We start from the raw sequence: 57,671 nt of genomic DNA, 5'->3' as shown, positions 1-57,671 counted from the left end.
TGGCGTGCTGTTCGATATGGATGGCACCCTCGTCGACACTGAACCGATGTGGCAGCGCGCCGAACAAGCCATCATGGCTGAATACGGGGTGGTGTGGACTCACGCGGATCAGGCGCATTGCCTAGGGGGATCTTCGGGTCGGGTCACCCGCTACATGTCTGATCTGGTGGCAGCCACCGGACAACCAGCCCCACCGCCACAGTCGCTGGCTGCGCGGTTCTCGGAGTTAATGCTGGCTAATTTGCGCGATGATCCACCAGGGCCGCAGCCGGGCGTTGCCGAGTTACTGCAGCAGGTTCGCGATCATGACCTCCCAACAGCGCTGGTGACCTCGTCAACGGGGGACATGATGACGCTGGTGTTAGATGCCATCGGCCACCATTGGTTCGATGTCACCGTGCACGCTGGTGATGTGGAGCGGCACAAGCCGGACCCGCTGCCATATCAACGGGCCAGCGAACTATTAGGAGTTGACCCACATACGTGCGTGGCAATCGAAGACTCACCGACCGGCTCGACGTCGGCCAATGCTGCCGGTGCGTTCGTCGTCGTCATCGAACATATGGCCGAGATTCGACCCGCACCCCGACGGGTGGTGGTGGCTGGCCTAGAGGGTGTGGACGTAGCGTGGTTGGCTCAGCAGTATTACTAACCGATAAGCCAGTGGCGCTTCAGTGGGTGCCCGTAGCCGACGCAACTACGGCTGGATGCCACCAGGATCTTGATCACCGCGCACAGCCAACAGCGCCACTGCGTTGTCCCAGCGGTCGATCTCGCAGCCGTTCTCGCGACTGAAGGTGGCATCGATGTCACGGCCCAGCCACACCCCAGTGACTGTGGCGGTTTCCGGACCACCGTAGATCTGCGTGCACACCGCATCTTCCGGAACTGGCGCGAACGGATCTTCTCCCCACTTCGCCGCCAGTTCCAGGAACTCACACGCGGACTCGGGACGCGGATGGGTGCCGTCGGCGGGGTCGCATTTAATGGTGAAGGTCTCGTCGTTTCCTTCACCGTCGGATACGACCACGGTCAACTCGGTCTTTTGGTCGGCCGACGGTAGTGGCCGAGGAGTCTCGTCATCGCCACCATTGCTGCTGCAGCCAGCTACGGCGAGCAGGAGCACAAGGCCCAGGACCGTCACGGATTTCATGCTTCATCCTATGACGTGGATCATCCAATCAGACAAACCTATGTCGCGGATTTTCGATGTACTAGTCACGAACAGATCACTATCTGCCCAGCTAGCACGCAGGTCGTGATGTCCGAGCACTACTGCGGCGTGGTGATGGGATCACTGGCAGTAGGAAACTCGCCGGACGGTTCACCTAGGACTGGTGCGGCGGTTTGCCAGCGATCGATCTCACAACCGCCTTGCAGGTTGAACTGGGCGTCGATGTCTTGACCTTGCCAGGTCCCGGTGACGGTGGCGGTTTGCGGCCCACCGTAGATGCGGGTGCACGCGGAGTTATCCGGCACTGGTGCGAACGGATCCGTCCCGGCTGCAGCAGCATCCGCCAAAAAGGCACAGGCGTTATCCGAAGATGGGTGATCACCACCAATCGGTTCGCAGGTCAAAGTGTAGGAGGCCGAGGGGGTGGGCTTGGGTGACTTTTTGTTGTCGTCATTGGGTTTTTCGCCGTCGAAGATGGTGATCGCCAAGTCGGCAAGGTTGCCGCTGTCGCTTTGGTTGGGTTCGTCGGTCGCACTATCGCTGCTACTGCAGCCGGCCAGTGCGACCAACGCTGCCGTTGCCACTACCACCAGAAATCGCATGCTTCATCCTAGTTCGCTGGATGCCGAACTCGACCCAGCCCAGTTAACAACTAGGTCTCACTCACCAGCTGCTCGCTGCGGTCACTCCTGCTCGTCTGCCCAGGCTGGGCAAATCTGCTGAAAGGAACACCAGTTACACAGTTTCGACCGCTTAGGCTGCCACACCCCGGTCTCGGTGGCACGGCTGATCGCTGCCCACACCGCCTCCACCTTCTTTTCGGTGGCGAGCAAGTCAGCGGCGGTTGGGTCAATCGCTAGTCGTTCCTGGTTCCCGAGATACAGCAGTTGCAGTCGCGCTGGTACCTCACCAGTCAGCCGCCACAACATCAGCCCGTAGAACTTCATCTGGAATAGCGCTTTGGCTTCCCAGCCAGCACCAGGGGAACGGCCGGTTTTGTAGTCCACCACCCGGATCGCTCCAGTGGGGGCACGATCGAGTCGATCAACGATGCCACGCAACACCAAACCCGACGGCAGTTCCACAGTGAGTCGCATCTCCCGCTCTGCCGGGTCGAGCCGGGTGGGATCTTCCAACGAGAAATATCGGGAAACGAAGTCAGCACATTCGGCGAGAAACTTCTCGGCCTCCTGCGGATCATGCTCGGTGACCGTTTCCTCAGTCAGCCAACGCTGCCACGCTTCTTCGCCGCCAAACAACAGCCCAGGCAACTCTGGCTGATCGGCAATCGCCTGCTGCCAGACACCGGGCAATAAGTTGGTCGCAGCCTCTGGGGCTCGATCAGCTGCTGGCAGGTCGAACAGTTGCTCCAGCACCGCGTGCACCAGTGTGCCGCGAACAGCTTCTCGGCCGGGGGGTTCCGGTAGGGCGTCGATACTGCGGAACTGGTACAGCTGCGGGCAGGACATGAAATCGGCTGCCCGGCTGGGTGACAGTGAAGCGAGGGGCCGCTCCGGCAGTTCAGTGCTTGCAACTGCAGCCGTCATCGTCTCGCCAGAACCCTGCTTTGTGGCGTCCACCTGAACCATGTCCCCACCGTAAGCCCCCGCCCCGACATTGCCGTCATGCGCCACCCCGGCGGCGTAACTGGGCGATCGCCCTAGGATGGGGAGGTGTCCATCGCTCACGCTGCCACGTCGCAATCCGGCGGTTGGCGTTTTGCGCTCGGTGGTTTCGACGTCCATGTGCCCTGGAACGCGCTTATCGGAATAGGAATAATCGCCGCACTCTGGTTCCCCGAGTTTGCCGCCTCCGCCTCCGGGTTGGGCCAGATTGGGCTAGCTGTCGCTTTCGGGGTGCTGCTGATGGTCTCCATCTTGCTTCACGAACTCGCACACGCCGTGACTGCTCGGCTCTTCGGCTACCGGGTCACTGGAATCACGCTGTGGGCGATGGGAGGGTTCACGACGTTCCGCACCACTCGCGACCACACGCCAGCGCGCGAAGCAGCGGTCGCTGCTGCTGGTCCGGTCGCTACCTTGGCGGTTGCTGCCTTGGGGTGGGCTGGCATCGTGGTGACGCCTCCTGGGGTGATCAACGACCTGCTGCTCGCACTGACCTCCGCCAACCTGCTGGTGGGCATCTTCAACCTGCTGCCGGGAAGTCCACTTGACGGCGGTGCGATTGTGCGAGCGATTGTGTGGGCGGTCACCGGTTCGGAGCGAACCGGCTCGGTGGTAGCCGCCTGGATCGGTCGGGGACTTGCCGTGCTGATTGCACTGTCACCGTTCCTGTTGGCGCTGAGTCAAGGTCGGCAACCGTCACTCCCGCTAGCAGCCGTCGGAATAATTCTTGGGGTGCTGTTGTGGACTGGTGCTACTGCCTCACTGCGAGCCGCCCAAGCAAGCGATCGGTTGGGTGGTGTGTCTGCCAGACAACTTGCGCGACAGGTGGCCATGCTCGACTCGGCCGCTAGTGTGGCCGACGCATTGGCCATTGTCACGCCAGATCGGCACATTGTCGTGCTGGGGGAGCATGGTGCTCCGGTGGGGGTAGTGGCTGCTGCTGCGGCCGAAGCGGTGCCCGAGCAGGCGCGCGACACCACCTTGGCTCGAACCGTGTGCACCACCATCACTTCGCTTCCTGAAGTGCCACCTGACGCAACTGCGCTGGACGTGTTGGAGGTCGTGGAAGACTCGCAAGCTCGCTTCGTCATTGTCGCCGATCACAGCGATCCAGATCGGCCATCGCTGGTGGGTCTGATCGACTCCGATCAGGTATTCGTCTCGGAGGGGCCATGAGCGATCGCGAATTCCAGGCAGGGAATCTGGTGCAGTTGACCGATACGCGCGGCCGACACCACACCATCACCCTGCACGAAGGTGCGGTGTTTCATTCGCACAAAGGCGCAGTGAATCACGACGACCTCATCGGTCAACCTGAAGGCTGCGCGGTGACGTCCGCCGGTGGCATGACCTACTTGGCGCTGCGGCCGATCCTGGAGGACTACGTGTTGTCCATGGGTCGCAAGGCGGCGATCATCTACCCCAAGGATGCTTTCGCCATCGTCGGACTCGCCGGAATTCAGCCCGGCTCGCAGGTTGTGGAAGCAGGTGCAGGTTCTGGTGCGCTGTCCTGTTTCTTGTTGAACGCAGTTGGGCCGAGCGGCACGGTGACCTCAGTGGAAATTCGTCCAGAGTTTGCCGAGATCGCTAAACGCAATGTGGAGCGGTGGTTTGGTGGCCCTCCGGCGAACTGGTCGCTCTCGATCGGGGACCTCGCGGAGCACGAACCGGAAACAGCCGAGGCTGATGCAGTCATTTTGGACATGCTCGCGCCGTGGGAGTGCCTGGACAGTGTGGCGGCCCAGTTGCGGCCTGGCGGCCGGTTGGTGACGTACGTGGCCACCACCACGCAGTTGTCTCGATGGGTGGAACATCTGCGTGCGGATGGCCGTTGGACCGAACCCCGAGCTACCGAATCCCTAGTGCGCACCTGGCACCTGGAAGGGCTCTCAGTTCGTCCAGATCACCGAATGATTGGTCATACCGCGTTCCTGGTGGTCACTCGACGACTGGCCCCTGGGGTGGTGCCACCGACTCGCCGCCGCCGGCCGGCACCCGGTGCTTACGGTCCTGATTACACCGGCCCCCGACCACCCGATGTGCCGGCCAATCCCGTCACCGACTCTGGCGAGAACACAAATACAGCTGCGGAATCGTGACCCTCTCGTACGTCGGAAGCGGCTAGTCCACCCAGCAGGCCCCACATCTAGGTCCGTTTCGTCCGATTCCTGGCTGTTCCGACAATCGAACGTCCAGTTCGGTCACGAGTTCGCGTCATCCACTGGCGATCCCGCCACAGGTAGGTAGGGTCGAACAAAGGAGGTGGTCAACATGCCAGGTTCAGATCCCTTCTACCGCGGGCCGGGTGACCACGACCCAGGCCAAGCGGAGAGTCTGGCCGAGGTGCGCAGAGAACTGGCTGCATGCCAGTCGCACAACCAACGGATGGCTAGCACCCTGCGGGAAGCGCGTGAGCAGATCGTTCAGCTCAAAGCCGAGGTGGACCGGCTAGCGGAACCGCCTTCGGGGTTCGGCACCTTCATTCAGGCCAACGAGGACGGCACTGTCGATATCAACGCATCCGGGCGGAAGATGCGCGTGGTCACCAGTCCCGCCGTTTCGGCGGCGGATCTACGCCCCGGACAAGAAGTCATGCTCAACGACTCGTTGAACATCATCGGGGTGCGCGAATACGAGCGTTCCGGCGAAGTGGTGATGTTCAAAGAGCGATTGGAGACGGATCGAGTCCTAGTAATCGGTCGTACCGACGACGAAAAAGTAGTCCGGCTCGCCGAACCGCTGCAAGAGGAAAAGCTACGGGCTGGTGACTCGCTACTGCTGGACGCTCGATCAGGCTACGTGTTGGAGAAGATCCCCAAAGCCGAGGTGGAAGAACTCGTCTTAGAGGAAATTCCCGATGTCGGCTACGACAACATCGGTGGACTGGGCGAGCAAATCGAAATGATTCGCGACGCCGTGGAACTTCCGTTCCTGCATGCCGATCTATTCAGTGAGCACCAACTCGCCGCGCCTAAGGGCATCCTGCTCTACGGGCCACCCGGCTGCGGCAAGACGCTGATCGCGAAGGCGGTCGCGAGTTCGCTGGCGAAGAAGGTCGCTGAGGTGGAGGGTCGGGATGACGCGCGTTCCTACTTCCTCAACATCAAAGGTCCCGAACTACTGAACAAATACGTCGGGGAAACCGAGCGCCACATTCGGTTGGTGTTTCAGCGGGCTCGGGAGAAAGCCAGCGAAGGTATGCCGGTCATCGTGTTCTTTGACGAAATGGATTCCCTGTTCCGCACCCGCGGCAGCGGTGTGTCCAGCGACGTCGAGAACACCATCGTCCCGCAGTTATTGAGCGAGATCGACGGCGTCGAAGGGCTTGAGCACGTCATCGTGATTGGTGCCTCCAATCGCGAAGACATGATCGACCCGGCCATCCTGCGGCCAGGGCGTCTTGACGTGAAGATCAAGATTGAGCGGCCAGATGCGCAAGCAGCGGCCGACATCTTCGGCAAATACTTGGTGCCGGAACTTCCGTTGCATGCCGAGGACCTCGCCGAAAACGGCGGCGATCCTGTCTCGACCTGCGCGGCGATGATCCGAGCAGCTGTTGAGCGGATGTATTCCGAGAACGAAGACAATCGATTCTTGGAAGTCACCTACGCCAATGGCGACAAAGAGGTGTTGTATTTCAAGGACTTCAACTCTGGTGCGATGATCGAGAACATCGTGGCGCGAGCCAAGAAGATGGCAATCAAGGATCTGCTCGACACCGGACAACGTGGCGTGCGCGTGCAGCATCTGCTGACTGCCTGTGTGGATGAGTTCCGCGAGAATGAGGATCTACCAAACACCACTAACCCCGATGACTGGGCGCGGATCTCTGGCAAGAAGGGGGAGCGGATCGTGTTTATCCGCACCCTGGTGCGCAGCAAAGAAGGCGACGACGAAGGTCGCTCAATCGACACTGTGGGCGATACTGGTCAGTACCTCTAGAGGTCGGCTTGGGGACGCGGCACCCCAACTAGAACTAGGGAGTGGCCCGCAGGTCGAACGTTTGGCTCACGAGAACTTGATCCTGCCAGGTATGGCCGGAAAGAGTGACGGCGATTTCATCGCCACCGTCGTCAACGACGTCCACCAGCCCGTACTGACCGGCACCTGGGTAACTGCCACCGGAGTACGGACCGCCTTTGTAGCCGCCGATTCGGTCCAGCGCAGCTGCGTGCAGGACCGGGAAGCCACCAGCCTGTGCCGTCGAATAGTCGCTGTTGCTGCCGTCGTCGAGCGCCACCATATGAGCGTCGCCACTTAACATGACCAGTCGATCGTTGAGGCCTAGGTCGGCGATAGTATTGGCGATCCGCTGGCGCTGGTTGGTATAACCACCCCAACCGTCGCCGCCCTCCTGCGGCGGGTCGATCCACGGGTCAGGATTGACCCAGACAACCACACCGTCAATGTCGGCAGCTGCGGTAAGTTCTGCCGTCAACCACTGCTCCTGTTCTGGTCCCAACATGTATTTATTCGGGGTATCCGATTCATCCTGAGGCGTTCTTGTGGCGCGATTGTCGGTCAGCAACACCCGCACTCGACCAGCAGTGAACGCCTGATAAATCGCTCTTGGATTCGCAATCGCCGATAGCGGGTAGTGCGGCACGAACTCGCGGTAGACGGTTTCAGCAGCAGTTGCCGACCGCGACAACTGGTTGGCGTCATTCCCGGAATAGTCGTGGTCATCCCAGACATACGCCGTTGAGGTTGACCGATACAGCGCACTTTGCGAAGTGCTGGACAGGGTGCGGTTCAGTGCATCCCGAAACAACCACGGCTCATCACCATCAATGTTGGCGTAGTGCAAATCGCCGGCGTTGATGTACACCAGGGGCTGCTCGGCCGCGATGCTGTCAAAGACCGCTCCGTTGGAACCGGTGCGTGCGCACGCCGCCACTGCCATCGTGAAGTCACTCGGCCCCTTGGGAAACGTTCGCAGTTCACCAGTACGGAACAAATCCAACGAACCATTCACTTCGGCGGCGTAGTAGTACCGGGTGTCGGGACGCAGGTCAGCGAACCGCGCCCGAACGATCTGCTGATCCGCCAGTGCTAGCACCCGACCGTCGCGATACTGGGGATCGGTGAGATCTGGGCGCTGGCTAATGGCGATACGTACTGATGAGTCAGGTGGTACCGACGTCACCACGGATGTGGTGTTATCAGTTGTTCCGCCGGCCCAGATCCACTGCACGGGTGAATCCGGCAAGGGTGCTGCCACTGTCTCCGGGTGCTGTGGCCCCAAGTAGTAGTCCGCAATAGCGGTTGACCCGCCCCAAACGAAGGTGATGGTGATTGCGGTGACCACGGCTACCCCGCCGACCTTGAACACCCCATGATCGCGCTGCCAGGCCAACCAATGCAGGAACGCCGGTGCACCAAAGGCGATTAGGATTCCGACCGTCACTTCAGGCGGGTACTGCACGCTTGCCAGCAATGCGAGCAGCGACGCAGCCACTGCCATCATGACCGCCCCACCGGATTCCCACCGCCAAGCAACCAGCGCTCCCAACGTGAAGAGGATCAGCATTCCGATCTGTAAGCCGATGGCCAACTCACTGGCGACGCTGGTGCCACCTTCGGCCTGGGGAATACGCTCGTTGAAGGCCAACCAACTGAACACGGTCAATACGATCAGACTCCAGATAACGGCGAGTCCGCGCACGACAGCAGCGATGCGATCGGTGATGTGGTGATGTCCGAGTAGTCGGAGTCGGATTCGCTGTTCCTGTGGTTGCGGTCGAACCCCAGATGGCCGCGCTCCTAGCGGGGTGCTGGCCAGCAGTGGCCACAGCCAACTGGGCGGGCGACCGTACCGCCAGGCGGTGAGGAGGAGCAGCGCCCCGAGACCGATGAACAGCAAAGCGAAACATTGCAGCACTACCGCTAGCCACGCGATGTTCTCCGACCACCAAGTCGCTCCAAGGAAATTCGCCCACGCCCCAATAGACAGATAGATACCCAATGTCAGGCTGCCCACCGCTACCAGTAAGTACAGCCAGCGGCTGCGTAACCCGGTGGGCTGACCTTGCGCGGCACCAGATCCCTGTTGCGCGGCTCGCGCCGCGGTGGTGCCGTAGATGGCAGGGCGGCGACCGTAGTTGCGCTGCGAGAGATGTCGTCGCAATGAATCCTGCAACATCATCAGCAAGGTGAACACCAGCCCGGCCCCCAACACGATCGGGACCACGACGGCTTGTTGTGGTTCGTACGTCATCGCCAACGCACTTCCCCGGAGTCGCCGTCGACCTCGGCGATCACGTCATTGTCCCCATTACGGGACTGTGCTGCGGCCACTGCACCGGTGGCATTGAGCACGGCCGGGATTCCTAGTTCCCGGGCCACAATGGCGGCGTGCGAAAGCGGACCGCCGCGTTCCACGATGATGGCACCCGCCTTGAGGAATATTGGTGACCAGGACGCGTCGGTGTTGGTGGTGACCAAGACATCACCCGTAGCGATCCCTTCATGTGGGTCGCTTCTGACTGCTACCCGGCCGCGGTACTGCCCCGGCGACGCACCCCAACCACGAATGACACCGTCGACGTCGGTCAGCTCAGTCACTAGATGTGTCGCAGGATCGTCAGCGAAGGACACCGGCAACGGGTCCTCCTGTTGCCACTGTTGAACAGTCACTGCCCGGCGTTGCAGCACTGCTGCCGTAGGGAAGGCCGCCGGTTCCTCGGCCGCATTGCGCAGTTCCGTGGCCGTCAGGAGCAGCACGTCAGCGGCATTAGCGAGCACACCAACAGTTGATAGTTGTTCCCCGATAGCTAGGTGCTGGCGATACAGTTCACCACCGAGAGCCAGCACCGCCGCTTTGGTGTGTTCTCGGCGCTGGAGCCATTCGCCGGCATCTAGCACCAATCGCCGCAGCAGCAAGAACCGCGGGTCCACCGGAGTGGGAAATAGTGATTTCCGCCAGGTGGGGCTGGCCTCGATCTCGCTGAGTAGCACGTCCCAGTCAACCTCACGTTGATGGACTTGTTCGGCACGGTTGGCTCCCGCGGTACTAGTCGCGGCTGCTCGCACGGCCTGCCACATGGCTTGTGGGTCGTCTGACCAGGTGGCACCGCCTGGTTGGGACAGCGAGCCGGCCCGCCGACTTGCTGCCGCGAACGCAGCCACCCAGATTTGTCCAGCACTAGTGGCAAGCAACTGCGCCTCAGCGGCGTCCCACTCGACGTCACCTACCAACAGGGCACGCGGCTCAGTGGGGAAGGTGTCCGCTAACTCGGCCCAGATAGTGGTTCCGCTGCCGCTGGTGAGTCGCTGTGCCCAGCGCAGCGATGCTACGTCCCCGAGGTAGGGCGACAGCCACTGTTGAACCCGACCGAACTCGGCGACCGCGACGGTGGCGGTCGCGACCTCCGCATTCATTGCACGCTGGAAGAGATCAAACATGCGGTGGCGCTGCGCCAAGAGCCCGGTCAGCGAGCCATCTGGCGAGGCGTCATCCCTGGCCGGTAGCACTCGATCAGTTGCCACCAGCATGATTTCTGCTTGCCGCGCCGCACGGGACCGAACGCGGGTCCAGCGCAGTTGCTGCCGACGAGAGGATTCCGATGCTCCGGTTGCGGGGGACTTCCCGGAGATTCGGTCGAGCCAGTGTTTGTTGACCGCAGCTCGGCCGCGGAACTGCCGCAACACCGGTACCTCGTCAGCTACAAGTTCGGGTGTTGGCGACAGTTGGGCAGCTAACGACCGAAACGCTTCCGCGAGAGTCATAGCCGTGGTGTCCCACAACAGCGGTGGCAGCACACCCGGCAACATTTCCTCGATGCCGGCGGTGGTCCACGTGACTGTCAGCCGGCTGGGGCGGGCGTTACTTTTGGTCGAGTCGATGGTGGTGATGGGGCGTGCCTGCAACAGGAACAATTGTTGGCCATCCCATGCCCATTCGATGTCTTGCGGTACTCCGAAAGTCCGCTCAACGCTGAGTGCCAACTCAGCAACCCGCGAGGTGAGTGCAGACCCAGAGCGCTCGGCGAGGTCTGACCGCGGGAGCAGTTCCACCGTTGGGGTGGCGCGTCCGGACACGAGCTTCTCACCTAGTCCGGTGACTGTTTCCACTCGAACGTATTCGGCATCGCTCGGATCTACGGTGAACGCCACACCCGCGCGCTGGGCCGGAATCATCGGCATAATCACCACGGCCATGGCAGCTGCTGTGTCGGCGACGCCGTGGAAGGCCCGGTAGGCGCGTGGTGCTTCGTGCCACAGCGATGCCCATACTTGGCGCACCGCCTGCGGCAGTTCGGCCGGCGTGACGTTAAGCAGTGAGTCGTATTGGCCGGCAAAGGACAATGCTCCGGTGTCTTCGGCGGTGGCCGAAGAACGCACTGCGAGTCGCTGGCCGGCAAATTGGTTGGTGAGGAGTTGCAGTGCAGCCTCGACTGCCGGTGGCAGCGCGACCGCCGCAAACGCCTGGTCGACTGCCGGGTTAGTGGGGGGCTGCTCGGTTGCTGAGGTGAGTCGGGATACCAACGCCGCAATCTCAGGAGTTGCCGCAGTGAGTCGATAGGCGTCGGTTGTCACCACAGCTACGTCGGGAACCGGCTGATCAGCAGCGATTAGCCGATCCAGCCAAGCACCTTTTCCACCAATGTCGGCGACTGGGAGCGACTGGCCGGTCAATGTGACGACCAGGGGCGACTCACCAACACCCATCACGACTCCTATGGCTTCCGTTGCGGGTCCTGAGCAGAGGTTTGGTCGGGACTCTCGCCCAACTGCAGCCGGTAGTTCGCAACTGCGCGGTCTGCTAAGTCATGGGCTGGTTCCCCGGTCATGCGACCGCGGTTACGCAGCCAGCGCGCCAAGTCCGGTCGCAGCCGTATCGCCCGGCGCTCCCGCATCGCCCTGACAAACACCACCAGAGTCAGCAACAAAACAATCACAAACAGCAACAGCAGATCCGGCTCGCCAATCACCCAGGCATCAACCGCGCCAAAGAGCACGATCACCGCCACGATCGCGAGCAGGGTCCGATCCAGTCCTTGTCCTCCCACACATCCATTCTCAACCCACTACCCGCTGTAATGGAAATTTCGCAGTGTAATTCCGCGAATAGTGGCCGAAATGAGTTCTTCCGGTAAATACAGCCCCAGAAGATCGAATAGACGCGACTCAGCGTGTTGAAACCGCTACTTTCCAATCATTGGCGGATGCGCCTGGGTAGCCGCTGATCAAGGAGGACGTCATGGCTCACGGACCTGCAGGAGGCGGCGACGAACCGGTCGTGGCTGCCCCACCAGCGAAAGTGCACACCGGTCGAGTCGTCTACATTGCGGCGATCGCCGCGCTCGGTGGCTTCCTCTTCGGATACGACAGTTCCGTTATCAACGGTGCCAACAAAGCGGTCTATTACCAGTTCCAGGTCATCAACGAGGGCATGCAGGGCTTTGCGGTAGCGATCGCGCTGATTGGTTCCGCGATCGGTGCCTTTGTCGGTGGTCGACTCACCGACAAGTACGGTCGCAAGAAGATCATGGTCACCGCTGCGATCTTGTTCCTCGTCGCAGGCATCGGGCAGGCAATTCCCTTTGCCCTGGCCGACTTCATGTTTTGGCGGATTCTCGGCGGCTTCGCGATCGGTTTGGCGGCAGTGGTGTCGCCAATGTATATCTCCGAAGTGGCGCCAGCCCATCTTCGCGGACGGCTATCTTCGCTGTTCCAGCTGGCCATCGTGTCGGGCATCTTCGCCACTCAGTTGGTAAATCAGGTCATTATCAACGTGGTCCCTGAAGCGCCGCCGGAAGCGGCCCCGGGCACCGATCCCAAGGTGCCACCGGTCGCGGCAAATAATGAACTCGCACTCGGGCTGGAAGCCTGGCAGTGGATGTTCCTCTGCATGATCGTGCCAGCCGTGATCTTCTGGGTTCTGTCACTGACGTTGCCGGAGTCACCGCGCTATTTGGTGGCCAAAGATCGTTCCGAGGAGGCCAAGGAGGTACTGGAGCAGATCTACGTGGAAGATGTCACCGATCGAGTGCAGTCCATCGAGGACTCCCTGGCCGGTGAACACAAGATGTCGCTATCCGACATCAAGGGCTCCTCGTTCGGTCTGCTGCCGATCGTTTGGATCGGCATCATCTTGGCGGTGTTGCAGCAGTTTGTTGGTATTAATGCGGTCTTCTACTACTCGAACCTGATTTGGACCTCCGTAGGTTTCGCAGAAACGGAAGCCTTCTTCACTTCCACGATTATTTCGATAGTCAACGTCATCTTCACGCTGGTGGCAATCGCCCTGATTGACCGAGTAGGTCGCAGACCACTGCTTTTGGTGGGCTCGGCCGGCATGTTCGTCACGCTGAGCATTCTCACCTTCGTATTCACCAGTGCGCCGACGGGTAGCGATGGCGATCCGGTGCTGGAAGGCAGTGCCGGGCCCATCGCGGTGATCATGTTGAACCTGTATGTGGCCTTCTTCGCCGCCACCTGGGGTCCGATTGTTTGGGTCTTGTTGGGCGAGATGTTCCCCAACAAGATTCGCGCAGCCGCGATGTCCGTCGGCGTGATGGCCAACTGGATCGCGAACTTCATCGTGTCGGAGTCGTTCCCTGGGCTCGTCAGTATTTCGCTGGGGCTGGCCTACGGTCTCTTTACCGTCGGCGCCTTCATCTCGTTCTTCTACGTTTTGCGATACGTAAAGGAGACCAAGGGCCTCAGTTTGGAACAGATGTCCGAAGACAAGGTCGCGTAACCAGCGAAGCGAACGGCGCCTAGGTGTGGGCTGCTGCTGGCTATTCTTCCTCGGCTAGGTGCGTCATTACGCGGTTCGCTTGCGGGCATTCCCGGGGAATCCCGCCAGACAACCACTCTGGGGCCATTCGGTTGGCGGCCGGTAACGTCAGGAGCTCGGTACGACCGAACTGGGGTGGGCCCTGCGGAAAGGCGATGGGCTGCAGAAACTCGGGTGCTGAGTAGTAGGCGATCGTTACGACCTCACGAGTTACGACACCGGAGACGAGATGCTTGTCGAGCAATCGCTTGCCTTTGTCAGATAACTCGTCGGACGCCTTGCTGGTGAACTGGTCCAGGATTGTTTCCAGGCTTTGATGCTCGGCGTTTGCGATCAAGTTGTGCTGGATCTGATCAGCCCACCACTGCTGTGCGGCGATCGGGTCGTCAGGTAGATACCCCTGTGGAATGCCGACGGCGGCCATCATCCCGGCTCGTTCTGGCCAGTAGGCTTCGAAGTGGTCCTGCACATGCGCCGCGATGCTCTTGGTGCGTGCGGGGTGGGTCAACACTCGTAGAGCAGCGGTAGTGCGAAAACCAGTCATGAGGGCAACCGCCAGCAAGTCGGTGTCAGTTGCAGCGACTGGGGTGCCATCATCCATGGTGGCGGTGGCATGGGCATGAAGTCGCCAGAGTCGTTCCGCCGCTGACACCGCAGTAGCAGTCTCGCCGAACTCGACCTCGTCGAGGATTTCCATGGTTTGTTCAGTGCGTTTCAGTGGGTCAACGCCAGCAATGGTGCGTTTCGCCAGCACGCGGGCAATTCCGGCATGAAAGGAGTTGACGTAGGCGCCAGCAAGTACCGCGAACGAATGGGTACGGTTCTGGGCTTGCGCGAATTCGCCGTGCGGCTCGAGTAAACCATTCACCGCGTCGAGGTGAGCAACGAATGAATCCTTGGTGGGAAGCGAAACCATGAATAGAACCTAACTGCCTGCCAGTCGTTACCTCAACCGCACGATCGCAATGCCACTCAGCGTCTTCACCATGGCGACGCGCACTTGACAGACATGACAGCGCCCCCACACCCCGTTGCGGGGCGGGGGGCGCTATCGCTACCGAGGACTAGCCGTTGGCGGGCAGGGTGGGAACTGCCGCGCGAGGCTTGAGCCGCACCGAGGTGGCCTTGCTAGTGCCGGCGTCGTTCGCGGTCCGGACTTGCACCTTCACTGTCGCATCGTTGTGGGTTGCGCCAGTCAGCGACTTGCGTACCTTCTTGACGTCAAGGAAGTCCAGTCGGACCTTCTTGGCCTGCGAGTCCACTGCGATTGACCGCCAGCCGGCCCAGTCCTTGGCGCGGGTCGTGTCTGCACCCAGCACCTTGAACCGCCACTGAATCTTGGTTGGCCGAGCATCTGCATCGCCAGGTAGTCGCAACTTCAACCGCATCGCCTTAACGCCACCGTTTCCGGTCGCCAGCGTCTTCTTCAGCTTGGCCAACGCCCTACTCACCTTCTGCGGGGCGGCAGGGGGCAACATCGCGGTACCCGGCTGTGGCTGGGTCACCGGTGCGGGATCGCTACCAGTCGCCGGAGCCGGAGCGGGATCGTTGCCCGGTACCGGTGCAGGGTCGTTGCCCGGTGCGGGGGCCGGTGCGGGGTTGTTACCCGGTGGCTGCAAACCAGTGATGGTTGCAACAGTTTGGATGCGGTGGCTGCCCCAGGGGCCGAACTGCCAGGTGTAGGCCATGGCGGTGCCATCGCCGCTCACAGCCGGGTACTGGTAGATAGCCGCGCCGCTGGAGTCATTGTTGTCGGACAGCTGCTTGGAGGCCCAATCACTGCCACCGTTGATGGTGGTGGCAGCGTGAAGATTGAACACGCTGTTGGTGTCTCGTTCCCGCCAAGCACTGGTCATCACCGTGCCGTCATCACTCATCGCAAGCTTCGGACCACTGGCATTGGTGCCTACCGACAACGCCACGTCCTCGGTCCAGCTGCTGCCACCATCGGAGGTAAAGGATTGCCGGGTGACCCAGTTACCGGCGGGGTTGTCGGCCCACCCGTACAACCGGTGGCTACCGTCCTTGTCCAACAACACCCGCGGCCAGCCATACGCGGTCCGCCCGGAAGACAGCACCTTGTTCGTCCAAGACGATCCGGCGTCACTGGTCACCGCGGTCTGCACGCTCGTGCCAGCAACCCAGAAATATGCCAACGTGCTGCCGTCGCCACTCACACCGAGGTGGGGCATGTTGCTGCCGGTGGTGCCATCACCTTCGGCTGAAATATCCTTCGTGGTCCAGTTGGTACCGCCGTCGAAACTGTAGTAGCCCTGGGTGGTGGTGTTGTCTGATTTCCAGCCCAACGCAATCGTTTGACCATCATCACTGACCACAACGTTGACGTCCTGCTCGATCGCGACACCAGGAGTCGACGGCGTAATCGTGCTACCCCAGGTCTGACCACCATCAGTGCTGTAGACGAACTGCGCATTGTCCTTACTGCTCAGTGTGGCGTACCAGGCATAGACGATGGTTTGCCCATCACCACTCACCGCAACCTGCGGCGCCCACGCCCGACCGCTGGCACCATCACTCAGCGTCTGCTCAGCCGACCAGGTGCTACCACCATCCGTGGACAGCGACGCATACGTTCCCGGCCACCGCCGATACACCACAGCCATCGTTTGACCGTCATCACTCATCCCCAACACGCCAGCCTCACTGGTCGTGCTACCCGAGGTCACATCATGATCGTTATACGTGGACCCGCCATCGGTGGAAAACACCACCCGCTGCCTACTTACATCCGAAGCCCTGAACGTGTAAGCGCGAACCTGACCATCCGAACTCATCGCCACCATCGGATACTGCCCAAAACCACCATCCGGAAGATCCGACACCGAACCCCATGTCATATCCGCTCGTGCGGAGTTCGGAGCAGCGAGGAGTACCCCCGCAGTCAGAACCGCAGACACTACCACCGCCAAAACGAATCGAGCCGACCCAGATATTTCCCGTATAGACACGACGCCACCTCTCAAGTTCAGGATTAACTAATGAAATTTGGCGCCAGTGCGCCAAACGGGTCCAGCCAAATTAGGCAATCTTGAGGTAACCAATCGAATTCGTGGGTGAGACCGGTCGCTCGTTTGCTTTTCAATAGATATATGGGGGATCTTTCGTTACCCGCACACGGGCCTCTCAGAGGCTTGGACCCGCAACTCTTCGAACTCACCCGGTGACGAGATGACTGCGCCCCTGCCGCTGCGGGCAGGAGGTTACCGCCACTGCGAGGTAGCCGTTCATGAGTCAGAGGTGCCGCCGAACGAGCGTGGAGTTATTTGGTCTGGGCTCGAACGATGTACTCGGGCCGATCCGACGTTAGGCTCTGACCATGTCAGTGCACCGGATCATGGGTATCGAAACCGAATACGGGATTTCCGTGCCCGGTCGGCCGCATGTAAACGCGATGATGGCCTCCAGCCAGGTCGTCAACGCCTACGCGGTCGAGGTGTTAGGAGATCGCCAGTCGCGCGCCCGCTGGGACTACGACGAAGAAAGTCCGCTACGTGACGCCCGCGGCTTCGACCAATCACGTGCCGAGGCTGATCCCTCGCAGTTGACTGATGAGGATCTCGGGCTAGCGAATGTGATCCTCACTAACGGTGCGCGGCTCTACGTAGATCACGCTCATCCCGAGTACTCCACCCCGGAAGTAACCTCGCCGCGTGATGCCGTGTTGTGGGATAAGGCAGGGGAGCGAGTGATGGCGAGAGCCGCGTCACTTGCCTCCGCTTTGCCTGGTGGCTTTCCGCTGCAGTTGTATAAGAACAACACCGACAACAAGGGAGCGTCGTACGGAACGCACGAAAACTATCTGTTGGGCCGCGAAACCCCGTTCAGCGATATCGTCACTGCATTGACTCCGTTCTTCGTTTCTCGGCAGGTCATCGCTGGCTCTGGGCGAATCGGTATCGGTCAGGACGGGAACCGGGCCGCTTTCCAACTCAGCCAGCGTGCGGACTTCTTCGAGGTCGAGGTGGGATTAGAAACCACCATTAAACGTCCCATCATCAACACCCGCGATGAGCCGCACGCCGATCCGGAAAAGTATCGCAGGCTGCACGTGATCATTGGTGACGCCAACCTGTCCGAGATCGCGACCTACCTCAAGATGGGTACGACCGCGCTCGTACTCTCAGCGTTAGAAGCCGGAGTAGTGGCATCAGGGCTGTTCCCGGAACACCCAGTCGCAGCACTTCACGCGGTCTCTCACGACCCAGAGCTCAACTACCGCATTGCACTGCGCGATGGCCGCAAACTCACTGCAGTCCAATTGCAGTGGGAGTTCCTGGAACAAGCAGACAAGCACGTCAACGAGACCATGGGACTGTCGGCCGATGAGCAAACCCGCGACGTGCTGCGCCGGTGGTCTGAGGTACTCACCGCCTTAGAGTCTGACCCGATGTCGCTGGCAGATCAGTTGGACTGGGTCGCCAAGAAGAAGTTGCTAGACGGCTACCGGCGCCGGGATTCCCTCGATTGGGATGCCGCCCGACTCGCACTAGTGGATCTGCAATACAGCGACGTAAACCCGGTCAAGGGGTTGGCACAACGGTTGCAGGAACGGGGTGCGCTACAGCGCATCACCACCGATGCTGAGGTCGCCGCCGCCGTAGTCTCCCCACCGGACGACACGCGCGCTTGGTTCCGGGGTGAGTGTATCCGGCGCTACGGCGACGACATCGTGGCCGCGTCTTGGGACTCGGTCATCTTTGACCTGCCAGAGCGCGCGGCGTTGCAGCGAGTCCCCACCCTCGACCCATTCCGCGGCACACGCGCCCACGTAGGTGAGTTGCTGGACCGCACTGCCACCGGCACGGAACTGGTGCAGGCGCTGACTGCCAACGAGTAGCCGACGCAGCGAAGAAAGCTGTGCCTTCGCCTCACCAAGTCCGTAACCTCGGCCTATGTCCGGTACCAAGACCAAACTGACCGGCGCGCAGCGACAACTCGTCGTCGGCGTGGCCGCGATCATGGCATGTGCAGTGATCGCCAGTGCGACCTACAACTTCGTTATTGACCCGCTCACCACGGACTTGAACGCCACAGACGATCAAACTTCGCTGCTAAGGCAACTTCCCAGCATCGGCGCGTTGCTAGTCATTTTCCTCGCAGGAGTCTGGGGCTCTCGGTTGGGCGCCAAACGGGTGATCTCCATCAGTGCCGCCGTTATGACGCTGGGGTACGTCCTGGTGATGATCGCGCCCGGGATGCCAGTGGTCTCACTGGGAATGCTGTTGGGCAGCATCGGAAAGCAGGGCATCGCAGTGGTGGCGGTCAGCCTCATTGCGGCGCGTCTCACCAGCAAAGACGAGCGGGCCACCGGCTTCGCCATGCTGGGCCTAGCGATCCCGGTGGTGTACCTGGTCGCGCCAATCGTGGCGAGTCTGCTGATTGACAACACCTCCTGGCGGGTCGTAGTGGGCATGTGGACGCTGCTCGCTTTTTGCGCACTGCTGGCGGCCCGGCGGATGTTGCCCCCTGACGAAGAACAGTCGGCTGCCGGCGAAATGTGGACCCCGGCGCTGGCCGGTCTGGTGCTCGCCGGACTGGTGCAGTTCGTCAGCAGTATCAGCTACGAAGGTCTGACTGCTCCCAAAACTATCGTGTGGTTGGTCGCTGCACTCGTGGCGCTAGTTGCGCTATGGCAACTCATGGTTCGGTTGGCATCGCCCACGCTGGATCTATCAGTTTTCAGACACGGCGGCTTCAAACTCTTGCTGATCGTGGTTGCGCTACTGCCGTTCTCCAACCTCTGGTACTACTTCGCCGTCGGCGCGCAGAACGTATACGGGTATAGCGCCACGCAAGCTGCCCTGTTGATGGTTCCCAGCCAGGTGGCCGGCATCGCTGGCGCCTGGTTTGCCAAGAGCCTGCTGCAGCGACTCGGGGTGCGGATAGCCGGGACTGTCATGCTGTCGGGGGTCACCCTCGCGCTCTTCCTCACGGTGGGGCAAACCGTCGACATCAGCATCATCTACCCAGTTTTGGTGCTCTGTTTATTCTCGCTGGCTTTCACCGGCGGCGGCGTCGTAATGACCAACGCCATCATGAACCGCGCCCCGGCTGGTAAAGAGGGCAGTGCTTCGGCTATTCGCGGTGCCGCCGGCGCCGTGGGCGTCGCGGTGGGGGTAGTACTGACTGCCACCATCGCATTCGGCGCTGCCGAACGCACCGTTGAGAATCTGGTGTCCGAGCAAGGTGGCGATTGGGAACAGGCCGTAGCCATCATTGATGAGATTCGTGACGGTACCAGTAGTGAGGAGATCGCCGCACAAAACGCCGTCTCAGTGGATCTGGTATCCGAATATGACGCGGAACTCCGGGAAGGTCTCGTCGCTGGTTATCGCGCACAAGGGCTGCTTGGCGGCTGCGTCGGCCTGGTCGCAACCCTGATCTTCCTGTTCAACCGGCGTGGTCTTCGCCCAGTCACACAAGACGAGGGCGCGGATTCTGAACCACCCGCGCAACGTCGAAGTTAAACCGTAACGAGACCAATCACGGCCACCGCTGGCCGAACCGGAATAACCCGGCGATACTAGCCAGACTGCGACTGAAACCAGATTTGGGCACCCGCAGGGGGCATTGGGGTACTAGGGTCCATAACAGCAGATGAAAAGGAGTCACCGTGGCTACGCAGGACAGACGCCAGCACAGCTCCAAATCGAGCAGTGAGGAGTCCGAAGAGACCCCACCCCCCGAACCCAGTCCAGAGGCTGCCGAGCGCAAAGAGGCGATTGACGCCGAGGTGGATGAAATCCTCGATGAGATCGATGACCTGCTAGAAGAAAATGCCGAGGAGTTCGTTCGCGGTTTCGTGCAGAAGGGCGGTCAGTAGTGACCGAATCGTTCGGGTTGTCGCCAGCCTTCCTGGATCGCGGCACCTCATCATTCGCGGAATTCGTCAGCCGGACTTACCCGCAACTACTACCAGATCGGGATGCGAAAGCCGACGCCGATCTAGCCCCGCACGGCACCACCATCGTGGCAGTGAAGTACGCCGGGGGAGTCGTTCTTGCGGGAGATCGCCGGGCAACCATGGGCAACGTGATCGCGCAACGGGATATCGACAAGATCTTCAGCGCTGATGACCACACCGCTGTCGGTATCGCCGGCAGTGCCGGGATTGCCGTCGAACTAGTGCGGCTGTACCAGGTGGAGTTAGAACATTACGAAAAAATTGAAGGTACGCAGCTGTCCACCGAAGGCAAGGCCAATCGTCTCGGCACCTTGTTACGAGGAAATCTGGGTTTAGCAATGCAAGGTCTAGCGGCAGTGCCGTTGCTTGCCGGCTACGACAACAAGGCCGCGACTGGCCGGATCTTCTCCTACGATGTCACCGGTGGTCGTTACGAGGAGCATGATTTCTATTCGATCGGGTCCGGTTCTTACTTCGCTCGCGGTTCGCTGAAGAAACTGCAGTCTCCGGATCAATCGGAAGACACTGCGGTACTCGTGGTCTTGGAAGCGCTCTACGATGCAGCCGACGATGACTCCGCAACCGGTGGCCCGGATGTGAGTCGACGGATTTTCCCCACCATTGCAGTGGTCAATGATGCGGGTTTCCGTCGCGTGGCCGAGGACCAGATTGCCGAGGCTACGAACCTAATGCTGGCTCAGCGCAACCGGCGACCCGACGGCCCGCTGGCTTCGATGGGCGGTGATGCCTGATGTCGATGCCGTTCTACGTCTCACCTGAACAGGTGATGAAGGATAAGGCTGACTTTGCCCGTAAGGGCATCGCCCGCGGTCGCAGCGTGGTGGCAGTCGAATACGGCGACGGGATCCTGTTCGTCGCGGAGAATCCATCGCGGGCGCTGCACAAGATTTCGGAAATCTATGACCGGATCGCATTCGCTGCGGTGGGCAAATACAACGAGTTCGAAAGTTTGCGGGTGGCCGGGATCCGGCTAGCCGATATGCGCGGATTCTCCTATGACCGTACTGATGTAACGGCGCGGGCGCTGGCCAACGCCTACGCCACCACCTTGGGCACTATCTTCACTGAAACCCAGAAGCCTTATGAGGTGGAAATCGTAGTGGCAGAAGTCGGCAATAGCCCGGCTGATGACCAGCTGTACCGGCTGCGTTTCGACGGATCGGTGGCTGATGAACGTCACTTTGTCGCGATGGGCGGGTCCAGCGAAGAGATCAGCGCCCATCTGGGTGAGCATTGGTCAGCAGATATGGATCTAGCTGCTGCCCTGCAGGTTTGCCTGCGAAGTCTGTCGGAAACCGGTCACGAGGATCGAGTGCTGCAGCCCGACCATCTCGAGGCTGCCGTGTTGGATCGGAATCGACCACGTCGTCGGTTCCGGCGACTCGAAAGCGATGAAATAGCGGAACTGCTGGGGGAGGCTTAGCGAGACATGGACCGGCGGATTTACGGCATCGAGACCGAATACGGGGTCACCTGCACCTTTCAAGGGCAGCGACGGTTAAGCCCCGATGAGGTCGCTCGCTATCTTTTCCGTCGAGTCGTGTCCTGGGGTCGCTCGAGCAACGTCTTCTTGCGCAATGGCGCACGACTGTATTTGGATGTGGGCAGTCATCCCGAGTACGCCACCGCGGAATGTGATGACATCACGCAGTTGGTAGCGCAAGATCGTGCGGGGGAACGCATTCTGGAAGGCTTATTGGTCGACGCCGAACGGCGCCTCCGCGAAGAGGGCATAGCCGGCGAAATCTATCTGTTCAAGAACAACACTGACTCGGCCGGTAACTCCTACGGCTGCCACGAGAACTACCTGGTGGCGCGAGTGGGGGAGTTCGGTCGGTTAGCAGACGCGCTGCTGCCGTTCCTCATCTCCCGGCAAATCATTGTTGGGGCAGGAAAGGTACTGCAAACTCCTCGGGGCGCGGTGTATTGCGTGAGCCAACGCGCTGAACATGTCTGGGAGGGCGTCTCTAGCGCCACCACTCGATCCCGGCCAATCATCAATACCCGGGACGAGCCACACGCCGATGCGGAGCGGTTCCGCCGACTGCACGTCATCGTGGGGGACTCCAATATGTCCGAGACCACCACCATGCTCAAAGTGGGCAGTGCGGATTTGGTGCTGCGGATGCTGGAGGACGGCGGCACGGTTCGCGACATGACATTGGAAAACCCAATTAGGGCAATCCGAGAAATCAGCCACGACCTCACCGGCAAGACCACAGTACGGCTGGCGAATGGTCGCGAAGTGAGTGCACTCGACATCCAGCACGAATACTTCGACCGGGTGGATGCCTTCGCGCAGCGGACCGGCCTCGATCAAGTGCCGATCTACGCCCGGGTTCTCGACCTATGGCGGCGCACCCTGGAGGCGGTGGAGACACAAAACCACGATCTGGTGCGTGGTGAGATCGACTGGATGATCAAGTGGGAACTGATCGAGCGCTATATGGCCAAGCATTCACTGTCATTGTCCAGCCCACAGGTTGCGTTGATGGACCTTGCCTACCATGACATCTCTCGCGAACGCGGGCTGTACTACCTGCTGGCTCGAAAAGACAAAGTCGAACGGGTGGTCTCAGACCTCGATGTTTTTGAGGCTAAAACTGTGCCACCGCAAACCACTCGTGCAAAGTTGCGCGGCGACTTCATTCGCCGCGCTCAGGAACGGCGCCGAGATCACACCGTGGATTGGGTACACCTGAAACTCAACGATCAGGCACAGCGGACCGTGCTATGTAAGGATCCGTTCCGCAACACCGACGAGCGGGTCGAGCGGCTGATCGAGAGCATGTGACACATCCGCGCGGCGCTGTCAGTGCATTCATAGCCGGGTAGTACAGTGACCGGCATGCGTCTAACTCGTCTACTTTTGCCACTTGCCGCAGCCGCTCTGGTAATCAGCGGGTGTGCTGATTCTGAGACCGCAACCGTTGGTGATCCGAACGAAACCTGCAGTTTCGACACTACCGAACAGGGTGTGACCACGACAGCAACCGGCGACGACGGACCCGTGACACTAGTGGTAGGCAAAGACGCTCCGGTACCCACCGAACTTGAGGTCTTTGATCTGTGCGAGGGCGCAGGTGAAGAAGCTACCCAACAGGACACCGTCACAGTGGACTACATCGGTGTTGGTTACAAGAGTCGAGAAGAATTCGATTCCTCCTACTCCCGTGGCGAACCGGCCACCTTCCCGCTCAATCAGGTCATCCCCGGCTGGACCCAGGGTGTTGCCGGGATGAAGCCAGGCGGTGCCCGTCTGCTGCTGATTCCCGCAGACTTGGCTTATGGCCCCGCGGGCGCGCCGCCTAGTATTCAGCCCGATGAGGCGTTGGCCTTCGTCGTGGAGTTGGACAGCATCCAGCCGCCACCGTCCTAGCCCGCGCTTCGCTGGAAACACAGCGCAACCACTTAACTACCCCCTGTGGCGGTAAACCAGTTGTCACGACGGTTCCCGAAGATGTCTAAGCGTGGCCCACTACGGATTCCGTAGTCACGGATTTCGTAGTGTCCGGAATGGGTGGCTGTGTCCGGCTAGATGCAACGATCGGGCGAAGTGCACCCCGTTCAGGCTGCAAACCTGATTCGGTCAGGGGATGCTTCCGGTAAGTGATAACCGACCCCGCCGGAGGTGGTGGCCATGACAACGATCAAAGCCACTTGCCCCACCTGCGGTGACATTGACCTCAAACCTCGTGAAATCCATGTCGTCGTCGCCCCGGCGGCCGGCTGGGCCACCTACCAGTTCATTTGTCCCTCCTGTGAAGACGAAGTCACTAAGTCAGCCGATGACGAAGTCGTGAGTCTCCTCCGAGGCGCGGGAGTCACCGTCGAGCGGGTGCATGTGCCCGCGGAGGCGCTGGAAATGCACTTTGGTGCCGCTATCTCTCACGATGATCTGATCGACTTCGGCCTCACTTTGCGGAACACCGACAACTTAGTGCAGGTCTTGGCTCGGGAGACGGCTGGCCACTAACGGCGGCAACCTACCCCTCCACTAGCCTTCCCATCGCGAGATTCCGCGATAGTCTTAGGCCAACAACCCGCTGTGGCTGGTTCGGCAGGGACGGCAACCGCGGTCCCGAATGGAGGACAGATGCGTTTCCCGCAGGGAGCCGAATGGCTCATCATTCTGGTACTCATTCTGCTGCTGTTCGGCGCCAAGCGGTTACCCGATGCCGCACGCGGTCTCGGACGTTCGTTGCGGATCCTCAAGGCTGAAACCAAAGGCATGCACGAGGAAGACGAAAACGGCGATAGTCAAGTGACTGCTGCCACTAACGAGCAGTTGCCGCCATCGCCACCGCAGGCCAACCCCGCAACTGGTGAGCAGCAGCAGCCCCAAGCCGCGGATGCCCCAGCACCGGACTCCAGTAAGTCGCAGCCCTAACCCTCGGACGTGACTGACTCCAAAAGATCGCGCGGCGGTGCGATGCCGCTGTCTGGTCATCTGCGCGAACTACGAAATCGACTCTTCAAAAGCGCACTAACGATTGCCGTTGGCGCGGTGATTGCATGGATCTACTATGACGCGATTTTTCGGCTAATTTCCCAGCCATTCCTGGATGTGGTCATCGAAGCACAGGAAGCTGGCCGAAACGTCCAACTGACTCTCACCGGGGTGGCCGATCCGTTCGTATTGCAACTGAAGGTGGCAGGAGTTGCTGGGGTGGTGTTGGCTTCTCCGATTTGGCTGTATCAACTGTGGCGGTTTGTGACCCCCGGACTGCACAAACACGAGCGGCGCTGGTCCATCATCGTGGTCGCGATTGCAACGCCACTGTTCTGCGCTGGCGCGCTGTTGGCTTACGTATTCATGCCGAACGCACTGGACTTCCTGCTGGGGTTCACCCCGGAAAGCGTCAGCAACTTCGTCGATGTCTCGCGCTACGTCAGCTTCTTCCTGCGCACGGTCATCGTGTTCGGGATCGGCTTCCTGCTGCCCCTGTTCGCTTTATTGTTGAACTTGGCTGGCGTGCTACCTGCCAGCACCATGATCAATGCGTGGCGGTGGATCATCGTCGGTATCTTCCTGTTCGCGGCCGTTGCCACCCCCGATGGCAACCCGATCACCATGACCATGTTGGCGCTACCGATCATGCTGTTGTTGACGGTAGTGATGGGGATCGCGTGGCTACATGATCGGCGAGCTGGCAAGAAGGCTGCCGAGGAATCAGTACCCGACGACGAGATTCGTCCCATCGATGAGACGACGCCAGTTGATGCACCCACCGCCATCGACGGCACCGACTCGGTGGACTCGCCAACCTCCGCCGACTAGCCGCTCAACCGGCTGAAGGTCACGGCGGGCTAGTCTGCCTGCATGACCAAGAAGATCGCCGTGTTGATCAATCCCACCAGCGGCAAGGGCCGAGGTGGCCGAGAAGCCATCGAACTCGCCCTGCAGCTGCGTAGCCACGGCATTGATTCCAACTTCCTCGTCGGAACTACAGCGGACGAAGCCCTAGAACTAACTCGGCGGGCGGTAGCCGACGGCGTGGATGCAGTCATCGCCGCTGGCGGCGACGGCACCGTCAACCTGGCGTTGCAGGCAATCGTAGGCACCGGCACACCGCTGGCGATCGCCCCGCTGGGTACCGGTAACGACAATGCTGCGGCCCTCGGCATTCCCAAGGGCGATCTCGCGAGTGTGGCTGATGCTGTGGCCGAACAGCGGGTACGCACTATCGATGCAGGTCACGTCACCACCGCTGACGGTAGTCAGCGCTGGTTTATGGGGGTGCTGTCGAGTGGCTTCGACAGTTGCGTCAACGAAACCGCCAACAAAATGACCTGGCCTAAAGGTGAAGCCCGCTACTTTCTGGGCATTGTGAAAGAACTGCGCACCTTCAAACCACTGCCGTATCGGGTGACGATTGACGGCAAGGAAATCAACGAGGCCGGAATGTTGGTAGCGGTAGGTAACGGCATTTCCTACGGGGGCGGTATGAAGGTCTGTGAGGGCGCGAAACTCGATGACGGCCTATTCACCGTGACCTGGCTGCATGATGTGAAAAAGATCGACTTCTTGCGGGTTTTCCCTCGGGTCTATAAAGGTACCCACATCACCCACCCCTCTGTCACGCAATACACCGGCCGCACCATCACGTTGGATGCCCCGGATCAGATTGTGTACGCCGACGGTGAGCGAATCGGGCCACTTCCCGCTGAAGTGACCATGCACCCTGGCGTGCTCAAGGTGATCGTGCCACCCGATAGCCCGTAGGCTGTCCACATGGTTAGCCCCGCGGAGCGATTCGCGGCCGCGAAAAAGCGTGCCAGCAACCCAGTACTCAACGAGTTTCTGCGCTACTACTCGTTTCCGCTAGATCCCTTTCAACTCGCGGCTTGCGCTGCCCTGCAACAAGACCGCGGCGTACTCGTTGCGGCACCAACCGGAGCCGGTAAAACCGTGGTGGGGGAGTTCGCGGTCCATCTGGCGTTGGAAGCCGGTAAGTCCTGCTTCTACACCACCCCCATCAAGGCGCTTTCTAACCAGAAGTACAACGATCTCGCCGATCGCTACGGCCATGACCGGGTCGGCCTATTAACCGGGGACAACTCGATCAACTCCGATGCTCCGATAGTGGTAATGACCACCGAAGTGCTACGCAACATGATCTATGCCCGCAGCCGCTCATTGCTGGATCTAGCGCATGTGGTGATGGACGAAGTGCATTACCTCGCGGATCGCTCCCGGGGTGCCGTGTGGGAGGAGGTGCTCATCAATCTGCCGGACAGTGTGGTGGTCACCGCACTGTCGGCCACGGTCAGTAACGCCGAAGAGTTCGGTCATTGGCTGGGGCTAGTCCGGGGCAGCACTGACGTGATCGTAGAGGAATATCGGCCAGTGCCACTGTGGCAGCAAGTACTCGCGGGCCAGCACTTGCACGATCTGTTCGTGGACGCCGACCAGGCGAAGGTGAATCCGGAACTGTTGCACAAGGCGGCGGAGGAGGCAAAGTTTGAGCGTTCCTCGCGCGGTTCCCATCGTGCCAAAGGCCGACACGGTCGCGGACGACCAGGTGGTCGGGGCAACGACCGGGTGTCTCGCCCAGGGGCGGTACGTCGCCTCGACCAGGGCGGACTGCTGCCAGCCATCTACTTCATCTTCAGCCGAGCCGGCTGCGACGCCGCAGTAGAGCAGTGCCTGCGTGCCGGGGTGCAACTCACCGACGACGATGAGCGCGACGCAATCCGCGACTACGCCGAATGGGCCTGTGGCCGAGTAGATCCAGCAGACCTATCTGCGTTGAACTACGAGTCGTGGCTCTACGCGCTAGAACGCGGCATCGCCGCCCACCACGCCGGCCTGGTACCCGTGTTCAAGGAAGTAGTCGAGGCACTGTTCCAACGGGGACTGGTCAAATGTGTGTTCGCCACCGAGACCTTGGCACTCGGCATCAATATGCCGGCTCGCTCCGTCGTACTGGAGCGATTGGTGAAGTGGAACGGGGAAGCGCACGTTGATCTGACACCGGGGGAGTACACCCAACTCACCGGTCGAGCGGGACGACGCGGCATCGATGTGGAAGGTCACGCGGTCGTGGCCTGGCACCGTGGCCTAGATCCGCGCATGCTCGCGGGTCTAGCGAGTACCCGCACCTATCCATTACGTTCCAGTTTCCGACCCTCCTACAACATGGCGGTCAACCTGGTGGCCACCACCGGCCGCGACCGCGCCGGCGCCTTGTTGGAAAGTTCGTTTGCGCAATACCAATCGGATTCCGCCGTAGTGGACATCGCAGCAGAAGCGCGCCGCAATGAGGAGGCGATGGCGGGCTATCAGGAAGCCATGGAGTGCCACCTGGGGGAGTTTTCCGAATACGCAGCTCTCCGCGATCAACTCAAAGCTCTAGAACGAGATGGCGACCGCCAGAACCGGGCCCGTCGTCGGCAACAGACTGAAGCGTCATTGCGGGAATTGCGTCGCGGTGAGATTGTCCGGGTGGCACGAGGGCGGCGCTCCGGACCAGTAGTCATCGTGGAAACTGCTTCTGCGGATGCCGAAACCGATCCTCGGGTGGTGGCAGTCGACCTAGATCGGCGCACTCGACGACTGGGGCTGGGTGACTTCCCGCAAGGCGTGGCGGTGTTGGGCCGGGTGCGGGTCCCCAAATCGTTCAACTCCCGATCGGCCAACAGCCGCAGTCAGGTGGCGCAGTCACTGCGGGAGGTAGCCCGAGACTTGCCAGATAAACGCGCCGAAGCCAGCGGTGGCGACGACGAACTCGGAGCGCAGATCGACGATCTACGTCGGCAACTGCGCCAGCATCCCTGCCACGGCTGTGACGATCGGGAACGTCATGCCCGCTGGGGGGAGCGCTACCACAAGCTACGCCGACGAACCGAGAAACTGCAGCAGCGCATCGACTCCCGCACCAACACCATCGCGCGGCAGTTCGACCGAATCTGCGGCTTGCTGACTGGTCTGGGGTATCTCGACGATTCCGGTCAGCAAGTTACCGACTCGGGTCGGATGCTGGCCCGGATCTACGGTGACACCGATCTCGTGGTCGCGGAATCCCTACGGCAAGAGTCGTGGGTCGGCATGAAGCCAGAAACGTTGGCCTGCCTGTGCGCTGCGCTGGTGTATGAATCGCGTGGCCGGGATGACGGCAGTAAGCCGCGACTCCCCGGCGGTGAAGCGGGCGAAGCGCTGGACCGGTTAGTCGATACCTGGGAGCGGCTGGCAGCGCTGGAAAGTGACCACAAATTGCAGACACTGCCCGCAGCCGATCTCGGATTGTGTTGGCCGATGTTTCGTTGGGCTCGCGGACATGCGCTGGATAGCATCCTGTGGGAGTCGGACCTCACTGCTGGTGATTTTGTGCGCTGGTCTAAACAAGTAATCGATCTGTTAGGTCAGATCATGCAGGCACAACCCGGTAGCGCCGTCGCCGATGCCGCAAAGACCGCCGCTGGTTTGGTAGATCGAGGAGTGGTCGCCTACTCCGGCGTGCGGGAATAGCAACCGGCCCAGTGACCCCGAAATCGGACCGGTGGCTGGTTGCGCGAGTACGCTCGAGATCCGTCTTTCGGCCCTGCTGATGATTGCCCCAAAATCGCGCGATTACTCGCTAGAGTGAGGGAGTTAGAGGAGATCACCGTGAAACTGAGCACTCGATCCACCTGGTTTCAAATATGGGCCCTTGCTGCCGCTGCGGTCCTCGGTATGGCACTGGTGATGTCTATGGCGCCCGCGTCTGCCAAAGCGACAGTTAGCGATAGTCACACCACCGCTGACAGCACCGACAGGATCTCGGCTGCAAGTACTGGAGTTGCGGCTGATATCACGGTCGGTTCTAACTTTGCCTGCGGGGCCACACAGGTGGGGCATGTCTCCTGCTGGGGAAACAACCAGTACGGGCAACTGGGCAACGATCAATCCGGCAACGTTGAGTCGTATCCGGTACGCGTGAAAGGTGGCGCACAAGGAGGCAAATGGCTGACGGGCGTGACCCAACTGGCCGCCGGCGGCGACCACATGTGCGCGCTAGCCAACAACGAACTGTTCTGCTGGGGCCGCAACCAACGCGGCCAGTTAGGCACTGGCTCACAGCAGAACGCAGCGGAACCCGAACAGGTGAATCTGGCCAATGTGACATCCGTTGCGGCGGGCCTAAAGAATACTTGCGCTATAGCGGGTGGCAACGCGTACTGCTGGGGCGACAACCTCTACGGTCAGGTAGGAGTGAATCAAACACCAGCTGGCAGCCCTGCAAATTGCAGTTCCACCGGGTCAGCGCTGTCATGTGCCAAAACTCCCCAGCAGATCGAACTGCTTGGGGTAGCCCAGATCTCGGTCGGTCACCAGACTGTCTGCGCTATAGCGGCGAGTAAAGTCTACTGCTGGGGAAGTAACACTAATGGCGCTCTGGGATGTGGGGAATCTCAGGGAACGTCGTTTAGACCGGCACAGGTGTGCGCTCCAGGCAAGGGAACAGGTTCACTATCGGAAGCCGGAACTCCAAGTGCGGTCGCCGTTGGTTGGGACTACGGGTGTGCGGTAGTCAACGGTTCAGTCTTCTGCTGGGGAAACAACACTTTTGGGGAACTCGGCATCGGAGACCAGAGAGAGAACGACCAATCGAACATAGCCATCCCACCCACCCAAGTTTTAGCCGGCGAGCAATCTAGGTCACAGTTCCTAACCGGGGCTTCCACCATCGCGACATCTGACTCCAACAAAGCGCACACCTGCGCCCAGACCAACACCGGCATGTTCTGCTGGGGTGATTCCAAGACTGGCGAGTTGGGCAACGGCACAACGTCTACGTCATTCACGCCTGTCGCAGTGCTCCCGGGTGAAGAGGGGTTTGGTGCTGGTGGGGGGACTATTGCGATTTCGGTGGGCGCGGCAAACACGTGCGCTATCAATGATGAGTCGATGCCGTACTGCTGGGGCAGCAACCAACTGGGACAACTGGGCAAGGGTGGTTTCGCTGTCGAGAACTGCGGAACCACCCGGCAGCCTGTTCCCTGTGCCACGACGGCACGGTTGGTAGAAGGCCAGTTATCGGTGTCACCGTCGTCGGTCGACTTCGGGAAAGTGAAACCCGGCACGAAGCACCAGGAAGACGTGAAGGTGCGGTCATCCTTCCTCTACGAGGTAATCGCGAAGGCGACCCTCACTGAATTCCACGAGGGCGATCGGACCGTATTCGGCTGGGAGGGCTGCGAACCGCGCACGGCGCAGGGAAGTGTTGTGAATGCTGATCAAGGCTGTACTGGGATAGCCTCTTTTGCGCCTGATAAGGCTGGCGAATACGGCTTCAAGACGTTGATCGAGACACAGGTCAACAGCGGCACGACTAAGCCACCGCTGGGACTGTCGGTCGGGCCGAAGACGGCGGAATTCACCGGCACTGGTGAGGCTGAATGCGTAGGTACATGTGGGCCGGTTCTGGCGGCGAAGCCTAACCCTGTGGACTTCGGCACCGTTGCTGTGGGCGACGTGAAAACTGCCAAGACCACACTGTCAAACATCGGCGATGAGCCACTCACGATCGACAAGATCAAGGTTAAAGACGTTCAGAAAGAGTTCGACATCAAAGACGCTTCCCTGTGTAAGACCACACTTGCACCGGGAAAGAAATGCCAGATCTCGGTCCGGTTCTTCCCCCGGGTGGCCGGACCCGCTGCCGGCTTGCTGGTCATCACCTCTAACAGTGACCGTGGCGAAGACTCAGTAGCTTTGGCCGGCGAAGGAAACCTCGTTATCACCCCCGACAAAGACGGTGACCTGGCTCCACCCGGCAAAGTGCGCAAACTCAAGGCACCCAGCAAGCAACTGACATGCCGGTCCGCCACCATCACCTGGCAAGAACCCAAAGACTCAGGCAGCGCCCCCGTCAACGGCTACCAAACCCGCATCAAGAAGAACGGTGACTGGAAGAAGTGGAAGAGCCTCGACTGGGTACCTGACAAGGACGGCAACCTCAGCTACACCTACAAGAACCTCAAACCCAATACCAATTACAAGGTACAAGTACGCGCGGAGTCCATCGCTGGCACCGGAAAACGCAAAACAACGACATTCACCACACCCCGATGCAGCGTGCCCATCAAACCCGGCAACGGCTAAACCCCAGCGTTCAGACCTGCGAATGCCATTAACAGTCGCGCTCGGCTAAAGTCACGGCGTCGCCAACATGACTGGAGGATCACAGTGCGCGCTCGTCCCGCGAAACTAGCCCCAACTCACCTCTGGGCTCTCGTCGCCGGCTGTGCACTAGCAGCCGGGCTGCTCATCGCCCCGAATACCAGCCAAGCAGCAGATGGTATGACCACAAATGCCACCACATCGAACACCGAGACGCTACAAGGACAAGACACAGCGGCCGCCGTGGCGGCTATCGAGGCGCAAGCGACTGGCGGGGTGAAGCAAATATCGGCGGGATCGCGGAGTGCCTGTGCCACGACCGGCGACGGTTCAGTCTTTTGTTGGGGAGACAATTCCTCCGGGCAACTAGGGGATGGCTCCTCCGGGCAACTAGGGGATGGCACGCCCGTCAGTAGCGTTCGCCCGGTCAGGGTACGTGCCGGTGATCAGGGAACTGGGGAATACTTCGCGGGGGCGGTACAGGTCTCCACCGGTCGATCTCACGCCTGCGCCATCACCCAATCACAAGAAGCGTACTGCTGGGGGAATCAGCTAAGGCTAGGTACTGGGCTCGCTGATGGTTTTCAAGACACACCCAAGAAAGTCAGCACTGCGACAGTGTCCAAAGACGGGGTCAGGCCTGGTTCCTTCCCGCAGGGGAGTATCACCGAGATCTCTGCCGGCTGGAAGGTAACCTGCGCTCGGCGCCGGGAGGAATGGCGGTCAGGCCTACTGCTGGGGAGATTTGGCGATGTCGAGCTATCCGGGTCAGGGACTGCCGTGGCTGGTGAGCAATGAAGGCTTCCCGGGGGAGGACTTCAGTAATGACAACGTCTCCGCTGTGTCGGCGGGTGGCACTCACGCATGCCTGGTCCAGCAGGGCAACGCCTGGTGCTTGGGTTCAAACTACACGGGACAAGTAGGGCACGGAAGCGTAGGTAACAATGCAGAGCCGCTCGCACCGGTGGTTGCCAGACCCGGTGACAGTTCGCGACTAAGCGGCGTCACCGCCATTAATGCCGGTGAATCCCAAGGGGGGGAATCCAATCAACGCGCTCATACTTGCGCCATCACAGGTGAACCACCTAATGCGCAGACGTACTGCTGGGGAAATAATTCCTCCGGGCAACTAGGGGACGGCAAGTTCGATGCGGGGGGTGTGGGAGTGCCAGTAAAGGTCAATGTTCCGGTCGTATCCAGTTTACCCAACGGGGATGTCGCATCCGTTTCTGCAGGCGTGGAACATACCTGCGCAGTGACACAGGCCGGAGCCGCTTACTGCTGGGGTAACGGCTACGACGGAGCGCTGGGAACGGGTAAATCCGGCAAAGTTGCGTCTCCTGTCCCGGTCGCTGAACCCGAAGGTGGTGTGCAGGGGCTGAGTCCTACTCGACAAATCTCCGCCGGGGTGGACTTTACCTGTGCAGTGGGAACTTCTGCTGGCGCTTTTTGTTTCGGGCTTAATAATCAGGGCCAGTTAGGAATCGGAACAGCCGAGGGGCCGGAAAACTCAGCGAAGATCTGCCAGAACACAGCGCGAGGTGAAGAGCCGGTGTGTTCGCTATGGCCGTTGGCTGTTTCCGGGCAACTGCGAGTCTTCCCGTCACCGGTGGTGCTGCCAGATACCAAGACCGGCGATGCAACCACCGCGGACGTCCGGCTACGAGCATCGTTCTTGGCGGAGTCTGTTGATGTGAAAGTAGACATTCCCAAGGGCGACAAAGAGGGCTTCGCCTACTCACCTTCATCTGGCTGTGCCACGACCGGCAATATCGTGGCTTTCACGGAGGTCAACTGCCTCGGTCAAATCGATTTCTCGCCACAAAAATTGGGTCAATACTCCGCAACGATGCGACTTACGCCGCTTGAGTATCCCTACGCTGATGCTGAATTCTTGATCTCGGGACTAGCTACCGGAGACTCTTCGGGCGCCGTTGTCTCCGGTGATCCCGTCGACTTCGGAGATGTGTCGACTTTCACCGCCAAGAAGAATCAGGCCATAATCACGAACATCGGTGATTCTCCGTTGCGGGTCGCCGGAGTGAAAATCGCCAACGACCCGGACGATGAGTTCGCTGCACCCAAATCGGGAAATAGATGCTTAGGCAAAACCATCCAGCCTGGGGACTCCTGCAAGATTGCGGTTCAGTTCTTCCCACGGCACCTAGATACCTCGGTGGCCTTGCTGAAATTGCAGTCAAACGCCCAAGGCAAGGCAACCATCGGTCTCACCGGTGTGGGAGTGGCGACCGACAGCAGTGGGGTCAGTTTGGGGAAAGTCCGCAAACTCAACGCTCCCAGCAAGAAGACGAAGTCTAAGCGAGCGTTGGTGAAGTGGAAACGGCCAAAAACCCAGTTGCCCGTTACGAGTTACCAGACCCGGACCAAGAAGTGCATCAAAAAGAGCGCCGGCGGCTGGAACTGCAAGAAGCCGAGCTGGTCAAAATGGCGCGATAAGGATCCTCGTCCGAACGTGAACGGCTGGATCTCACGCGACTACCGCAAACTCACGCCACAAACCCGCTACAAGGTTCAGGTCAGAGCGTTGTCTAACGACATCCGGGGCAAGAAGTCCGCAATCCCGGTGACGACGACCAAAACGGGAGTACCTACCCGACCAGGCAACGGTTAATCGGCGAGTGCTTGTGTCAGCCGCTTGATTTGCCGCTCGATGCGGTATTCAGCGGCCAGCTGGGTGAGGGCTGCTGCCTGCTGCGGCTCATGCGGCAGTGGGTAAGGACCTGGGGGCACGACCACTACATGGTCCAACCGCACCACGGGATCGGCACGCTGCAAGTAGTCGCCAGCCGCCAGCAGGTTTGCTCGGATCCGTTTACTCAAACCACTATCGGGGTCATCGGCGGCTTTGCCGATGGCAGCGATCGACCCATATTCGTTGACCAGTCGCGCCGCCGTCTTTTCTCCCACACCCGATACACCCGGCAAGCCGTCGCTGGCGTCTCCGCGCAGCAGAGCGAAGTCTGCATAGTGCTGAGGCGTGACACCGTATTTGTTCTCCACCCACGTCGCGTCCACCAGCCCCAACTTCGCTAGACCGCGGGCGGTGTAAAGCACCCGCACGCCGCGGGAATCATCAACAAGTTGGAAAAGATCCCGATCACCAGTGACGACATCCACGCCACCTACATGATCCCGGGCTAGCTGGGCGATGACGTCATCCGCCTCAAACCCGGTTGCGCCCACCACGGGGATGCCCACCGCAGTCAGAACATCGGCAATCACCGGTTCCTGCACCGACAACGCATCTGGCATTTCTTCGATGTCGTCGTCACCGGACGAGTCACTGCCCTCAGCGGTGTTGGGGTCCACTTCCTGCGCCACGCGATGCGCTTTATAGGAGGGCACCAGCTCGACCCGAAACTGTGGCCGCCAATCGTCATCCCAACAGGCCACCATTTCATCGGGGGAGAAGCGCTCGATGAGTTGCGCCACCATGTCGATAAAGCCTCGGATGGCGTTGGTGGGGGTGCCGTCCACCGCAGCGAAGCGATCCGGGACACCGTAGAAGGCGCGGTAATACAACGAAGCACTATCGAGCAGCATGAGACGCGAAGCCATGTCGCCATGATGCCGCGTCAAATGTGAACTACCGTGGTGACATGCCAGAAACCAGCGAGACCAGTATCGGAGCCGCCGACTACGCCGCCCGGTTACGAGCAGCGGCGACAACTGCCGGACATTCAGGTTTGGCAGCGCTGTTGGTATCACCCGGACCGGATCTGCGGTACCTCACCGGCTACGACGCTGTGGCCTTGGAACGGCTCACCTGCCTGGTGCTCCCTGCAGATGGCGATCCGGTGCTGGTGGTCCCGGAACTGGAACTCCCCGCAGCACGGGCAGCCGGAACTGCTGACCTCGGTATCGAACTGCTGCCTTGGCCGGAGACTGCTAATCCTTATTCCCTCATCGCGGATCGTCTCGGGGCGGTGCCGGCCGTGGGAGTGGACAATCACATGTGGGCGGAGAAGTCGCTGCGGTTCGCCGAAGCCATGCCCGCTACCTCACAGCGACTGGCTGGCCCAGTGCTCACCACGCTTCGGTCGGTCAAGAGCGTCGCTGAGATTGCCCAGTTGACTCGTGCTGGAGCCGCCATCGACTCCGTTCATGCGCAGCTGGCCGAGTGGCTGCGACCCGGACGCACCGAACGGGAGATTGGTGCAGACATTGCGGATGCCATCATTCAGGCCGGTCATGACCGAGTGGACTTCGTGATCGTCGCGTCAGGACCGAACGGCGCAAGTCCGCATCATGAGGTGAGCGACCGAGTGGTCGAACCCGGTGATCCGGTGGTGGTGGACATTGGCGGCACATTGCCCAGTGGCTATTGCAGCGACTCCACTCGTACTTACTGCCTCGGGCAACCACCGGCGGAGTTCGCCGCCTACTACCAGGTGTTGCAAGAGGCGCAAGCCACAGCAGTGGCTGCCGTTCGGCCGGGCATCGCCTGTCAGGACATTGACACGGTTGCGCGGTCCATCATTAGTGACGCCGGTTACGCCGACTACTTCATCCATCGCACCGGACACGGCATTGGCCTGCAGACCCACGAAGACCCGTACATTGTGGAGGGCAACACCGACCTGATGGAGGTGGGTCACGCGTTCTCAGTGGAGCCAGGAATCTACCTATCCGACCAGCACGGCGCTCGAATCGAGGACATTGTGGTGTGCGGGGAAGATGGGCCGGTACTCATGAACAATCGCCCTCGTGAACTGGGCGTGATCGAGTGACACCCGAGCAACGTCTGCTGCCGACCTCCGAGGCTCGCGACCTGCTGGCGTTGACCGCCGAGATCGGGAGCGCGGAACTGTCATCCCGAGTCACGGCAGCTGAAGAGTCACAGACGTTCCCGCGGGAGGTGTTCCACTTACTTGGACAGACCGGACTGCTGGGTCTGCCGTATCCGGAGGAGCAGGGTGGCGGCGGTCAGCCCTATCAGGTCTACCTGCAAGTGATTGAGGAACTGTCCCGGCATTGGCTCGCGGTGGGGATGGGCGTCAGCGTGCACGTGCTGTCTTGCTATCCGCTGGCGACCGCCGGTACTTCGCACCAGCAACAGCAGTGGCTGGCCGACATGCTGGGTGGAGACCTACTCGGCGCCTATTGCCTCAGCGAAACCGAATCCGGATCGGATGCCGCCTCATTGCAAACGTGTGCGAAAACTGATGGTGACGGCGACTACACCGTTACTGGCAGCAAGGCGTGGATCACCCACGCCGGTGCAGCCGACTTCTACAGCACCATGGCCCGTACCGGCGAGGACGGTCCAGCCGGCATCTCCTGTCTGCTGATCCCGGCGGATGCACCCGGTCTAAGTTTTGGACCACCGGAACGCAAGATGGGGGTGCGATCGTCCGTCACCGCGCAGGTGATCCTCGATTCGGTACCGGTCAGCTCGGATCGTCTGATCGGAGCGGAAGGGCAGGGTTTCCGGATTGCCATGGCTGCGTTGGACTCGGGGCGGTTGGGTCTGGCCGCTTGTGCCGTCGGGGTAGCGCAAGCCGCTCTCGATGCTGCCACTGACTACGCCCGACAGCGGGAACAGTTCGGCCGACCAATCGGACAGTTCCAGGGGGTGGGTTTCCTGCTGGCGGATATGACCGCCGCCGTAGCGGCTGCACGGGCGTTGTACCTCGATGCTGCCCAACGAAAGGACGCCGGCCAATCCTTTGGTCAGGAAGCCGCCATGGCCAAACTAGTGGCCACCGATGCCGCGATGAAAGTCACCACCGACGCTGTGCAGGTGCTGGGCGGCGCTGGTTACACCCAGGATTTTCCAGTGGAGCGCTATTTTCGGGAAGCAAAGCTGCTGCAGATCGTGGAGGGTACCAACCAGATTCAACGGTTGGTGATCAGCCGAGGACTGCTGCGATGAGCCGGTTGCTGTTCAACAACGGCCGGATTCACACACCGGCGGATCCGGGTGCCACCGCGCTGCTCACCGACGGGGATCGCATCGCCTGGGTAGGTCATGAAGGAGCCGCCCTGGCGCAACGCGACGGGGTGGATCGCGTCATCGATCTGGCCGGGGCCCTCGTCACCCCGGCATTCGTAGACGCACACGTGCACACTGTCGCCACGGGTATGAATCTTGTCGGTCTCGATCTGACCGGCTGCCAAAGTGGTGCGGAGTTGGTGGCGGCCGTGGCACAGCATTGTCGCGACCTGCCGGCAGGTCAGATCGTGGTTGGTCACGGCTGGGATGAGACCACCTGGGTAGACGCCAGCGTCCCGGACCGACAAGAACTAGACGCCGCTGCACCCGGGGTCGCGGTGTATCTCACCCGGATCGACGTCCACTCGGCGCTTGCCTCCACTGCGTTGCTCGATGCGATTCCCGATCTGACTGGTCTGGCCGGCTACAGCACTGATGGTTGGTTACGGGCGGACGCACACTACGCTGCTCGGGATGCGGTGCTGGCACAGCTGCCTGATGACCAACGAGGTCAGTTGCACCAAGTGACACTAGACGCCTACGCAGCCAACGGGATTGCAGCAGTCCACGAAATGGCTGGACCGAAGATCTCGCCCCGCAACGACTTGGAACAGCTGTTGACACGATCTGGCGGCGACAACCCGATCGTGCTGGGCTACTGGGGGGAGTTGGGCGGCGCGGCCACTGCAACCGAGATCGGCGCAGTGGGGGCTGCGGGCGACTTATTTGCCGACGGGGCACTGGGTTCCCACACCGCCAGTTTGTGTCACGCCTACACCGACCACTCGACCTGTGTTGGCGAGGCGTACCTAGACGTGGAGCAGGTGCGCGACCATGTCGTGCAGTGCGCTGAGGCCGGGATTCAGGCTGGCTTCCATGCAATCGGAGACGCCGCATTGGAGGTCACCACCCGCGGCATGGCGTTGGCGGCTGCTGACATCGGTGCCGATACGTTCCGCCGCGGGCGGAACCGGTTGGAGCACGTAGAGATGCCGTCAACCGAGGCGCTACAACGCATCTGTGACTTAGGCATCACGGTCAGCGCGCAACCCGTGTTTGAAGAACTGTGGGGCGGACCCGGCGGCATGTACACCCAACGACTGGGTGCCGAACGCGTCGCCACCATGAACCCGTTCGCGTCATTCCAGCGCGGCGGGGCACCGTTAGCGTTCAGTTCGGACGCCCCGGTGACTCCCATCGATCCGTGGCGAGCAGTGTCCGCCGCTATCCACCATCACAACCCCGACCAACGCATCAGCGCCCGCAGCGCGTTCACTGCCCACAGCCGCGGTGGCTGGCGTGCGGCCGGGATCGACGACGCCGGAGTCTTAGCACCCGGCCAGGCCGCCCATTTGGCGGTGTGGGGTGATGTGGAGTTGGTAGTGCAAGCCGCCGACGAGCGAATCTCGCGGTGGTCCACCGACCCGAGTTCCGGCACTCCGGTGCTGCCGCAACTGGGACCAGACTCGCCAAATCCATCGTGCCTGGCCACAGTCGCGGCCGGTCGGATCATCTACGACGCCGGCCGGTTGGGATGACCCGCTCCCTTCGGCTGCTGGCCGCGCTAGCGGCCGGGGCCACGATCGGCTTGGCTTTCCCGCCGCAAGGGTGGTGGCCGCTGGCGATCATCGGGGTGGCACTGGCGGCGCTGGCGGTAGGGGGGCTGCGGCTGCGTTGGGCACTGCTCCTCGGGTTAGCGGTCGGGGTCGTCAGTTTCGCCATCACCCTGCAATGGATCCGGGTGGTGGGCTGGGACGCCTGGATCGCATTGACGCTGTTCACCTCGCTGCCCATCGCCGCCGCATGTGGCGCCACTGCAATCGTGATGCGGCGACCTGGATGGCCGTGGGGGATAGCCGTGGTCTGGGTGACGATGGAAGCGATCCGAGACCGGGTGCCGTTGGGGGGTTGGCCGTGGGGGCGGCTGAGCTACAGCCAGGCCGATGCACCATGGCTGTCACTGGCCTCCTGGGGTGGGGCAGCGTTGCTGACGTTCGCGGTTGCCGCCGCTGGCGGTTGGCTAGCCTGGGCCGGCTACCACTGGGCCGATGGACTGCGTCTGGATGCTGTCGTCGCCGGGGGCGTGGTCATCGTGGTCCCGTTCGCTGCTTTGCTGATCCCGCTACCAACCGGCGGCCAAACCGAAAATGGACCAGAATCCGCAGTGGTGGCGGTCGTACAAGGCGACGTACCGAACACCGGACTCGGATTCGCCGATCGCAGCAATCGACGAGCAGTTCTCGACAACCACGTCGCCCAAACCTTGGCGCTAGCTGAAGCCGTGGCGGCGAGCCGCGAATCACAACCCCAGTCCGTCATCTGGCCGGAAAACGCCAGCGATATCGACCCGCTCACGCAAACAGATGCAGCCGCTGCGATCGATCGGGCCGCCCAAGCCATCAACGCACCCATCCTGGTCGGAGCGGTGGTCACCAATCCCGAAAATCCAGACACGGTGCTCAATGTCGGAATCGTGTGGGACCCAGATACCGGTCCCGGGGAGATCTACGTCAAACAACACCCGGTGCCTTTTGGCGAGTACGTGCCGGCCCGGGATCTACTCACCCAGGTAATCGGCCGGTTCGACCTAGTACCACGAGATTTCGTCGCCGGCACCGAACCAGGGGTGCTGCAGGTCGGTCCGGTGGTGCTCGGCGACATCATCTGTTTTGAGGTGGCCTACGACGACCTCGTGCGCGACACCGTGCAGGCCGGGGCCCGGATGTTGGCGGTGCAAACCAATAACGCGACCTACACCGGCCTTGGTCAGTCCGAGCAGCAACTCGCCATGGCTCGCATTCGTGCGGTGGAGCACGGCCGCGCAACAGTCGTCGCGGCCACCAACGGCATTTCGGCAGTGTTCCAACCAGACGGCACGATGACCGCGAGCCTGCCGGAACGCACCGCCGGGTGGCTGGTGCCTAGGTTGCCGCTACGAGACAGCCTCAGCGTTGCCGATCGAGTGGCTTTCTGGCCAGAGGTAGTAGCTGGGGTAGTCCTCATATGGCTCATGATTGCTGGCTGGCGCACCTCACCAGTCGTTCGAAGACGCACAGGTCACACGGCTAGGAACGAGTAATCCACACCAGAATCAGGAAACTGGCCCGCCGGTCAACGATCCTTACCGTCCCGACCAACTCGAGCGATAGGTCACGGCTAGGCTGTCGGTCATGCTGCCTGCCGCGATCGGACGCGACGACGACCGCGACTTCTCCGGTGAGTCACCGATTGAACCGTTGCAACGGCTGGGTCGGTATGTGCCGAACGCTGACGGTGGTTACGCATTTGAACCGATCGAAGCCGGCAGCCTCAGCCGCAATCGGCGCGTATATGTGTTCGTCCACGGCTGGATTCCTGGCTCGCGAAGCGCTGCTGATCAACTATTTGCTGAAGCAGGGTCAGTGCAAGCGTGGAATGAGCAGGTCAGCAACCGATCTGGCGAGTCGCTCGCTGCGGAATACACCCCACTGCTCGCCGCCCTGGCACAGCGCGATCCGGACAGTGCCGTGCTGTGGTTTTCTTGGGTGGATCAAAGCGGAACGGAAACGGGGCTACATGCCGCACGAGACTCGTTCCGGACAACCGGCATCAATGGTCGGCGGCTTGCCGTGGCTCTCCAACAGGCCTTTGGCCGCAGTTCGCCACAGGTGCATCTCATCGGACACTCGCATGGCTCCGTAGTGGCCACTCACGCGGCGTTGGCCCTGGAGCAACCGCCTCGCCACCTCACCGTGTTGGACTGTCCGGAAGGCTGGATGATTCGCACCGGGGGAGCGGCAGGCCTGCTCGATCAACTGCTGATCCGGCTGAACCCCCAACGAGGTAAGCACGGGACTTTCGTAGACAACTACGCATCCGTGTATGGCGGCAGTTACCACTCCGAACCGGGACTGCATCAGGTGGTGGACGTGCGGCTCACCCCCAAAGTGTCGAGCTCTGATCCAGCGAGTCCAGTGAGTCAGGCCCACCACTATCCGGTCGCCTGGTACACCAACAGCATCGCCACCGGCGCCGATCACGGCTTCGGCTGGTCACCGATGGTGGGCTTCGACACCCGTGAGTTGAAAGCCAGTTATCTCCAACGGGGAGACTCCGCACTCCTGCCGCTGACTCGTGCGGACGGCAGCGAAGGTTCCGGTACCCCGGACTTCACTTTGGAACCGGTCGACCTGCCCGAACAGTCCCTCACGAAATCCGAACCTGATCTTGCGGTGTCGCTGCGCGTCGATGAGTCGGCCGTGCTGTTGGACTTTAACTACGACATCAGTCACCCCGGTCGCGACACTCGCCTACAGGTAGCCGTTGATCACGAACTGCGGCTAGTCGCTGCGGCTCGACACCCGATTCCGGCACGGGGCAGATATCTGCGGATTCAACCAGACTCCGCAGGTGAAGTACTTGTGCAGTTCCGCCTGGTCGACTCCGGAGCGCGCACCCGAGTCGATATCTCGCAACTACGGATCGTGTGCGCGCCCAAGCCACCACCGCGCAACTACAGCACCGCTCGGTTCGGCATGGTGATGGCCACCGGGGGCGCGATCGTGGGTGCGAGTGCCGCGGTGGCCGTCATGGGGGCAATCGGAATGCTTCGTCGACGCAGGTGCTAGTCGTGTGCCCCTGACACCACAGCTGGGGTACGCCTAGATTGTGGCCACCGGAGGCACCGATACCGCCATTAGCGGGCGAGAAAACCACTACAACGGATACGCTGCCGCCATGATGCCAGCCGCCGTGGGACGCGACGATGACCGGACTTTCGATGGCCAATCTCCGATTCCGCCGATCCAGCGTCTCGCCCAGTACCAGTCAGCCACGCCAGACTCCGACGCCAAGTTCCACCAAGTCGAGTCAGGCGGCTTGCAGGGCACCAAGCGGGTCTACGTATTTGTGCACGGCTGGCAACCCGGTTCGCGAGAAATCACCGACTCGCTGTTCGCCGAGAGCGGCGCTGCCAGCGCGTGGGATTCCCGAGTGGAAAGCTCCTCCGGTAAATCGATGATCGAGTCCTACTCACCACTGCTGATGGCTCTAGCCGAGCGAGATCCAGAGGCAGCGGTGCTGTGGTTTTCTTGGGTCGATCAAAGCGGCACCGATGCCGATCTGTTTTCCGGTCGGGATTCGTTCAGCAAGACCGAAGTCAACGGCCGCCGCCTAGCTATCGCACTACAAGAAGCCTGCGGTCGCAGCACCCCACTGGTTCACTTGATCGGACATTCTCACGGCTGTGTGGTCTCTACCCACGCTGCGCTGGCATTGGCCCAACCACCCCGGCAACTGACGCTGCTGGATTGTCCGGAGGATTGGTTCAGTCGGGCTGGGGGAGCGGCCGGTCTCTTGGACAACATATTGCCGAGACTCAATCCCAGCCGGGGCGATGGCGGTACTTTCGTTGACAGTTATGCGTCCATGTTTGGTCTGGCCTATCACTCGCGGCCTGGCTTGGCCAACGTCGTGGATGTTCGCCTCATGCCGGCAGCGAGTACCGGCGAGGACTCCTCACCTGTCAGCCAGGCACATCAATACCCGGTGCAGTGGTACGCCGACACCGTGGCACAGCAACGGGACTACGGCTTCGGCTGGTCGCCCATGCACGGCTACGACACGACGGAACTGAAGACCAACTACATGGAAGCCGGCGACGAAACGGTCCTGCCGCTCACGTGGCGAGAAGGCGAGGCTACGGCACAAGAGACGCCGTTCACCATGGAGCCAGTGAGCATGCCGGAACAGGATCTCAGCCGCAGCCAACCCAACTTGGCCGTCACGCTGCCGGTGAGCGATCGAGCCATCATGGTCGAGTTCGACTACGACTTCCGTTCGCCGGGTCGTAACAGCGAACTTGAAGTGGCCGTGGATCACCAGCTGAAGTTCGTGGCCGGTCCGAATCAGGATGTGCACGGGCGTGGCCGCTACCTACGCCTCACCACCGGAGACATCACCGGGTGCAGTGTGCAGTTCCGACTCGCGGAGCCGGGTTTGCGCACCCGCGTGGCAATCTCTCGGTTGCGGGTCATTTCGAGCCCCAAGCCGCAGCGCAACTTCAACGACGTGCAGGTAAGCATCACTTTCGCAGGGCTTGGCGGCGTGGCTGGCATCGCCCTGACGCTGATCGGGGTGGCGATTGGTCGTCGATTATCGAAGCGGCAATGCTAGATCCGTGGGCCTGTCGGTGAGCCGACGCTGCCCAACTAACACCGAAGTGGAATCATGTAGTCATGGCTGACGATGCCGCGCAGTTTGCAGATCTTGGACGAATACTTGTGATCGTTCCAACCTACAACGAGCGGGAGAACGTGGAACGCATCACCGCACGGATCAGGACGGCCGTGCCGGAGGCGGACATTCTCATCGCCGACGACAACTCACCCGATGGCACTGGCGCCATCGCTGACCGACTCTCGGCCGCTGACGATCATATTTATGTCATGCATCGGCTCGGCAAAGAGGGATTGGGTGCCGCCTACCTGGCAGGCTTCCAATGGGGGCTGGAGCACGGCTACGACGTACTGGTCGAAATGGATGCCGACGGCTCACATAAACCGGAAGAACTACATCTGCTGCTCGACCGGCTGCGGACTGCGGACTTGGTACTAGGCTCCCGCTGGGTCCCCGAGGGCGAGGTCATCAACTGGCCGAAGAGTCGTGAGTACCTGTCGCGGGGCGGCAACGCCTATTCACGGTGGGCGCTCAAGGTGCCGATCCGTGACATCACCGGCGGCTACCGGGCGTTTCGGGCCAGCACGCTGCGAAAGATCGACCTGCATTCGGTCGGTAGCGCGGGCTACATCTTCCAGGTGGACTTGGCATACCGCACGCATGCGGCAGGGTTGACTGTTGCCGAGGTACCCATCACGTTTGAAGAACGAGAGTATGGCAACAGCAAAATGGACAACTCCATCGTGCGCGAAGCACTGTGGCGGGTGACTGTCTGGGGACTTGACCACCGGGCGGAGAAGTACCGGGCCTGGCGAGAGCGCCGACGTAAACACCACACCGGAGGCTGGTGACCATGACACCAGGTCGTCTTGTTTTCCTGATTCTGCCGTTCTTCGAACTCTTCCTGATCTGGTACGTGGCCAGCATCATCGGCTGGGGCTGGATGTTGCTGATCCTGATCGGCGGCGTGGTGGCGGGCTTCGCGCTGCTGCGGGCGGCGGGGAGAAACGTTTGGCAAGTGCTCTCGGATCCACGCCGCGGTGGCCAAAGTTTCACCACCGTGGACCCCAGCACTGGAGAAGCAACCACGATCTACCAGCCGGGAGCCGCCACCGGCAGCGACGAACAACGGCAAGCAGACGAACTGAAAGTGCGTGAATCAGGACTGCTGGTAACAGCAGCGGCTTTGTTGGCCCTGCCAGGGTTGATCTCGGATGCAGTCGGCCTAGTACTGGTCATCCCACCGGTACGTCGAGCGCTCGCAAAACGGGGTGCGGCGCGGGCCACTAGCAATGTAACCGTTATTCGGGGTGAAACGGTGGCGGAGTCGGGTCCAAGTCAACGTGAGCCACAGTCACCGCCCGAAAGTGGCGGACCCACCATCATCGCTGGGGAGATTCTGCCGCCCCCTGATGATCAGCAGCGGTAGCTGCACCTGATTGGGGGAAGATCAAGTTGACGAACAGGCGCAAACCTGTCTGACTAGGACTCCGAAAGGATCCGAAAAAGTTACTATTTCGGGTTTCACGAGGGGGAACCGCGGGAACAACAATGGCGTCACAGTCGTTATCCCAATCAGAACACCTGGCGGGACCAAGGAAGGGGCAGACATGGCTGACGGAGCCTTGCGGGGCACACGTTTGGGCACATTAAGTTACGAAACGGACGAGGGCGTGCGATTCGCCGAGCGGCAGGCGGTCTTCTACGACTGCAGTTGCGGCACCACTATCGAACTTCCATTCAGCATGGAAGCCGAAATGCCCGCAGTGTGGGAATGCCGGTGCGGCGCGGAAGCCTTGCTGCGCGGCGCGGACTGGCCGGAGAAAAAGCCGCAGAAGCCACAGCGGACTCACTGGGATATGCTGTTGGAACGGCGTTCCATCCCGGAACTTGAAGAGTTGCTGGAAGAGTCGTTGGACAAACTGCGTTCTGGCGTCGATGACTTCCATGGCGACAAGTAACCAATAACTGGGGCGCACACCCCCTCACATAACTACTTCGGACCGGCCCACTGGCCGCGCGACTGCAACACGTCGCGCAGTACGGTGGGCCGGTCTGTCATGATCCCGTCCACCCCAAGGTCCAGCAAGTCATGCATCTCCTCGGCGTCGTCGACAGTCCAAATGTGAACTTGCAGCCCCAACGTGTGCACAGCTCGGACAAATATTGGATCTACCAGCGTCTGGTTACCCAGCCGGACTGGCACTTGCACGCAGGCCGCCATCGGGCTGCGCCACTTCCCGGGGTCGTTGCGATTGCGCCACAGCCCCAGAATCTCTCGCGGTGACATGGACGTCGCCAACCTCGGTCCGGCCAGTCGACGAACCCGACGGATTCGATCGTGACCGAATGAGGCGACCACCACCCGGTCCCAGGCCTTAGTGCGACGCATGACGTCGATAAACGGCAGGATCGCATTCGGTTCTTTGACATCAATGTTGAACCTGATGCCGGGAAACGTTTCCAGCATCTGTTCCAGCGTCATGATTTCGGAGCGGCCATGAATGCGCGCTTCAGCGACCACCGTATGCGGCAGATCGCGCACGCGACCAGTTCCGGTGGTGGCGCCGTCTAGGCTCGCGTCGTGAAAGACCACCGCGATTCCGTCGGCGGTAGCTCGGATATCAGTCTCGATGTAGGTGAACCCCAGATCAACGGCGTGCTGGAACGCTAATTCGCTGTTCTCCGGACCCTCCCAGGCACCGCCACGGTGGGCGATGGCCAACGGCAGCGCGGAGGCAAGTGCGGGGAACTTCATCGCGGTCCCATACTGCTAGCGCCGAGCGGGTGTGACACAGTCGAGGAGTGGACTCGCAACGACCCGACGATCCGCTGCTGCCGGACCAGACCTCGGATGAGGAAGACCTGGTCGATACCCACACCGATGACTGGTACCAATCCGAGCGGCCGCCACATCACGGCTGAGATCCTTCTGCCACCCACCTTGTGGCCGCTGCACGCATGGGGGCCACCCATTTGTCAGCGCGAAGCGCGGCTGGTCGCATGGCAAACGAGCCCACTGCAAATCGGTCCGCTCCTGCTTCAGCGAAAGCGGCAACATCTTGTGGACTTCGAATCCCACCTCCACCGATGATGCGAAACGTCGAACCGTATTCGATTCGCAGCCACCGCACTACATTCAGTGCAATCGGCTGCAAGGGAGCCCCACTCATGCCGCCCTTGGCAACTGGCAGGGTGTTTGTAGCGTGCAGCCAGGGAACTTCCGCAGCAGCTGCGGCCGCAACCAGTTCCTGGTATCGCACCGGCGGGATTTTCACGATCACCGGAACGCCCGTAGCCACGGCCCGCTGGAACAGATCGTCAGGCCAACTGATCTCGCCTACGTTGGGGCAAGAGATGTTCAACTCCACCGCCATCGGCTGCAACTGCTCGACCCGTTGTAGCAGCGTGTACCAGTCGTTGGCCGTGAATCCGTGGATCGACAACAGACAATCCGACACCACACGACCGTGTTTGGGCTGGGGTGATAGCGATTCGATACCAGGGTTGCGCAAACCGATGCGATTAACCCAAGCCCCGAGGCGACGGTAGTAGCGCACTGTCAACAGTGCTCGCCCGAAGGCGGCGGGTCGCCCACCCCGACGAGCTGCGGTGTACGTGCCGAGGGTAGGCGTGGTCCCCACAGGCTGCAGGTAGTTGCCAAAGGGGGCCGACAAAATTAGCGGTTGCAATCGCTGCGCCAGCGCATCGCCATGGTCTGTGCGACCTGATGTGAGCGGTTGTGGCTGGCTGAATGATTCCGACACGCCTCTAAAGGTACCGAGCCTGAGCAACCCGTCCTAGGATCGGGACAGATCTGATTAAGGAGAATCATGAGTCTGGAGCGCACCTTGCCGCCCGATCCCTACCAATTCCTGCCGCCACGGGGCTCGTTTACGGTCACCAGCAGCGACATCAGTCACGGCAGCAAACTGGATCTGCTGCATGTGCACGGCAGTGCCGGTGGCGAGGACACGTCGCCGCAGCTGTCATGGCATGGGTTTCCACCGGAAACCCAGTCGTTCGCGGTGACTTGTTTCGATCCGGACGCTCCCACTGTGAGCGGTTGGTGGCATTGGCAGCTCGTGGATATTGCGGTGGAGACTACCGAGTTACCTCGCGGTGCTGGCACGGCTGAGGGTTCCGGGCTACCCAACAGCGCTATTCAGTTGCGCAATGACTATGGCTCCCTGGGTTTCGGCGGTGCCGCACCGCCGCAGGGAGACCCGGATCACCGGTACTTCTTCGTGGTTCATGCCCTCGATGTGACATCGCTGGGAATCAGCTCGGATATCTCCCCGGCCATGGCCTCATTCAACATCACCGCGCATACCTTGGCCCGAGCCGAGCTGGTCTGCACCTACAGCCACTAGGGCGAGTCGCAGGTCAGCAGAAACTGGGGCTGAAATACCAGCAGACCCCGGTCTTCCGGCCCGGACGACCGAGCGTCCGGACGCAGTCCTGCCCAGTTCGTAACGCTACTGCTGCGCCGACATATGCTGGTAGAACGGCGTCAAGCGAGCCCGGATGCGGTCTTCGAGGTAACCGTCGGTGTAGGCCCGTTCGATCCATTCTGCGGCGGTGGGGGAGAAGGTCACCACGATGTCTTCACTGCTGATGCCGGCGGCAACGAGCAGTTTGCCAATGGGTTGATCGCCCCAACTGTCCAAGAACGCCGCAATCGGCGCACGCACCATCTCGTAGACCGTCCCAGTAGTGCGTAGGTGCTCCCAAACCGCGAGGCCTGCAGTGACCATAGTCGACATGGATTCTTCACTGAGTTCAGCGGCGACTTCAGCCACGGTAGTGTCGGCAGCCTCCCGATAGACCTCATTGGCGGTCTCCAACAGCCGCTCTTCCGACAGTGCCTCGACCAGATACTCACGACTGTCACGCATGGCATCGGAAATGTTGGAATTGACGAAAGCGGTCAATTGGCGGTCGATTCCCTGGCTCAGCCCCGGTGCGGCTGTGCCGATCGCGCTTTGGCCCAACTTCAGCATGGATGCGGCACCCGGCACCCGCTTAGATACCGGGTTTTCCTCAGTGAGGTAGCCCTTGAGCCCCTCGTACAGCACATGCGAGATGAGTTTCGCGTACACCTCGCTGCTAGTGACTTGGGTGATGATCGCCCGCTGGATATCGTCCATACTCGCGGCCGCTCGCGCCACCTGGTCAAACTCTGCCTCGGGCAGCAAATCCGCCACGCTGGTGCCGTCATCGGCAGCAGCACGGTGGACGCTGATCACAGCTTCATTGATCTGCTCGGCCAGCTGCGGGCCCACCGAACGGGTCAGTACTAGCTCATCGATCCACCCCGCGATGGTGTCGGCATCAGCAATATCACCGACCGGCACTTGCTCCAGCCATGCCCAAAACGCGCGAATTTCCGTCGCGGCGGATTGTTCCGCACGCTCCGGCCCCCAACATTCCAGCTCAAAGGCGACGTGCGCTTCCAGCATCTGATCGAAGTCCGTCATGCCCGGATTCTCGCATTTCGCGGGGCAATCACCGGCCACAACCCGCCGAGGAAGCCGCTAGTTACTGGTCGGTTCGCTGAACATGGTCGCCACGATCGTTCGGGTGACCTCCGCTTCATTGAGCACGTCACCATCCCCCTTAGTGCCAGCTGATTCACTCGCTCCTCTGCCCAGCGCCGCTGTCACACCCAACTCGATCATCTGTTTCGCCAGCGTCGACTTGTCACCCTTCACGGTGATGTGGATGTGGTCGATATGGTTGGCGCTGGCTGATCCCCGGTCCGCCATCCTGCTCCACTTGTTGATGCCCTCACCTGCCTGCCAACTCCGTTGGTGCCACAGGATGTATTCGATGCCGAAATCGTCAGCGTTGCGCTGGAACTCTTTGACGATCGCGTCACCGAGTTTCTTGTCCTTCCCAGGTCCACCGTTGGGCATCATGATGTCGACCGCGCGACCGCTGGGATGGTCAGGGTAGGGGTCGGATGGTCGCCAGCCGCCGACCGTCTTGATCTCCGGCCAGGCAACATTGACGTAGCGGCCGATCACCACGGCGTCGAAAGACAGGTTCATCTCCGACCATTTCGGTCGTTCACAGATGCCGGAATCGCTGCCACGACACATCTTGTCCAACTTTGCCGCTCCTGGGGCATTGCGAGCCTTTGCGGCGGATTGCGTGAGGGTAGCGGGGGCTCCGGCAGCTGCCGCGGGCGTGGCAGCCGCCACGCCCGCGCCACCAGCAACAGTGGCCGCCAAGGTTCCCGCCGCTACCGCAGTCTTTGTGACAGCTGATGCTTTTTGCGCCCCATCTTGCAGACCGGCGGCTGCGGCTGCCAGCCGCTCACTCATCTTCGGCCGGTCGTCATCGGCGGGAACGGTACTGTCTGAATCTGTGTCCACTCGCGGAGAGTCGTCCGGTGTTGCGTCTTGGCCTGCGGTGTCATCTGCTGATTGCAGCGATTGAGTGGGGACTATCTGAGCACCGGACCCCGGCTCAGTGTCACTATCTATGGGCTCAACGGCGTCGATCACGGCAGCCTCCTTGGGCGCCGCGTCGCCAACCTACCTAAATCTCCCAGACGGGCGCATCCGGCGAAGGTGTGAAAATAGCGCGATCAGCCAGCTGCTTTCGCAGCGTTGCTGCGAGAAGCAGGGCAGCGACCAAGTTCCAGTTCTGGGTCGCGGATTCGACCGAACCTAAGGTTAAGTAAGTCCAGCAAATAATTCTGCCGCAGTCGCCAGGGGCTGCGATGCCCTTCATCAGGCAACGCCGACTTGGATCGCTGAATATAACCACTACTCAGTGGCATCATCGGCTCTGAGCGCAGGGTGGGGTCATCAGCCCGGGGAACACAATAGTCGTACCCGCGCCGTCGCATATGTTGCAGTAATCGGCAAAAGTGGCTGGCAACCAAATCCACTTTGAGAGTCCAGGATGCGTTTGTGTAGCCGACCAGGAAAGCCAGATTGGGCACACCAGAAAACATCATGCCCTTATAGACCTTGGTCTGACTGATATCGATGTCTTGACCATCAACCACTAGTTGGATGCCGCCCAGCACCAAGAGGTCGAACCCGGTGGCGGTGACGACGGCATCGGCAGCCAAGGATCGCCCATCGGTCAACTCGATGCTGTGGTTGGTGAACCGCTCAATCTCCCCGGTGACCACCTCCGCCTTGCCCGATCGAATTGCAGCGAACAGATCACCATCAGGCACCAGACACAGCCGCTGATCCCACGGCCGGTAATGAGGCGTGAAGTCAGCGATATCAGCGTGGTCCGGAAGTTGCTCAGCAACCAATCCCAACAAGTAGTCGCTGGCCTTCGTTGGACGATGGCGTGACATTTGGTAGCTGAGCATCTGCCAGCCGATATTGCGGATTCGGCCGAGGTTATAGATCCACTTGTCGGGCACTCGACCCCGCAACGCCAGCGAGATCGGATCTTTCGCGGGTGCGGTGAACATATAGGTGGGGGAGCGCTGCAGCATCGTGACGTGCTCTGCTTGTCGTGCCAGGTTGGGCAGCAGGGTCACCGCCGTGGCCCCCGAACCCACCACAATCAAGCGCTTACCGGCGTAATCGAAATCCTGTGGCCAATGCTGCGGGTGAATGACCGGCCCATCGAAATCGGCCATACCGGGGAAGTCTGGTGTGTAGCCGTGGTCGTAGTCGTAATAACCAGTGGCTGTGACCAGGTAGGGGGCGACGAAAACCTGCTCGCCATCGTCAGTAACCGCGGTTACCGTCCACCGTGCGGACGTGGAGTCCCACTCGCATCGGGTGACCTGATGGCCAAGCCGGATGTGTTGGTCAATGCCGCGTTCGGCTGCAGTTTCGCGCAGGTAATCCAAGACCAACGGTCCAGAGGCGACGGTTTCTGATCGATTCCACGGGTTGAATCGATAGCCCATCGTGTACATGTCGGAGTCGGAGCGAATACCGGGATACCGGAACAAGTCCCAGGTCCCGCCGGTAGCCTCCCGGGACTCAAGAATGATGAAGCGCGCGCCCCGGCATGCGTCCTGTAGATGAGCGGCCATTCCGATCCCGGACAGCCCCGCACCGACGATCAGGACATCGGTGTAATGAACACCTAGTCCTCGGGTGAACTGCGTTCCGCTAGAGGAAGCAGTTGTGGTCATAGCCCCTCCAAACGATCGCACACAACGCTCGGGCTGCACTAGAAGAAGTTACCGCCACTCTGGCCACATTCTAGGGCGATGTTGCTACTAACCACGACCTCATCGCCGCGTCATAGCCTTTCTGCGGAAGCAAGTTGATCCCGTCCGCTCGGATACGGGCTCGCGGCAGTTTCCCCCGCATGAGATCAATCATCACCGCGTACGACTGGGCCAATCGATGGTCCACCTTCCGCTGGGGTGTGTAGCGATTCAGGATCCGCCGTCCTATGGGATCTTCTAGTTGGTACAGATACCAACCGGACTGAATCCTCTCGTAGTCATTGATGCGCGGCCCCCATTGCCATCTGCGTAAATCGGTTCGCCCTGGCTTGGGCATGATCCGGCGCCATTCCATCTTCTTGGCACTGCGGCGAAGGTGACCGGCTAGTTCGCGATATCTAGTGAACTGATGCAGAAGCGCAGCGGCCGCGAAGGTGCTGTGTGGCTGCAACAAGTTGTTGCACTCGGGCATGTGTGGCAGGTACCGACCTCGACCGACTCGAACGACTCGTTCTCTTAGGTAGTCGGCGCCACGCCGCGCTGCGGCCCGTGCCGCCGGGTCACCAAAATGCGCATGATGCCGCAGCAGCATCATGCTGACCTCGGCGACTTCCCAGCTCTCGGCATCGTGGCGGGTCCGCTTCTTGAAATCCACCTTTGCCTTGATCCAAGGGCTACCGATACTCCATCGTCCATTTCTCTTCTGCAGATCGATCAAGTGCTGGGCGATTGCTCGGGCATCATCCTCACGGCCTTGATAAGTCGCTAATGCTAACTCCCAAGCCCAGAAACTTGGCGTGCAAAAGGGCAAGTCGGGACATGCTGGCACAGCCACCATCCCGGCAGTTGCAGCATGAGGCGACCTAGCTTCGCTGGGGGCCGCTAAGGCTGGGATCATGAGCAGACCCACGATCAATGCCGTGAGCTTCATCCGAACGACCATAGGGCAATCTTTCACAAGGCCCAGCACTATCTGCGCCGACAGGCAGACACGCCAGTCGATCCGGCTTCATATTGGGGCGAGCTGATCAATGTGGCTGGATCGGCAGGGTCTCTTGGCTCTTCGCCGGCAAGCGACCTTGGGCATCCGCTTCACCTTCCAGGTGCACTGCCAGCTAAGTTTTTCTACATTGCTACGGCCGGACATTCGCCTAGTGCCTTGCCCCAAGCAATGGACTAGCTCTTTGCCATCTAGGCAACATTCGGGTCGCCGAAGAAGTGATCACTAAGCGCTCTGCCTCGCCTCACTTTGTGGGCTACTCGTCACAGTCCTTTGGGGCGTAGATATCGCTGTGCGAGTCCGCCGATGAAGTCGAAGGCAAGAGCGATCAGGGCCACCAACACGGCGCCCACGAAAATGGATACTGGTCGGTTGATTTTCAGTCCAGCCGCAATAGTGATCCCAAGCCCGCCACCCCCGATGAGGTAAGCAAGCGTAGCCATACCGACGTTGATGATGGTGGCGGTTCTAATCCCACCCATGATCACTGGCACGGCGAGTGGAAGTTCAATCTTGCGCAGGCGTTGGAATCCGGTGAGTCCCATACCTTTGCCAGCCTCGATGACCGACTTGTCGACTTGCTCTAGCCCAACGATGGTGTTGCGCAACACCGGCAAGAGTGCGAACGCTGCCAGGGCGAGGACAACGGTGAGAGTTCCTTGGCCAAAGGCCACAAAGAACAAGACGAGGAGCCCGTACGCGGGCAAAGCCTGACCCAAACCAAGGACGGTAACTAGGTTATTTTTGAGTCTAGGTGCACCCTCGCGAGTGACCAGGATGCCCAGTGGGATTGCCAGGATGATCACCAGCACGGTTGACAGCAACGCAACGGTGATTTGTTCCTGCGCCTGAGTCCAAAGTCGCTCTGGTTCTAAGATGCTGGTGGTGGTTCCGTCAAAATCCGAGTAGATCCAAACCACCGAAAGCAGGACAGCCAGCAGGACGAAAAACACTGGGATAACGATGAGATCCAGTTGGCTTATCGACTGGTTTCGGCGTGCTGGAAGGGTTTCCGGGTTGTCGACGACGAGAGGGGTACTCACAACGAGTCTCCATCAACGGGTGGTTCCGTAAGCAACTCGGCCAGAGACTGGATTGTGCATGTCCCCAGATACTGCCCGGTGCTATCCACGACCGCGGACATGCCTGCGGATGTTTGCAGCATGACACTCAGCGCCTCTTGGAGTGTGTCTTCGGGTTCGAGTTTCACCGGGATTCGTCGTGAGTTGGATGCCAGTGGATCGGAACTGTCGAGGTCCGCCTGGTTGACCCAAGCGATTGGTCGTCGCGAATCATCTAGCAGTACCGCAAAAGGGAAGTCAGACTGTCGAAGTTGTGCAGCCGCCTCGGAGCGATTCGTCCGTTCCGTGATCGTGGGCGCATGAACTAGTTGAATGTCGTTGAGACGCCTCAGCGTCAAAGTCTTCAAGACGGCACCCGCGCCCAAGAAATCCTCGACAAAGATGTCTGCTGGATTGGTCAGAATCGCCTCTGGGGTGTCCAATTGAGCGATTTCTGATTGATCCCGCAAGATCGCTATCCGATCGCCCATCTTGACTGCCTCGTCGATGTCATGGGTCACGAAAACAATCGTCTTTTTCAACTCAGACTGCAGCCGCAAGAACTCGTTTTGTAGGTTGAAGCGGGTTATCGGATCAATCGCACCAAACGGCTCGTCCATCAACAAAACGTCCGGTTCGGCTCCCAGGGCTCGGGCGACGCCAACCCGTTGAGCCTGCCCACCAGACAGTTCTTTGGGGTAACGGTCCCGGTAGACGTTTGGATCCATACCGGTCAACTCGAGAAGCTCATCAACACGCGCTCGGATCTTGTCTTTCGGCCACTTCAATGATTTGGGGACGATCGCGATGTTTTCGGCGATAGTGCGATGGGGGAAGAGACCGACTTGCTGGATGACGTATCCCATTCGACGCCGCAGCTCGTTGGGGTCACTATTTGTGACGTCTTCGCCATCAAAGATGATCTCACCGGCGCTCGGTTCGATCATGCGATTGATGAGGCGCAATGTCGTGCTTTTGCCGCAGCCCGAGGGGCCCACCAGTACGAGGATTTCCCCGCTGGCGATATCCAAGTTCAGGTCCTTTACGGCGGGAGTGTCTACCCCGGAGTAGGTCTTCGTAACATCACGCAAGGAAATTTTTGGAGTGGTCACACTCTTCTCCTCTTGAGGGGGATCTTGTGGGTTGAGGTTCATGAGCGAACTCCACTGGGATTGCTGAAGCGGCCAATAGTCCTTAGCACCAAGTCGACCGCAAGGGCGAGAGCTAGCGAAAGGATTACTCCGGTCCAAATCGCTTCCAGAGAGTTCGGCAGTGGCAAGCGAGCCAGCCCACTTTTGATGAAGTCACCGAGGCCACCGCCAGCAACTAAGGTCGCAATAGCGGAGATACCAACCGTGAGTAGGGCACTCACGCGAATACCAGCCAAGATGATCGGCCAAGCCAAGGGTAACTGGACTCTGAAGAGTACCTGACGCGGAGTCAGGCCCATACCTTTCGCAGACTCCATCACACTGGAATCAACGGAGTCGAGCCCCGCAACGGTATTGCGCAGGATCGGCAGTAGCGCATAGAGAAACATCGCGATGAAACTGGGCGTGAATCCCAGACCCACGATGGGGATAAAGATCGTGAACAGCGCAAGGCTGGGGATAGTCAAAAAGACGCTGGCAATCGACAGCGATAGTTCCTTGGCGAAAGGATTGTGCCGGGTCAGGACACCAACGCTGATCGAGACGATACTCGCCGCAACCGTCACGGAAACGACATACGTCAAGGTTTGTAAGAGAGTTTCAACTACGAGATCTGTACGTGACGACAGATAGTCAAACCAACTGCGGATGCCATCCATACCTGGCCCTTAGTTTGGAGACGGTGGGAAAACGAAGAAGGGCGTGGAGACCCTCGGCCTCCACGCCCTTCGCTCAACTAGCCAGCAATGATTCCTTCAGAAACCAAATACTCCTTGGCAACAGCTGACGGCTCTTCTCCATCTGCTGAGACCTGCTTATTGAGTTCAGCCATTTTCTTATCGTCCAGCGGCTGCAGAAGTGCTGCCACGATGGCCTCAAACTGATCCGGTGCCTTGTCGTAGGTTTCCGAACGCATCGACGCAGAAACGTTATAGAGAATGTTGATGCCTGGATCGTCCACCAACGTCAGGTTGAGCGCCGGGATACGACCGTCAGTGGTGTAGACCTCACCGAAGGTGCACTTGTTGTCGGCCGTCTCGGTGTAAATGACTCCCGTGTCCAGGATCTTGGCCTGGTTGTCCGGGAGTTCGATTCCCGTTGCCTCTTCGGTCAGGACTAGCCCGTCGGGACGGTCCGGGTACTCGCTCTCCATGCAAACTGTCGCGTCTGGGTTATCCCGGACGTACTCCATGAAGGACTGCGTCGTAAACGCGCCACCATTAGCCTCAGTAGCCTCTGGGCTGGAAACGAAACCGTAGGTATTGTTGAACGGGGAACGACCGATCCAAACAATGTTGTTCTTTTCGAAATCGAGTTCCTTCACATTGTTGGTGAGTTCCTCAGCCTCGAAGCTGGGATCCTCTTGTTCTAGATGTACGGCCCAGCCAGTTCCGTTGTATTCCGGATAAACATCAATCTCTCCAGAGGTAAGCGCCTTGCGGGCGACACTGGTTCCACCAAGGTTCACCTTGTTGGTGACCTCAGCACCTGCGGCCTCAAATGCTTGCACCAGGATCTCGCCAAGCAGCAACTGCTCGTCGAAGTCCTTGGATCCCACGGTTACGGGGATGCCGCTCAGACTGTTCTCGGCGGTGACGGCACCACTGCCGCTAGCGCTCGAGTCGGAATCACTCGAGTCGGAATCACTCGAGCATGCGGATAGTGCCAGCGTCGCTGCGGCCCCAAGGACCACTAGCTTCGTTGGTATTGACTTCATATTTCTTCGAACTCCACTCAGGGGATTGGTAGTAGGTGAATCGAACAGATGACAATTCTGCCTCGTCTAGAACCTATCGGATCCAGGCTCAGCAGATCGCTAACGTTACCGTGTTGTCACCGATGCAATGGCAGCGGTCCAATCCTGGGTGATGTGAGGCAAGAATCTTGGGCGTAGGACAGCAACGTCCATTTCGCTTCTGAAGATCGATCAAAGGCTGGGGGATTGCTCGAGCGTCATACTCACGGTCTTGATAAGTCGCTCACGTGTATCCGCACTCAAAAACTTAGCGTGCAGTGGGCCAAATCTTGACCTGCTGGCACAGACCCCGGGAGTTTCGGCATGACACTTCGCCAAGCTCATAACTTTCAG

At 60.4% G+C, this 57,671-nt stretch carries 49 protein-coding genes (1 of these 49 running past the window's edge); 30 read left to right on the top strand and 19 right to left on the bottom strand.

What is annotated here, in order from left to right:
* Window positions 1–652 carry the 3' portion of an HAD family phosphatase gene (locus tag K0U62_02695; GenBank protein MCH9800427.1) on the top strand. The gene continues 26 nt to the left of window position 1, outside the view, so 652 of the gene's 678 nt are visible here — the last part of the coding sequence; its start codon lies off the left edge, out of view; its stop codon occupies window positions 650–652.
* Between the two features lie 45 nt (window positions 653–697).
* On the opposite strand, the gene K0U62_02690 is transcribed toward K0U62_02695, so the two are convergent.
* The 3 genes from K0U62_02690 to K0U62_02680 all read right to left on the bottom strand — a co-directional run bounded on the left by K0U62_02690 (window position 698) and on the right by K0U62_02680 (window position 2,721).
* Window positions 698–1,153: a subtilase-type protease inhibitor gene (locus K0U62_02690; GenBank protein MCH9800426.1), complete on the bottom strand. Its 456-nt coding sequence runs from the start codon at window positions 1,151–1,153 to the stop codon at window positions 698–700.
* A 119-nt stretch (window positions 1,154–1,272) separates the two neighbouring features.
* A complete protein-coding gene (locus tag K0U62_02685) occupies window positions 1,273–1,776 on the bottom strand; it encodes a hypothetical protein (protein ID MCH9800425.1) in 504 nt (167 codons plus the stop codon).
* Window positions 1,777–1,857: 81 nt separating this feature from the next.
* Window positions 1,858–2,721, bottom strand: coding sequence for a PD-(D/E)XK nuclease family protein (locus K0U62_02680; GenBank protein ID MCH9800424.1), 864 nt, complete (start codon window positions 2,719–2,721; stop codon window positions 1,858–1,860).
* A 126-nt stretch (window positions 2,722–2,847) separates the two neighbouring features.
* Between K0U62_02680 and K0U62_02675 the strand changes: the two genes are divergently transcribed.
* From K0U62_02675 to arc, 3 genes are all read left to right on the top strand, one after another.
* Entirely contained in the window at window positions 2,848–3,975 is a 1,128-nt protein-coding gene (locus K0U62_02675) for a site-2 protease family protein (GenBank protein ID MCH9800423.1), read from the top strand.
* Entirely contained in the window at window positions 3,972–4,898 is a 927-nt protein-coding gene (locus K0U62_02670; GenBank protein ID MCH9800422.1) for a tRNA (adenine-N1)-methyltransferase, read from the top strand. Before K0U62_02675 ends, K0U62_02670 begins: the two co-directional genes overlap by 4 nt.
* A gap of 172 nt (window positions 4,899–5,070) precedes the next feature.
* The gene (gene arc, locus K0U62_02665; GenBank protein ID MCH9800421.1) at window positions 5,071–6,741 is read left to right on the top strand and encodes a proteasome ATPase; all 1,671 of its coding nucleotides are present in this window, start codon (window positions 5,071–5,073) and stop codon (window positions 6,739–6,741) included.
* 34 nt (window positions 6,742–6,775) lie between these two features.
* Here the strand turns inward: arc and K0U62_02660 are convergent, their stop codons facing one another.
* The 3 genes from K0U62_02660 to K0U62_02650 are packed head-to-tail and all read right to left on the bottom strand — an operon-like array spanning window position 6,776 to window position 11,810.
* Window positions 6,776–9,016, bottom strand: coding sequence for an alkaline phosphatase D family protein (locus K0U62_02660; protein MCH9800420.1), 2,241 nt, complete (start codon window positions 9,014–9,016; stop codon window positions 6,776–6,778).
* On the bottom strand, window positions 9,013–11,469 hold the full coding sequence (locus tag K0U62_02655; GenBank protein ID MCH9800419.1) for a hypothetical protein: 2,457 nt from the start codon (window positions 11,467–11,469) through the stop codon (window positions 9,013–9,015). Before K0U62_02655 ends, K0U62_02660 begins: the two co-directional genes overlap by 4 nt.
* 8 nt (window positions 11,470–11,477) lie before the next feature.
* On the bottom strand, window positions 11,478–11,810 hold the full coding sequence (locus K0U62_02650; protein MCH9800418.1) for a hypothetical protein: 333 nt from the start codon (window positions 11,808–11,810) through the stop codon (window positions 11,478–11,480).
* A gap of 191 nt (window positions 11,811–12,001) precedes the next feature.
* Between K0U62_02650 and K0U62_02645 the strand changes: the two genes are divergently transcribed.
* The gene (locus tag K0U62_02645; protein MCH9800417.1) at window positions 12,002–13,504 is read left to right on the top strand and encodes a sugar porter family MFS transporter; all 1,503 of its coding nucleotides are present in this window, start codon (window positions 12,002–12,004) and stop codon (window positions 13,502–13,504) included.
* 40 nt (window positions 13,505–13,544) lie between these two features.
* On the opposite strand, the gene K0U62_02640 is transcribed toward K0U62_02645, so the two are convergent.
* Together K0U62_02640 and K0U62_02635 are read right to left on the bottom strand one after the other, a co-directional pair.
* Window positions 13,545–14,459 carry a DUF2236 domain-containing protein gene (locus K0U62_02640; GenBank protein MCH9800416.1) on the bottom strand — a complete coding sequence of 305 codons (915 nt, stop codon included), beginning with the start codon at window positions 14,457–14,459 and terminating at the stop codon, window positions 13,545–13,547.
* A 148-nt stretch (window positions 14,460–14,607) separates the two neighbouring features.
* Window positions 14,608–16,512: a hypothetical protein gene (locus K0U62_02635; protein MCH9800415.1), complete on the bottom strand. Its 1,905-nt coding sequence runs from the start codon at window positions 16,510–16,512 to the stop codon at window positions 14,608–14,610.
* 368 nt (window positions 16,513–16,880) lie between these two features.
* Between K0U62_02635 and K0U62_02630 the strand changes: the two genes are divergently transcribed.
* The 15 genes from K0U62_02630 (at window position 16,881) to K0U62_02560 (ending at window position 34,726) form a co-directional block, all read left to right on the top strand.
* Window positions 16,881–18,401 carry a proteasome accessory factor PafA2 gene (locus K0U62_02630; GenBank protein MCH9800414.1) on the top strand — a complete coding sequence of 507 codons (1,521 nt, stop codon included), beginning with the start codon at window positions 16,881–16,883 and terminating at the stop codon, window positions 18,399–18,401.
* Window positions 18,402–18,456: 55 nt separating this feature from the next.
* Window positions 18,457–20,031, top strand: a complete 1,575-nt coding sequence (locus K0U62_02625; protein MCH9800413.1) for an MFS transporter — start codon at window positions 18,457–18,459, stop codon at window positions 20,029–20,031.
* 146 nt (window positions 20,032–20,177) lie between these two features.
* The gene (locus K0U62_02620) at window positions 20,178–20,387 is read left to right on the top strand and encodes a ubiquitin-like protein Pup (GenBank protein MCH9800412.1); all 210 of its coding nucleotides are present in this window, start codon (window positions 20,178–20,180) and stop codon (window positions 20,385–20,387) included.
* Window positions 20,387–21,220: a proteasome subunit beta gene (gene prcB / locus K0U62_02615; protein MCH9800411.1), complete on the top strand. Its 834-nt coding sequence runs from the start codon at window positions 20,387–20,389 to the stop codon at window positions 21,218–21,220. Before K0U62_02620 ends, prcB begins: the two co-directional genes overlap by 1 nt.
* The gene (prcA, locus tag K0U62_02610; GenBank protein ID MCH9800410.1) at window positions 21,220–21,912 is read left to right on the top strand and encodes a proteasome subunit alpha; all 693 of its coding nucleotides are present in this window, start codon (window positions 21,220–21,222) and stop codon (window positions 21,910–21,912) included. Before prcB ends, prcA begins: the two co-directional genes overlap by 1 nt.
* A 6-nt stretch (window positions 21,913–21,918) precedes the next feature.
* Entirely contained in the window at window positions 21,919–23,283 is a 1,365-nt protein-coding gene (gene pafA, locus K0U62_02605) for a Pup--protein ligase (GenBank protein ID MCH9800409.1), read from the top strand.
* A 54-nt stretch (window positions 23,284–23,337) separates the two neighbouring features.
* Complete coding sequence (locus tag K0U62_02600) at window positions 23,338–23,868, top strand: FKBP-type peptidyl-prolyl cis-trans isomerase (GenBank protein MCH9800408.1); 531 nt, start codon at window positions 23,338–23,340, stop codon at window positions 23,866–23,868.
* 261 nt (window positions 23,869–24,129) lie between these two features.
* Window positions 24,130–24,465 (top strand): hypothetical protein, encoded by a 336-nt coding sequence (locus K0U62_02595; protein MCH9800407.1) that lies wholly within the window; start codon window positions 24,130–24,132, stop codon window positions 24,463–24,465.
* 120 nt (window positions 24,466–24,585) lie between these two features.
* The gene (gene tatA / locus K0U62_02590) at window positions 24,586–24,879 is read left to right on the top strand and encodes a Sec-independent protein translocase subunit TatA (protein ID MCH9800406.1); all 294 of its coding nucleotides are present in this window, start codon (window positions 24,586–24,588) and stop codon (window positions 24,877–24,879) included.
* 9 nt (window positions 24,880–24,888) lie between these two features.
* Window positions 24,889–25,770 carry a twin-arginine translocase subunit TatC gene (tatC, locus tag K0U62_02585; GenBank protein ID MCH9800405.1) on the top strand — a complete coding sequence of 294 codons (882 nt, stop codon included), beginning with the start codon at window positions 24,889–24,891 and terminating at the stop codon, window positions 25,768–25,770.
* A 42-nt stretch (window positions 25,771–25,812) separates the two neighbouring features.
* Window positions 25,813–26,715: a YegS/Rv2252/BmrU family lipid kinase gene (locus tag K0U62_02580; GenBank protein MCH9800404.1), complete on the top strand. Its 903-nt coding sequence runs from the start codon at window positions 25,813–25,815 to the stop codon at window positions 26,713–26,715.
* Window positions 26,716–26,724: 9 nt separating this feature from the next.
* Complete coding sequence (locus K0U62_02575) at window positions 26,725–29,460, top strand: DEAD/DEAH box helicase (protein MCH9800403.1); 2,736 nt, start codon at window positions 26,725–26,727, stop codon at window positions 29,458–29,460.
* A 138-nt stretch (window positions 29,461–29,598) separates the two neighbouring features.
* A complete protein-coding gene (locus K0U62_02570; GenBank protein ID MCH9800402.1) occupies window positions 29,599–32,076 on the top strand; it encodes a choice-of-anchor D domain-containing protein in 2,478 nt (825 codons plus the stop codon).
* An 84-nt stretch (window positions 32,077–32,160) separates the two neighbouring features.
* Complete coding sequence (locus K0U62_02565) at window positions 32,161–32,892, top strand: hypothetical protein (protein MCH9800401.1); 732 nt, start codon at window positions 32,161–32,163, stop codon at window positions 32,890–32,892.
* Entirely contained in the window at window positions 32,846–34,726 is a 1,881-nt protein-coding gene (locus tag K0U62_02560; GenBank protein MCH9800400.1) for a choice-of-anchor D domain-containing protein, read from the top strand. The genes K0U62_02565 and K0U62_02560 overlap by 47 nt, the downstream gene beginning before the upstream one ends.
* Here the strand turns inward: K0U62_02560 and K0U62_02555 are convergent.
* A complete protein-coding gene (locus K0U62_02555) occupies window positions 34,723–35,658 on the bottom strand; it encodes a 5'-3' exonuclease (GenBank protein MCH9800399.1) in 936 nt (311 codons plus the stop codon). The two genes, K0U62_02560 and K0U62_02555, sit on opposite strands and share 4 nt — an antisense overlap.
* Window positions 35,659–35,714: 56 nt before the next feature.
* Between K0U62_02555 and K0U62_02550 the strand changes: the two genes are divergently transcribed.
* The 9 genes from K0U62_02550 to K0U62_02510 all read left to right on the top strand — a co-directional run bounded on the left by K0U62_02550 (window position 35,715) and on the right by K0U62_02510 (window position 46,167).
* Window positions 35,715–36,845, top strand: coding sequence for a Xaa-Pro peptidase family protein (locus K0U62_02550; protein MCH9800398.1), 1,131 nt, complete (start codon window positions 35,715–35,717; stop codon window positions 36,843–36,845).
* Window positions 36,842–37,990, top strand: coding sequence for an acyl-CoA dehydrogenase family protein (locus K0U62_02545; GenBank protein MCH9800397.1), 1,149 nt, complete (start codon window positions 36,842–36,844; stop codon window positions 37,988–37,990). The genes K0U62_02550 and K0U62_02545 overlap by 4 nt, the downstream gene beginning before the upstream one ends.
* Entirely contained in the window at window positions 37,987–39,588 is a 1,602-nt protein-coding gene (locus tag K0U62_02540) for an amidohydrolase family protein (protein ID MCH9800396.1), read from the top strand. Before K0U62_02545 ends, K0U62_02540 begins: the two co-directional genes overlap by 4 nt.
* The gene (gene lnt, locus K0U62_02535; protein MCH9800395.1) at window positions 39,585–41,129 is read left to right on the top strand and encodes an apolipoprotein N-acyltransferase; all 1,545 of its coding nucleotides are present in this window, start codon (window positions 39,585–39,587) and stop codon (window positions 41,127–41,129) included. Before K0U62_02540 ends, lnt begins: the two co-directional genes overlap by 4 nt.
* 91 nt (window positions 41,130–41,220) lie before the next feature.
* The gene (locus tag K0U62_02530) at window positions 41,221–42,657 is read left to right on the top strand and encodes a hypothetical protein (protein ID MCH9800394.1); all 1,437 of its coding nucleotides are present in this window, start codon (window positions 41,221–41,223) and stop codon (window positions 42,655–42,657) included.
* Window positions 42,658–42,697: 40 nt separating this feature from the next.
* Complete coding sequence (locus K0U62_02525) at window positions 42,698–44,203, top strand: HK97 family phage prohead protease (GenBank protein ID MCH9800393.1); 1,506 nt, start codon at window positions 42,698–42,700, stop codon at window positions 44,201–44,203.
* Window positions 44,204–44,265: 62 nt separating this feature from the next.
* A complete protein-coding gene (locus tag K0U62_02520; GenBank protein ID MCH9800392.1) occupies window positions 44,266–45,057 on the top strand; it encodes a polyprenol monophosphomannose synthase in 792 nt (263 codons plus the stop codon).
* Between the two features lie 2 nt (window positions 45,058–45,059).
* Entirely contained in the window at window positions 45,060–45,635 is a 576-nt protein-coding gene (locus K0U62_02515; protein ID MCH9800391.1) for an FxsA family protein, read from the top strand.
* A gap of 181 nt (window positions 45,636–45,816) precedes the next feature.
* Window positions 45,817–46,167, top strand: a complete 351-nt coding sequence (locus tag K0U62_02510; GenBank protein ID MCH9800390.1) for an RNA polymerase-binding protein RbpA — start codon at window positions 45,817–45,819, stop codon at window positions 46,165–46,167.
* Window positions 46,168–46,199: 32 nt separating this feature from the next.
* Here the strand turns inward: K0U62_02510 and K0U62_02505 are convergent, their stop codons facing one another.
* Both K0U62_02505 and K0U62_02500 read right to left on the bottom strand, forming a co-directional pair.
* Window positions 46,200–46,964, bottom strand: coding sequence for a glycerophosphodiester phosphodiesterase (locus K0U62_02505; GenBank protein MCH9800389.1), 765 nt, complete (start codon window positions 46,962–46,964; stop codon window positions 46,200–46,202).
* 157 nt (window positions 46,965–47,121) lie between these two features.
* Entirely contained in the window at window positions 47,122–47,973 is an 852-nt protein-coding gene (locus K0U62_02500) for a hypothetical protein (protein ID MCH9800388.1), read from the bottom strand.
* A 66-nt stretch (window positions 47,974–48,039) separates the two neighbouring features.
* Between K0U62_02500 and K0U62_02495 the strand changes: the two genes are divergently transcribed.
* Window positions 48,040–48,579 carry a YbhB/YbcL family Raf kinase inhibitor-like protein gene (locus tag K0U62_02495; protein ID MCH9800387.1) on the top strand — a complete coding sequence of 180 codons (540 nt, stop codon included), beginning with the start codon at window positions 48,040–48,042 and terminating at the stop codon, window positions 48,577–48,579.
* A 105-nt stretch (window positions 48,580–48,684) separates the two neighbouring features.
* On the opposite strand, the gene K0U62_02490 is transcribed toward K0U62_02495, so the two are convergent.
* The 8 genes from K0U62_02490 to K0U62_02455 form a co-directional block, all read right to left on the bottom strand.
* On the bottom strand, window positions 48,685–49,686 hold the full coding sequence (locus K0U62_02490) for a hypothetical protein (protein MCH9800386.1): 1,002 nt from the start codon (window positions 49,684–49,686) through the stop codon (window positions 48,685–48,687).
* Window positions 49,687–49,743: 57 nt separating this feature from the next.
* Window positions 49,744–50,718, bottom strand: coding sequence for a hypothetical protein (locus K0U62_02485; protein MCH9800385.1), 975 nt, complete (start codon window positions 50,716–50,718; stop codon window positions 49,744–49,746).
* A gap of 83 nt (window positions 50,719–50,801) precedes the next feature.
* Complete coding sequence (locus K0U62_02480; protein ID MCH9800384.1) at window positions 50,802–52,331, bottom strand: NAD(P)/FAD-dependent oxidoreductase; 1,530 nt, start codon at window positions 52,329–52,331, stop codon at window positions 50,802–50,804.
* Window positions 52,332–52,401: 70 nt separating this feature from the next.
* The gene (locus K0U62_02475) at window positions 52,402–53,313 is read right to left on the bottom strand and encodes a hypothetical protein (GenBank protein MCH9800383.1); all 912 of its coding nucleotides are present in this window, start codon (window positions 53,311–53,313) and stop codon (window positions 52,402–52,404) included.
* A 320-nt stretch (window positions 53,314–53,633) separates the two neighbouring features.
* Window positions 53,634–54,248: an ABC transporter permease gene (locus K0U62_02470; GenBank protein ID MCH9800382.1), complete on the bottom strand. Its 615-nt coding sequence runs from the start codon at window positions 54,246–54,248 to the stop codon at window positions 53,634–53,636.
* A gap of 161 nt (window positions 54,249–54,409) precedes the next feature.
* The gene (locus K0U62_02465; protein MCH9800381.1) at window positions 54,410–55,585 is read right to left on the bottom strand and encodes a betaine/proline/choline family ABC transporter ATP-binding protein; all 1,176 of its coding nucleotides are present in this window, start codon (window positions 55,583–55,585) and stop codon (window positions 54,410–54,412) included.
* Window positions 55,582–56,241, bottom strand: a complete 660-nt coding sequence (locus K0U62_02460) for an ABC transporter permease (protein ID MCH9800380.1) — start codon at window positions 56,239–56,241, stop codon at window positions 55,582–55,584. The genes K0U62_02465 and K0U62_02460 overlap by 4 nt, the downstream gene beginning before the upstream one ends.
* A gap of 77 nt (window positions 56,242–56,318) precedes the next feature.
* On the bottom strand, window positions 56,319–57,299 hold the full coding sequence (locus K0U62_02455; GenBank protein ID MCH9800379.1) for a hypothetical protein: 981 nt from the start codon (window positions 57,297–57,299) through the stop codon (window positions 56,319–56,321).
* Window positions 57,300–57,671 lie beyond the last annotated feature (372 nt).

This window comes from Actinomycetes bacterium, from assembly GCA_022599915.1.
Classification (GTDB): Bacteria; Actinomycetota; Actinomycetes; order S36-B12.
The sequence above is the reverse complement of the archived record's forward strand: the minus strand, read 5'-3'. Positions and strand labels throughout refer to the sequence as shown.

Excerpts from the sequence above, each read along its gene's own strand:
- K0U62_02690 (MCH9800426.1), bottom strand. The coding sequence starts at position 1,153 with ATGAAATCCGTGACGGTCCTGGGCCTTGTGCTCCTGCTCGCCGTAGCT.
- K0U62_02685 (MCH9800425.1), bottom strand. The coding sequence starts at position 1,776 with ATGCGATTTCTGGTGGTAGTGGCAACGGCAGCGTTGGTCGCACTGGCC.
- K0U62_02680 (MCH9800424.1), bottom strand. The coding sequence starts at position 2,721 with ATGACGGCTGCAGTTGCAAGCACTGAACTGCCGGAGCGGCCCCTCGCT.
- K0U62_02670 (MCH9800422.1), top strand. The coding sequence starts at position 3,972 with ATGAGCGATCGCGAATTCCAGGCAGGGAATCTGGTGCAGTTGACCGAT.
- arc (MCH9800421.1), top strand. The coding sequence starts at position 5,071 with ATGCCAGGTTCAGATCCCTTCTACCGCGGGCCGGGTGACCACGACCCA.
- K0U62_02660 (MCH9800420.1), bottom strand. The coding sequence starts at position 9,016 with ATGACGTACGAACCACAACAAGCCGTCGTGGTCCCGATCGTGTTGGGG.
- K0U62_02655 (MCH9800419.1), bottom strand. The coding sequence starts at position 11,469 with ATGGGTGTTGGTGAGTCGCCCCTGGTCGTCACATTGACCGGCCAGTCG.
- K0U62_02645 (MCH9800417.1), top strand. The coding sequence starts at position 12,002 with ATGGCTCACGGACCTGCAGGAGGCGGCGACGAACCGGTCGTGGCTGCC.
- K0U62_02640 (MCH9800416.1), bottom strand. The coding sequence starts at position 14,459 with ATGGTTTCGCTTCCCACCAAGGATTCATTCGTTGCTCACCTCGACGCG.
- K0U62_02630 (MCH9800414.1), top strand. The coding sequence starts at position 16,881 with ATGTCAGTGCACCGGATCATGGGTATCGAAACCGAATACGGGATTTCC.
- K0U62_02625 (MCH9800413.1), top strand. The coding sequence starts at position 18,457 with ATGTCCGGTACCAAGACCAAACTGACCGGCGCGCAGCGACAACTCGTC.
- prcA (MCH9800410.1), top strand. The coding sequence starts at position 21,220 with ATGTCGATGCCGTTCTACGTCTCACCTGAACAGGTGATGAAGGATAAG.
- pafA (MCH9800409.1), top strand. The coding sequence starts at position 21,919 with ATGGACCGGCGGATTTACGGCATCGAGACCGAATACGGGGTCACCTGC.
- K0U62_02600 (MCH9800408.1), top strand. The coding sequence starts at position 23,338 with ATGCGTCTAACTCGTCTACTTTTGCCACTTGCCGCAGCCGCTCTGGTA.
- K0U62_02595 (MCH9800407.1), top strand. The coding sequence starts at position 24,130 with ATGACAACGATCAAAGCCACTTGCCCCACCTGCGGTGACATTGACCTC.
- tatA (MCH9800406.1), top strand. The coding sequence starts at position 24,586 with ATGCGTTTCCCGCAGGGAGCCGAATGGCTCATCATTCTGGTACTCATT.
- K0U62_02580 (MCH9800404.1), top strand. The coding sequence starts at position 25,813 with ATGACCAAGAAGATCGCCGTGTTGATCAATCCCACCAGCGGCAAGGGC.
- K0U62_02575 (MCH9800403.1), top strand. The coding sequence starts at position 26,725 with ATGGTTAGCCCCGCGGAGCGATTCGCGGCCGCGAAAAAGCGTGCCAGC.
- K0U62_02560 (MCH9800400.1), top strand. The coding sequence starts at position 32,846 with ATGTCGAGCTATCCGGGTCAGGGACTGCCGTGGCTGGTGAGCAATGAA.
- K0U62_02555 (MCH9800399.1), bottom strand. The coding sequence starts at position 35,658 with ATGCTGCTCGATAGTGCTTCGTTGTATTACCGCGCCTTCTACGGTGTC.
- K0U62_02550 (MCH9800398.1), top strand. The coding sequence starts at position 35,715 with ATGCCAGAAACCAGCGAGACCAGTATCGGAGCCGCCGACTACGCCGCC.
- K0U62_02540 (MCH9800396.1), top strand. The coding sequence starts at position 37,987 with ATGAGCCGGTTGCTGTTCAACAACGGCCGGATTCACACACCGGCGGAT.
- lnt (MCH9800395.1), top strand. The coding sequence starts at position 39,585 with ATGACCCGCTCCCTTCGGCTGCTGGCCGCGCTAGCGGCCGGGGCCACG.
- K0U62_02530 (MCH9800394.1), top strand. The coding sequence starts at position 41,221 with ATGCTGCCTGCCGCGATCGGACGCGACGACGACCGCGACTTCTCCGGT.
- K0U62_02520 (MCH9800392.1), top strand. The coding sequence starts at position 44,266 with ATGGCTGACGATGCCGCGCAGTTTGCAGATCTTGGACGAATACTTGTG.
- K0U62_02515 (MCH9800391.1), top strand. The coding sequence starts at position 45,060 with ATGACACCAGGTCGTCTTGTTTTCCTGATTCTGCCGTTCTTCGAACTC.
- K0U62_02510 (MCH9800390.1), top strand. The coding sequence starts at position 45,817 with ATGGCTGACGGAGCCTTGCGGGGCACACGTTTGGGCACATTAAGTTAC.
- K0U62_02505 (MCH9800389.1), bottom strand. The coding sequence starts at position 46,964 with ATGAAGTTCCCCGCACTTGCCTCCGCGCTGCCGTTGGCCATCGCCCAC.
- K0U62_02495 (MCH9800387.1), top strand. The coding sequence starts at position 48,040 with ATGAGTCTGGAGCGCACCTTGCCGCCCGATCCCTACCAATTCCTGCCG.
- K0U62_02490 (MCH9800386.1), bottom strand. The coding sequence starts at position 49,686 with ATGACGGACTTCGATCAGATGCTGGAAGCGCACGTCGCCTTTGAGCTG.
- K0U62_02480 (MCH9800384.1), bottom strand. The coding sequence starts at position 52,331 with ATGACCACAACTGCTTCCTCTAGCGGAACGCAGTTCACCCGAGGACTA.
- K0U62_02475 (MCH9800383.1), bottom strand. The coding sequence starts at position 53,313 with ATGGTCGTTCGGATGAAGCTCACGGCATTGATCGTGGGTCTGCTCATG.
- K0U62_02465 (MCH9800381.1), bottom strand. The coding sequence starts at position 55,585 with ATGAACCTCAACCCACAAGATCCCCCTCAAGAGGAGAAGAGTGTGACC.
- K0U62_02460 (MCH9800380.1), bottom strand. The coding sequence starts at position 56,241 with ATGGATGGCATCCGCAGTTGGTTTGACTATCTGTCGTCACGTACAGAT.
- K0U62_02455 (MCH9800379.1), bottom strand. The coding sequence starts at position 57,299 with ATGAAGTCAATACCAACGAAGCTAGTGGTCCTTGGGGCCGCAGCGACG.